We start from the raw sequence: 57,671 nt of genomic DNA, 5'->3' as shown, positions 1-57,671 counted from the left end.
AAGAACTACAACGGATTGAGCGCGAAGTTTTCCCCGTTTTAGGAGAGCATAGACATTGGGAAGGTGAAGCGATCGCGATCCGTAAAGATGGAACTACATTTACAGAGGGGTTATCCCTCACACTGACCGAAGACAACTTACTGATTTGTGTCTGTCGCGATGTTTCCGCCCGCAAAGAGGCGGAAAGACAACTACAACAAACTGCCGCTCAATTAGAAGCCTCCAATCAAGAGCTAGAAGCCTTTGCTTATTCTGTATCTCACGATCTGCGATCGCCTTTACGGGCGATCGATGGCTTTAGTAATGCCTTGATTGAGGACTATGGCGATCTCTTTGATGATGACGCTCGAGATTACTTCGATCGCATCCGTCGTAACATTCAACGCATGGGGATGCTCATCGATGACCTATTGCGCCTCTCCCGCGTGTCGCGATCGGAAATACAATATGGCGATGTTAACCTGAGTGCCTTGGTACAAGATCAAATCGATGAATTGCAAGCAATAAACCCTGAACGGCAGGTTAAAATTGTGATTGCCCCTAATATTATCGTCTCTGCTGATCGGACATTGATGCAGGTTGTGATCAGCAATCTGGTGCAAAATGCTTGGAAATTTACCAGCCACCATGACTCAGCCCTGATCGAGTTTGGAGTTTTGCAACAAGAAGATCGTTTAATCTACTTTATGCGCGATGATGGTGCAGGTTTTAATATGACCTTTGCCAATATGTTATTTGGTGTTTTCCAGCGCTTGCATAACACTAACGAATTTCCAGGAACGGGCATTGGTTTAGCCACCGTTCAACGCGCTATTCACCGTCATGGTGGCAGAGTGTGGGCTGAAGGAGTGGTGGAACAAGGGGCAACTATTTATTTTACTGTGCCCAATACATCTATCAAGAAAGGAGCATAGAAAATGAATATGAGTAAGATTATCTTAGTTGAAGACAACCCCGATGATGAAAGACTCACGCTACGGGCGCTCCGAAAGGCTAAGGTTGCCAATGAAATTCTCGTCGCCCGTAATGGTGAAGAGGCTCTGACGATGGTGTTTAACGCCAATCCCCTACCAAGCGTCATCCTCCTCGACCTAAAGCTGCCCAAAATCAGCGGTTTAGAAGTCTTGCGACAGATCAGAGCCAACGAACGCACTCGCCTTTTACCAATCGTGGTGCTGACATCTTCAAGTGAAGATCGCGATATTATTGAGAGCTATAATTTGGGTGCTAACAGCTATGTTCGCAAACCCGTTGAGTTCTCTCTCTTTACCGAAGCCGTGAGCCAACTGGGGCTTTACTGGGCTTTAATCAATGAATCCTTGCCAACAGGAGTTAATAACCCATGAGTGAGCCACTCAATGCTTTGCTCATTGAAGATTCGGAAGATGATGCGCTGTTAACCCTGCGAGAGCTAAAGCGTGGTGGTTTTAATGTTGTTTGGGAGCGTGTGGAAACTGCGGAAACCCTTCGCACGGTTTTGTTAAGCCGTCCTTGGGATATTGTGCTTTCAGATTACAACCTCCCCCCCAGCTTTAACGCGCCTATGGCTCTCGAAATTGTCAAACAAATCAATCCCAATCTACCCTTTGTGGTCATATCAGGCACAATTGGCGAAGCCTCGGCAGTCGAACTAATGCGGCAGGGAGCCAATGACTATCTGATGAAGGGAAAACTAATCCGACTCGCAGAAGTGGTACGCCGAGAACTTAGAGAAGCCGAAATCCGTCTAGAGCGTCAGCAATCGGCGCTAGAACTTGCTCGCACCAAAGAACGCCTACAACTGGCGATCGCAGGATCGGGTATTGGCTTATGGGATTGGGATGTTCCATCTGGAAATTTGATTTTTAACGAACGCTGGGCAGAGATAATCGGCTACAGCATCGAAGAACTGGAATTTCTCAATGCGGAAACAGTGCGGCAAAAGATCCATCCTGATGATCTTCAGATCGCTATCTTGGCTCTAGAAAAACATTTTCGCCAAGAAAAGGAGACTTACGAATGTGAAATGAGGATGTGTCACAAGCTCGGCGGGTGGGTGTGGGTTTTGGCGAGTGGCAAGGTGGTGGAGTGGGATAAGGATGGAAAGCCCCTACGCATGACAGGGACTCATCTTGATATCAGTGGACGCAAGCAATCCGTTGAGATGTTGCAAAAGCTTAATGAAACCTTAGAAAAAAAAGTACAGGCGCGAACGGCTGATTTAAAAAGAAGTGAAAACCAGTTGCGTGAAGCTCAGCAAATTGCCCATCTCGGTAGTTGGGAGTTAGATGTATCAACCAGAAAGAATTCTTGGTCAACGGAAGTTTTTAGGATCTTCAGGCTCGATCCTGATTGCCCTGAGCCAAACTATGAAGAGATGCTGGCATATTTTCCCATAGACGATCGCAGACGATTTCTTCAACTCATCGATAGAGCCATTCAGCTCGGAGAAACCTTTGAAACAGATTTACAGATTATTTGCGCCGATGGTTCTTTGGGGTATATTTTTGTCAAAGCGGAAGCGATCGCCAATGAAGGGGGACAGGTAACTCGACTATTTGGAATTCTCATGGATATCAGCGATCGCAAAGCTATTCAAGAAGCTCTTAAACGCAGTGAAGAACGTTCTCGCGCCTCTCTTTTAGCTTTGCCTGATATCGTTTATCGGATTAATAGCAATAGTCAGTATGTCGATTTTTTGGTATCGCCTCAGGGCAAAAATCTCGTCGATCCGCAGCAGGTAATTGGCAAATCTCTTTACGAAGTTCTGCCCTACGACCTCGCTGAAACTCAATCCTGTTTGATGCAGCAAGCCCTAGCTACCCAAACGACCCAGATTCAAGAACAGCTAGTTTTGCTTGAGGGTAAACCAGTTCATGAAGAAGTGCGTGTTGCTCCCTGTGGCAATAATGAAGCTGTCTTTTTTATTCGCGATATTAGCGATCGCAAGTTAACTGAACTTCAATTGCAACAAACCAATGAAGAACTGATGCGCGCCACTCGCCTCAAGGATGAGTTTCTCGCTAGCATGAGCCACGAACTGCGTACTCCCCTCAATGTAATTTTAGGAATGACTGAGGGACTACAGGCGGGAGTGTTTGGAGAAGTTAGCGATCGGCAGATCAAGGCTCTGCAAACTGTGGAAAATAGCGGTAATCATCTCTTGTCACTGATTAATGACATTCTCGATGTTGCAAAAATCGAGTCTGGACAAATGATCCTAGATTTAAGTGCCACCTCCGTTCAAAATCTCTGTAAATCGAGCATTGTCTTTGTCAGTCAACTAGCACTACGCAAACAAATCCAGATCATCGAACAGATTCCTCAAAATCTACCCGAACTGCTCCTAGATGAGAGGCGTATCCGCCAAGTCTTGATTAACCTACTCAATAATGCTGTCAAATTTACCGAGGTAGGAGGGAACATCACTTTGGCAGTCACGCTGTTGTCAGAAGCAGAGTATAAAGAAAAGCCTTTTCTACGGATTGCGATACAGGATACAGGCATTGGCATTGCTCCAGAACACATCAAAAAACTATTCCAGCCGTTTATCCAAATTGATAGCGCCTTAAATCGAAAATATGAAGGGACAGGATTAGGGCTTGCCCTCGTAAAACGGATCGTGGAAATGCATCATGGCACTGTGAGTTTAACCAGCGAGTTGGGCGTGGGCAGTTGCTTTACAATCGAGCTACCCTGTGGAAACGCCGTTCTTCCTACTCCTAAACCTGAGTCCCAATTCAACCCAGATTCTCCCCTTCAATCCATCCCCTCCACAGCGTTAGCACCACCCTTGATCCTTTTAGCAGAGGACAATGAGGAAAATATTTTAACGATTTCTAGCTATCTGGAAGCAAAAGGCTATCGCATCATAGTCGCCAAAAATGGTCAAGAGGCGATCGCCTCAGCTAAATCTCATCAGCCCGACTTAATCCTCATGGATATCCAACTGCCAGTTATGGATGGGTTAGAAGCCACTAAGCAAATTCGCCTCGATCCTGATTTGGTTGATCTGCCGATTATTGCTTTAACCGCCTTAGCGATGGAAGGCGATCGCGATCGCTGTCTAGCGGCTGGAGCTAATGAGTACATCAGCAAACCTATTAAACTCAAACAATTAGCTCTATTAATTCAAGAGTTGCTTTAGAGATCGAATTTCATCAAAATTAAAATTATTAGATGAAGATTTATAGTTTTCTTGATAAACTTCTTTTATAAAATTCTCTATCACAACCTGAGAATCTTCCTGACGATATGGAGAAGAGTATGTATTGGTAAAGTCGAGCGTTAAAAGTGCAATTCTCAAATGGTTCAAAACATTCTGATAATTATCTTTTCCAACTAAGGCATCAGGTGACCAATAAGAAGGATTGTGAGAGATGCGGCTATAGTAATTACAAATTGTAAATAGGCAATTCCATTGGGGCTAAGAACTGCACTAATTAAAGCATTAGTGTCAATGACAATAAATTTAGGATTCATCGGCTAGTAGCTCTTCTAAGATTTCTTCAGTTAATCCTTTAGATTGAGCTTCTTTACCAATTCGATTAAAGACGGTCAGGATATCTTCTTCAATAGTTTCAATAGTCAGATTTATGAGAGTGTCTTGATTAACTCCCATGCGTTGAATTGCTTCGACTATTTCGCTAATTTTGATTTGCTTGATTGTTTGTATCATGACACTAGATCCCATGGAACAAGGTTTGATGTGGGTTGGACAATATCGCCAATGATTTTGATTGTATCTTTTGCAAAACCAATTAGTGACATAATCTACTGCTGTATTACACAAAACTTCAATAAATCTAAAACCGTTCAAGATAATCGTTATCCAGTTACAAATGATTTCGGATTGCTGTATAAAAAACATAGGAGGATCTAGCAATGAAAATTAAAGTACTAAAACTATTGAGCGATCGCAATCTGGGGGGAGTTAACAAGACAATGGAGGGATTAATGAATTCGCCTCTAGGCGAAAAGTTTGAATTTCTGACCGCACCTGTAAGTGACAGTAAATCAGCTTTGAAAGCGCTAAAACCTGAATTGACAATTTTTCATGATCCCTGTAGTTGGCGAAACTTAACAGCATTGTGGGCGATCGCTAAACAAACCCGTTTGATTATTCACGATCACCATTATTCACAGGGATTCGAGCAGTATCAGGTTCCTTCTAAAGCGAGGTTTCGACTGATGCTAAAACTTACCTATGGGACTGCTCATCGCGTGGTGGCGGTGTCCCATGCACAGGGGCAATGGATGCGCGATTATCAATTGGCAAGCCCAAATAAGTTATCGGTAATTCAACAATCACCACCGATCGCTAAATTTCTAGAGGTTCCTTTTAAACCATGCGATCGCCCTTTAACCTTGGGAGCCTATGGCAGATTCAGCCAGCAAAAAGGTTTTGATATTCTCATCAAAGCCATGCGGCTAGTTCCATCTAGACAAGTGCAACTTATTTTGGGTGGTTATGGCGCGGATGAAGCAATGCTCAAACAATTAGCGGAGGGCATGGAAAATGTGCGGTTTTTAGGCTCGATTAGCGATGTTCCTGCTTTTCTATCCACCTGCGATGTGGTGATTATTCCTTCCCGTTGGGAACCTTGGGGCAATGTCTGTTTAGAAGCAAAGGCGGCTGGTAAACCCGTAATTGTCACGGCTGTTGATGGACTAGTCGAACAAGTTCAAGATTGCGGAATCGTTGTACCTGCGGAAAATCCCCAAGCCCTAGCCAAGGCGATCGCCCAAATCAGCAATCTTCCCGATGAAACTCTAGCCAATTGGGGGCAGAATGGTCGTGAAGCAGTGCGATCGTCTAGCGATGATTATTTTAATGCTTGGGAATCTTTACTATGGGAAGTTTTGGCTAAATAACATCAGCAAACATATGAAACTATATTCATGAAACTGAAAATACTCAATTTACTTAGTGATGAACGGATGGGGGGAGTTAAGACTAGTCTTAATAGCCTCGCGAATTCGCACTTACAGGAAAAATTTGAATTCGCGATCGCCCCCTTTAATCGCGTCAAAGCTAGCATTAAAAACCTAAAGCCCGACATTATTATCGTTCACGATGCTTGCTCTTGGAGAATCCTGCCCAATTTATTGATGCTTAAATTGCTCAAAGGGAAAGCAAAACTAATCATTCAAGATCATCACTATTCCGAAGCTTTTGAACGACTCAAAGTTCCCAATCTTCAGAGATTTAGACTGATGTTAAGGCTTAGTCATTGGTGTTGCGATCGCCTGTTATTAGTTTCCTTCGCCCAATCTGAATGGATGGCAAAATATCAACTAGTGAGACGCAAAAAAGTAACTGTAATTCAGCAGAGCTTAAATTGCGATCGCTTTCTCTCGCTACGTCCTAAAGCAAGGGGGAATCTGCCTGTTTTTGCAGCCTATGGACGCTTTAACGAACAGAAAGGCTTTGACATTCTGCTCCAAGCCATCCAATTAATTCCTCATGTTAACTTTCGTTTACTAATCGCAGGTTATGGCGAAGATGAAACTTCCCTTCAACAATTAGCCCAAGGACTTGCACAAATTCAATTTGTGGGCAAAGTTGATGATGTACCAGCATTTCTAGAACAAAGCGATGTGGTGATTATTCCATCACGTTGGGAACCTTGGGGGAATGTTTGTTTAGAGGCAAAGGCAGCCCATAAACCCGTCATTGTCAGTGCTGTAGACGGCTTGATCGAGCAGGTGCGGGGAATTGGCTGTGGCATTTGTGTCTTACCTAACGATCCTCAGATTCTGGCACAGGCGATCGCGCAATTTTGTCAGGAAGTAAATGCCGAATCTCTAAGCAGTTGGGGGAAAGAAGCAAGGGAATCGGTCAGAAATGCTTGGGAAGAACACTTAAACGCATGGGAGGACTTACTATGTCAGCTATTGGCAAAATAATCGATAAAGTCAAACAGAAATTAGCCGATCGCTTTCTTCGCAATCTTGGCTGGCTAGGCTTATCGGAACTATTTATTCGGATTTCGCGCTTGGCGGCGACTGTTGTATTAGCCAGACTGCTCTCGAAATATGACTATGGATTGGCGGCGCTAGTCCTGACAACCAACGAGTTTGTGAATGTCTTTACTCAAAATGGAGTTTGGGACAAGCTCATTCAATCCGATGAGCGCGATTTAAACCAACTTTGTCAAACCGCCTACTGTCTAAACTGGATGGTTTGTGGCTCTCTATTTATTATTCAGTGCCTCATTTCTGTCCCTGTCGCTCTATTCTATCAAGACAATCAGATTATTTTTCCCATTTGCATCATGGCTTTGGTTTATCTGATGATTCCCATTTCCCTAGTACAGGCTTCCCTAACTCAGCGTGAGAACCGACTCCATGTGATGGCTCTGGCTAACGGTTTACAGGTTTCCATCGATAATGTTTTGACGATCATTTTAGCGTTTCTCGGTTGGGGAATGTGGGCGATCGTCTTACCCAAGGTCATCGTTGCGCCAATCTGGGTAATTGTGCATTATGTCAACAATCCTTGGCGACCGTCCCGAGAATTTACATTGATTAATTGGCAGGAAATTATGCGCTTTGGACGCAATATTTTGGGGGTAAAGTTAATGAATACTCTCAGAAATAATCTCGATTATCTAATTGCAGGAAGATTTCTCGGAGTGGAAGCTTTAGGAATTTATTACTTCGCCTTTAATGCAGGATTAGGAATCAGTATGAGTGCGATCAATGCTGTAGATTCTGCTCTATTTCCGCATTTATGCGCCGCCCGTTCCGATCCCGAACAATTCAAAGACCGATACTTTAGCAGCCTGAAAACGATCGCTTGGATTGTGTTCCCCCTCGTACTTTTACAATCGACCCTCGCTCCATTTTATGTGCCAATCATCTTCGGTCAAAAGTGGCTCCCTGCAATTCCTATCTTGATTCTAATTTGTATCTCCGCAATCCCCCGTCCTTTTGCCAATGCCGCTTCTAGAGTCCTCTGGGCGCTCGACAAACCCCATTGGGATCTGCGTTGGAATGCCTTTTTTACAGCTTTCTTTGCGATCGCGCTTCTCATCGGAGTTAACTGGGGCATTATCGGCGTAGCAGCAGCCGTATTGCTAGCACATGGGTTAGCTTTACCGATGTATTCGATTTGGGTAACTCGCAATATGCCAAAAATTATGCGATCGCAAAATGTACTCAGCCCAGTGGAGGTCAATCCATGAGCGCTCCCATCATATCCGTAGTTCTACCCGCCTATAATGCTGCAAACTTTATTGAGCAGACCATCCAATCAGTTCTCAATCAAACATTTATAGATTTTGAGCTATTAATTATTGATGATGGCTCAATGGATAACACCTTAGAAATTGCTAATCAATATGCTTTAGGCGATCGCCGAATTCAAGTTATTTCCCAAACTAATCAAGGCGTATCAGCGACTCGCAATCATGGCATCCAATTAGCCAAGGGTAAATTTATCGCTTTTCTCGATGCTGATGATCTGTGGTTTCCTGAAAAGCTGGCGACCCATATCGAGCATTTTCGAGCCAATCCCAGCTTAGCAATTAGCTTTAGCCGCATTGAATTTATGACTTCCGAAGGGGAACCGACAGGGCAGATTTCGACAGCGAGACTAGTTAATCTCCAGCCCGAAGACTTCCTCTACGAAAATCCTACTAGCACCATGTCAAATCCCGTCGTGCGTGCAGAGGTATGCGCCCAAGTAGGAGGATTTGCGGAAGACATGAGCTATTCCGAAGATTTAGAATGGCTATTTCGGGTAATTTGTTCCCAAAGAGAAGATGGTACATTTTGGCAAATAGAAGGAGTCGATCGCATTTTAGTTTATTATCGCGCTAGCCTCTCTGGATTGTCGTCATCGCTCTACCGCATGGAGGCAGGATGGGATTTATTAATTGAGAGAGCTAAAAAGTACGCTCCTGCCCTAGTTAGTCGCCACTATGCTCTGGCTAGAGCCGTCCATCTACGCTATTTAGCCCGTCGCGCTTATCGTCTAGGTTTACCCCCAGAGGTGGGTTTAGACTTTATGCATCGGGCGATCGCTTCCGATTGGCACATTTTTTTCCGAGAACCACGCCGAACTTTTTTAACAATATTGGCAACCTACGGGAAATGGTTGTTAAGTAGGGGCTTCGCCATAAAATAAGGAACTGATAGAGGACATCTCATATCGGTTTCTCAAAAAGAAAGGATATTCACTCATTGTTTGAGGTTATTATGCCAAAGGTTTCTGTAATTGTTCCTGTTTATAATGTGGAGAAATATATTGAGGAAACTATTCGTTCAGTTCTCTCTCAAACCTTTACGGACTTTGAACTAATTATCGTTGATGACGAATCGAAGGATCGCAGTATTGAAATTTGCAAAAGTTTTACGGATTCGAGAATTAAAATTATCCATCAAAAAAATCGCGGACTAGCGGGAGCAAGAAATACAGGAATTCGCCATGCTCAGGGTGAATATTTAGCCCTTTTGGATTCTGATGATGTGTGGCGATCGTCAAAGCTAGAAAAGCATATCCAACATCTTGATCAAAATCCATCCTTAGGAATTAGTTATTGCAGTTCTGAATTTATCAATGATGAGAGTCAGTCACTGGGAATTTATCAAATCCCTCAGCTTAAAGATATTACTCCCGAAATAATTCTTTGTCGTAATCCCATTGGCAATGGCTCTGCGCCTGTAATTCGCCGAGAAGCTCTCGACGAAATTAAGTTCCAAAATAATTTCTATGGAGAAATAGAAGACTTTTATTTTGATGACCAGTTTCGCCAATCGGAAGACATTGAATGCTGGTTGAGAATCGCCATCCAAACTAATTGGCAAATCGCAGGTATTCCCGAACCTCTCACGCTTTATCGCGTTAATTCTGGTGGGCTTTCGGCAAACATGATGAAGCAACTCGACTCATGGGAAAAAGTAATTGCCAAAACTCGCGCCTATGCCCCCCAGTTATTAGCCAAATGGGAAAGCCTTGCCCGTGCCTATCAATATCGCTATCTCTCTCGTCGTGCGATTCGCAATCAGGATGGTAAAGCCGCCGTCCAATTAGTCAACCGCGCCCTCGCCTCAAATTGGAAAATTCTGATCTACGAACCCAAGCGATCGCTACAAACCCTTTTTGCGGCTTACCTAATCTGGATTTTGCCCCGCAGTTTCTATAACACCCTTGAGAATTTTGCCCTTAGCATTACTGCTAAAAAACAACGTAAGGCGATCGGCAAAAGTCAAACGTCCTAACCAAGATAAGTGGTGGGCGCGAAGCGCCACCACTTATTAGCCTATTGATGCTACAGAAATATTTTTGAAAGCGGCGCTTCGCGCCGCTTTCAAAAATATTTCTGGGTTTCAAATAAGCGCAAAGCGCTGTAAAGTCACATTCATTACTTTCTCAACCCCAAAATATGGCTAAATTTGAGCATATTCAAATCGTAAAGCCATGCTCGCCGCAAACCATTCCTACTACACAGTCGAAAACCTAAGCGCTGAAGCTGCGTTACAGGAGTTGCTAGATGGTAATCAACGCTACGCCCTCGATCATGTGGAGCATCCCCATGAAGGTTCACAACGGCGAGTCGATCTTTCGGTGGCTCAGCATCCTTTTGCCATTATCTTAGGCTGTGCAGATTCCCGCGTAGTACCTGAGCTAATTTTCGATCAAGGCGTTGGAGATTTGTTTGTGCTTAGGGTGGCGGGAAATGTGGCTGATGAGGCTGTACTCGCCAGTATTGAGTTTGCCGTGGAACATCTAGGAACAAGGTTAGTAGTAGTCTTAGGGCATGAGCGCTGTGGGGCAGTAATGGCAGCGATCAATCACGCATTTTCTGAAGGTAAACTTAATTCGTTGATTAGCTATATTGAGCCTGCAATCAAGGCGGGAAGAGAAGCCAATGGCGACTGTGTGGTTAGTGATACGGTCAAGGCTCATGTGCATCTGATGGTCAAGCAAATCCAATCCACAGAGCCAATTTTGTCCCATGAAGTAAAAAATAGCTCTTTAAAAGTTGTACCCGCCTATTACCGATTAGCAACGGGCAAAGTCGAATTTCTTTAAACAAACTAAAAAAGAGGGGTGATTGTTGCTGTGCAACAATCACCCCTCTTTTTTAGTTTTCGTAATTGCGTCGAGCCTTATTCGCCTCATTGCGAAGGGCATCCAGACGCTTTTCAATCAATGTACGCGATCGCCCCTTGGATACATCACTGAGCATAATTTTTAGCGCACTACCCAAACTCTTGTAAGCGGCTGGCAAAGGATAGCCATTGCGTACAGCGAGGCGAATTGCCCCCTGATCCGCTTCGATCAAATTGCGAATATCTTTTTTGCTCGTACCTTTGCGCCATAGCTGAAACCCAGCTACCCCGCAAATACCAAGGGCAAGCACAAACAGTAAACCATTTTGTACCCAGAGTTCGCCGACAGCACCACCCAGCCCGATCGCGAGGGCGGCTACTTCCCAGCCATCTTTGGGGACAGCATCGTTTTGGATGCGGGCTACTTCGTGCCAAAACAAGAGATTGCGCTGATCCTCTGCCATCCGTTCCCAGCGCACCATATCAACTAAAATCACCACCTCATCGCCGCCAGCTTCTTCGCAGCTAATTAGGGGAGGGCGGACACCATCGGCGTTAAGCACTTTTACCCATGCCTGTAACTCTGGCGGCAGCAGATCTTGCAGCCGACGGATCTCAGTTCTAGCAAAGGTATTTCGGAGGGAAGAAGTAGGAGATGGCATGAATCTTCGTCAAAGTTCAGTATTTCAGAGGATTTATTGCTAAAGCTAGTTAATGGCTCAAGCTAGTCAGTTAGGCAGTATATGACCTAATGTTCTAAAACTTTTGTTAACTAGATACAACTAAAAAGTTATTTTACGATTATATGCTCTCTTGGGTGACGACATAAATTTAGCGATCGCCGTAATATTTCAATTCATGAAATAAGAAGAGGCACTTTGCGCCTCTTCTTATTTTATGAATTAAAAAAAATGTTGTGTTGGGATAGGCTTAGAGTGCAATTCCTAAGACGCAACTATAATAAAGTTTGTATTTCGTGGAGATCTCGGTGAAGCGTAATTTTATGCTCTCTTTTTTGAGTCGTGGCTTAGCCGCAGCGATCGCTGTGGTAATGCTTGGCAATTTGCCAATTAGCTTGTCAATAGTACCGCAATCAATTTCAAAATTTTTAGGAAGTCAGGCTTTTGCTGCCCAAACCGATCTGGTTGCCCAAACTTCTACCAAACCTTTACCCCAACCCATTCGTAAAACTGATAATTCACTGACAGCAGATGTCGTTAAAACTGTTTTAGATAATGGACTAACGGTTTTAACCAAGCAAGTCAATACGGCTCCTGTAGTCAGTGTGCAGGTTTGGTATCGTGTTGGCTCCCAAAATGAGACCAAAGGAATCACGGGTATTTCTCACCAACTCGAACACTTGATGTTTAAAGGCACTAAAGAACGTCCCATTCAGTTTGGACGCTTATTTAGTGCTTTGGGCAGTAACTCCAATGCCTTTACCAGCTATGACATGACTGCCTATGTTGGCACAGCAGGTAGCGACAAGCTCGACGCAATGCTCCGATTAGAAGCCGATCGCATGGTGAATACGGTTGCTGGCGAGAAAGAACTCAAGAGTGAGCGTACGGTCGTTTTATCCGAGCTAGATGGCGGCAATAATAGCCCCGGGACGAGACTATATCGTCAGGTAATGCTAGCGGCTTATCCCGATAGTCCCTATGGCTGGCCAGTGATTGGCTATCGACCTGATGTAGAAAATTTCACCGTCGAGGATATTCAAAATTACTACCATAATTTTTATCGTCCTGATAACGCCACCCTAGTCATTGTGGGCAATATCGACACAGAGGAGACAATCAAAAAAGTCCAAGAGATTTTTGGCACAATTTCGGCTCCCCCTAAGCCTAAAGTTTTAATTACGGCGGAAGCGCAGCAGAAAAAGCCCAAGCCACCAGCACCAAAATCCGCTAAGGAGCCAATTCGTTTAAAAGAACCAGGTAGTGTGCCTTTTCTGCAATCGCTTTATCCTAATTTGCCCAAGGTTAATGATCCTGATGTGGCGGCGATCGATGTGATGGATAGCGTCTTGACCTCTGGGAGAAGTTCTCGTCTTTATCAAGCTCTTGTGGAGACAGGCTTGGCAAGTGGGGTGAGTGGTAGTTCTGCCTCACAAATTGGCACGGGCTGGTATTTGCTTAGTGCAACTCCCACGCAGGGCAAATCCCTTGAAGATCTCGATCGCCTACTGCTTGCGGAAATAGACAAGTTGCAAACTCAGTCCATTAGCCAAGAGGAACTCGATCGCGCCAAAACTAATATGCGAGCAAGCTACATTCTCGGCAATCGCGATATCAATTCACAGGCGATTCAAATTGGCTATAACCAAACCTTGGCTCAAGACTATCGCTATAGCGATCGCTATTTGCAAGCCGTCGATAAGGTGACTATTGCCGATGTTAAGCGGGTGGCGAAGCAATATTTAGCTAGCGATCGCCGCGTGGTGGGATACTTCGAGCCTTCGGTAATTACCGCAGGTGCAGGTACGACTCCCAGCAATGCCCATTCCTCCGAAGCTTTTAAACCTAGCGCTCCTGTTGATCCTGCGGAAGTCGCCAAATATCTACCAGAAAGCGCTTTAGTATCCAAATCAGAAATACCCACTGCGGTAAATCCCGATAAATTTACTCTATCCAACGGATTGAAGGTTTTGCTATTGCGCGATCGCAGTACTCCAACGGTCAATCTTGTGGGCGAAATAAAAGCGGGATCAGGATTTGACTCCCTAGCTAAAGCAGGGTTAGCAGGGCTTACCGCCCAAAACCTTACCAATGGCACTACCACTAAAGATGCCCTCACCCTTGCCTCCAGACTCGAAAATCTAGGTGCAAGATTAGGATTTTCCGCAGGACGTGAAAGTGTGGGTATTTCAGGTATTTCTCTTTCTAAGGATTTGCCTACGGTGATCGATCAATTGGCGGATCTATTACAAAATGCGACTTTCCCAGAGAAAGAATTTGAACTGAATCGTCAGCGCAATTTACTATCTCTAAAATCCGAGTTAGACAATCCTAATTCCCTAGCTCGTCGCATCTTCCAATCCGCGATTTATCCTCAAGGACATCCCTTTAGTGCGATGCGAACGGAAGAATCGATCAAGTCCTTAACTCGCGAAGATTTAGCCCAGTTCTATCGCACTTATTATCGACCTGACAACACAATTCTCACGATTACAGGAGATTTTGAGCCTGCTACAGTGAGAATGCTACTCGAAGAGAAACTAGGGAGTTGGCAAGCCACAGGCAAAGCTCCAAAATTCCAATTTCCGAAGATGGTCAAATTAGCGGCAACTACCGAGAAACAAGCAACTCTCGCTGGAAAAACTCAAGCAGTGACGCTGATGGGTCATTCCAGTATTTCCCGTTCCGATCCACAATACTATCCTGCCATCTTTCTCAATCAGGTCTTAGGTGGTGATACTCTATCTAGTCGTTTAGGTTCAGAAATTCGCGATCGCCTTGGCTTGACCTATGGCATTTATAGCTTCTTCCAAGCAGGGAGACCTCCACAGGGTGCTTTTATCGTCCAAATGCAGACTAGCGGCAAGGATACTCAAAAGGCGATCGCCGCTACCCTTGCTTTGTTAAGGGATGTCCGCGATAAGGGAATTACCCAAGCGGAATTTGATGTCGCGAAAAAGAGCTTAATTAATAATTTCACTACCGAATTTGCTGATCCTGATAGCATTACTAGCGCCTTGCTAAGTGATGAAATCTATGGCTTGCCCGTTGGTGATTTTTATAAGTTCCCCCAGCGTATTCAATCTATTACCCTAGAACAAGTCAACCGAGCCGCAAAGGAATTATTGCAACCTGACAATATGTTGATTGTTTCCGTAGTTCCTAAAACTGATAAGTAATTCTAATTCTCAAAATGGCAAAGCCATTTTGAGAATTAGTCAAACTGCGTTTGTCTTAGAGAACATCTCACTTTGGAACATTTGATAAAAACAAGGGGCTTAAGCCCCTTGTTCTAGTTTTAGCAAAATGGTGACTGCGCCCAAGGAGGTAACTTTAGAAAACAAATGGTAGTATAAATATTACCTAAAATTATGTCGTAGCGTTTCCAAATATGCCGCTAAGTTGGAATGAGATTAAGCAAAGGGCGATCGCCTTTTCTAAGGAGTGGGAAAGTGAGACTTCAGAGAAGTCGGAATCGCAATCTTTTTGGAATGAATTTTTTAATGTGTTTGGCATTTCACGGCGGCGGGTGGGGAGTTTTGAGCTACCGATTAAAAAGGCAGATAACAAGCAAGGTTTTATCGATTTGCTGTGGAAAGGGATGATTTTGGTGGAGCATAAGTCTAGGGGCAAGGACTTAGATAAAGCGACACAACAGGCTAAGGATTATTTTCCCAATTTAAAAGAGCATGAGTTACCGAAATATATTTTGGTGTCGGATTTTCAGAAATTCAGGCTCTATGATTTGGATACCGATGAGACTACGGAGTTTGAGCTAAAGGATTTTGTTAATCGAGTTGAACTATTTGGGGCGATCGCTGGTTATCAGAAGCGTATTTATAAGGATGAAGCACCTGTCAATATTGAGGCGGCGGAGTTGATGGGGAAACTGCACGATCGCCTCAAGGAGATTGGCTATACGGGGCATGACTTGGAAGTTTATCTGGTGCGGTTGTTGTTTTGTCTGTTTGCGGATGATACGGGGATTTTTGATAAAAATGGTATTTTTTGGGAATATATCGATCTGCATACAAAGGAAGATGGCAGTGATTTGGCAATGCATCTTGATTCAATCTTTCGAGTTTTGAATACGCCAAATGAGAAGCGTTTAAAAAATTTGGATGAGAATCGAGCGCAGTTCCCTTATATTAATGGAAAGTTATTTGAGGAACCTTTACCCAGTGCGGAATTTGATAAGGATATGCGATTGCAGTTGCTTGAAGCTTGTGCTTTTAACTGGTCGTTGATTTCTCCTGCAATTTTTGGGTCGATGTTTCAGGCGGTGATGAATCAGACGGAACGGCGTAATTTGGGGGCGCATTATACTTCTGAAAAGAATATTCAAAAGTTGATTAGACCGCTTTTTTTGGATGATTTGTATGTTGAGTTTGAGAAAGCGAAGGGTAATCGCAATAAGCTAGAGGAGTTACATCAAAAGATTGCAGATTTGCATTTTCTCGATCCTGCTTGCGGTTGCGGTAATTTCTTGATTATCACTTATCGAGAGTTACGAGATTTAGAGATTGTGATTTTGTTGGAGTTGAATAAGAATGGGCAGTTGGTGACAGATATTAGCTCAATTATTCAGGTGGATGTGGATCAGTTTGCGGGGATTGAGTATGATGAGTTTGCGGTGCGGGTTGCCGAGGTGGCAATGTGGTTGATCGATCATCAGATGAATGTGAAGGTGAGTAATGAGTTTGGACAATATTTTGTACGCTTGCCATTGAAGAAAGCGGCGAGGATTGTGCATGGCAATTCGTTGCGGATTGATTGGCGATTTTGTTCCCCTCCTTCAAAGGAGGGGCTAGGGGTGGTTCCGAGAGTATCTAAAACCTCTTCTAATTTTTCTGTGCAAGGAGAAAGATTAAGAACCTCCCCTAGCCCCTCCTTGCAAGGAGGGGGACAAGAGTTAGGAGGGGGACAAGAGTTAGGAGAACAAGTTCCTTATAAGGCGATTAGTAATCTTGCTAGCAAGAAAGAGTTTAGGCGAGAGTTACGGAATAATGCGACTCCTGCGGAGGTGACTTTATGGAAAGCTTTGCAAGGTAAGCAGTTGGATGGGTTTAAGTTTAGGAGACAGCATTCAATTGGTCATTACATTTTAGATTTCTTTTGCCCAAGTGCTAATTTGGCGATCGAGTTGGATGGTGGTCAGCATTTTACGCAGGAGGGTAGGGAATATGATGCGGTTAGGGATAAATTTTTATGGAGTGTGGGAATTACAGTGTTGCGTTATGCGAATAATTTAATTTTTGAAAATTTAGAGGGAGTGTTAGAGGATGTTAGAGAGCATTTAAGAACCTCCCCTAGCCCCTGCTTAAAAGGAGGGGAACAAGAGTTAGGAGGAGGACAGGAGTTAGGAGGAGGACAAGATAAGAAGTCTTACTCCCCTCCTTTCAAGGAGGGGCAGGGGGTGGTATTTGACTATATTTTAGGAAATCCCCCTTTTGTGGGTAAGCATTTGCAAAGCGCTGAGCAGAAGTCGGATATGGAGATGATTTTTGCTGGGGTGAATGGGGCTGGTGTATTGGACTATGTTTGTGCTTGGTACTTGAAAGCTGCCCAATATCTAAACTCTTGTTCCCCTCCTTCCAAGGAGGGGCTAGGGGAGGTTAAATGTGCTTTTGTGAGTACAAGTTCTATTTCTCAAGGTGAACAGGTAGGGATTCTCTGGCAAGAGCTTTACAATAAATACAAGATTAAAATTCATTTTGCCCATCGGACTTTTAGCTGGAGTAATGAGGCAAAAGGTAATGCGGCTGTGCATTGTGTAATTATTGGATTTGGTTTACAGGAAGTTGAAAATAAAAGAATTTTTGATTATGCAGATATCAAAGGAGAGCCAACGGAGCAGAAAGCCAAAAATATTAATCCCTATTTAGTGGGAGGGAATGATTTAGTTATTTTGAAAAGAACAAAGCCAATTTGTAATATTCCTGCAATGGTTTATGGAAGTAAACCTACAGATGATGGCAATCTTTTAATGACTGACTCAGAGAAAACCGAATATGTCCAACAAGAACCCTACGGAGAAAAATTCGTTAAACCTTTTATATCCGCAGATGAATTTTTAAACAATAAAAAACGTTGGTGTTTCTGGCTTAAAGATATACAACCTAATGAATTTAAAAGTTTACCTCTATTAACGAACAAAGTAGAAGCTGTTAAAAAATTTCGTCTGGCAAGCACTAAAAGCTCCACAGTCCAATGGGCGCAATTTCCAACTCTTTTTACTGAGATTAGACAACCTAATAGCGACTATATAATTCTTCCACTTCACTCTTCTGAAAACAGGAAATATATTCCAATTAGCTTGTTTGGTAAAGATAATATTGTTGCGAATAGCTGTAGTTGCGTTCCTGACGCTAACCTTTATATTTTCGGTATTTTGACCTCTGAAATGCACATGACTTGGGTGAGATATGTATGTGGAAGATTAAAGAGTGATTTCCGCTATTCCAATACAATCGTTTACAACAACTATCCATTCCCTGAAAACTTCAGCGACAAACAAAAGCAAAAAGTGGAAACTGCCGCGCAAGCGGTATTAGACACAAGAGTAAAATATCCCGATAGTAGCCTCGCCGATCTTTACGATCCTCTCACCATGCCGCCCGACTTGGTAAAAGTACATCAAATCCTAGACAAAGCTGTAGACCTTTGTTACCGTCCCCAACCCTTCGTTAGCGAACTAAACCGCATCGAGTATTTATTTAACCTCTATGAAGCCCTAAGTGCGCCATTACTCAAAGTTGAGCAGAAAAAGCGAGTTAAGAAAAACCCTGAAACATAGGAGCAATTCATGAATTGCTCCTATGTTTTTAATTGTCTGATGTAGCGATCGCTAATCTATCAAAATTCCAGCACCGCTAAACCCCTTAAGTGGCTTAGCGGAATGTCGGCTTTCTATTATGGGGGGGTTAAATTTCGTTGATCAATTGTAGCAAGGCATCGGTGGTGACCTTGCCACTCATATCCGTACCCTCTAGCAAACTATCTGCAAGATCGCGCTTGTGATGGTGTAGATCGACAATTTTCTCTTCGATCGTTCCCTTAGCTACGAGGCGATAGATCGTCACAGGGCGTTTTTGACCGATGCGATGGGCGCGATCGCTGGCTTGATCTTCGACCGCAGGATTCCACCAAGGGTCCATGTGGATGACATAGTCAGCCGCCGTCAGATTTAAACCCGTACCGCCAGCTTTGAGGCTGATCAAAAAGACATCGCCTTCCCCTGCTTGAAAAGCTTCCACTCGTTTTTTGCGCTCCTTAGCGGGAGTACTGCCATCGAGATATTGATAGCTAATTTTTTGAGAATCGAGATAATCGCGAATGATATGTAAATGATCGACAAATTGACTAAAGACTAAAGCCTTGTGTTTGTTGTCCAGTAATTCATTGACCACTTCTCCAAAAAGCTGGAGCTTGGAGCTTGGCAGAGGGATATCGGGACGGACGAGCTTGGTATTGCAGCAAGCACGGCGCAGTTTCATAATTTCCGCAAGAACCTGTAAGTGCTTCTGTCCTGCATTGGCGGGAGTATCCGTAAGTTTAGCGATCGCCTCTCGTCGTAGCGCTTCATAAAAGGCAAGTTCCTCTTTGCTAAGTTCCACTTGGAGAGTCACTTCAGTACGTGATGGAAGTTCTTGCAGAACTTGATTTTTGGTGCGCCGCAGAATAAAGGGCTGAATTAGCTTTTTAAGTTGATTGCGAGCCTCTCGATCCTGCGATCGCTCGATGGGATTAGCATAGTTAGTATTAAAGTTATCAAGGGAACCAAGTAGCCCCGGATTAATAAAGCGGAACAGATTCCAGAGTTCACCCAGATGATTTTCGATAGGTGTACCCGTGGTAATCATTTTGAAACTACTTTGTAGATTCATCGCTGCCTGCGATCGCTTAGTTGCAGTATTCTTAATCGCCTGTGCCTCATCCAGCACAATCGTTTGCCATTGCACCTTAGCAAGCATTTCGCCTACTTCCTCCTGCTGCATTAAGCCATAGCTACAGATCACCATATCAAAGGGCTGAAGATTGTCTAGAACTTTTTGGCGATCGCCTGTACCAAAGACAATCACATTTAACGTCGGCGCAAACTTAGCAGCTTCACCAATCCAGTTCATACAAACGGAAGTAGGCGCGACAATCAGCGTCGCACCGTGAGGGGCGCGGGTAAGAATCAAAGCAAGAGATTGCAGGGTTTTGCCCAAGCCCATGTCATCGGCTAAGCAAGCCCCAACTCCCCAATGCGCCAATCTAGCTAACCATTGGAAACCTTCGATTTGATAATCACGCAAGTCCGCTTGCAAGGTGGTGGGAAATTGGGGCTCAAAGTTTCGCATTTCCTTAATTTTTTTGACATGGGCTTTCCAATGCTTATCAACTTTGAGGTCGCCAATTTCATCGACAAAATCCTCAAGGGCTAAGGCGGCTAAGGGATGAAATCTAGTGCCACTGCCATGTTTTTCGGAGAGGCGGCGAAATTCATCGAGGCGCTTGCGAAACTGTTGCGTAAGCGCCAAAAACTGACCATCGCCAAGGGGAATAAATCGACTAGGGGTTTTATCCAGAAGTTCTAGAAGTCGCTGCATATCTAGCACCTTGTCATCGCCAAGCTGTAACTCACCTTCAGCAGCAAACCAATCGCGACTCTGATTAATCGACATCCTAAAATCGCCAAACCCAGCCCGATGACTGATTCGCATCTTTTCGCCTTCAGGCCATTCCAAGACAATGCGATCGCCTAATGCTTGCAGTTCCAATAATAGCTCTAGGCAAAACTCAGGATCATCAATGATCCATTCGCTATCATTTTCCTCATAGTTGCCGAGGGTAAGGCAAGCGGCGATCGCCTCATTAGCGAGCTTTTTCTCTTCCTTTAAATTGCGCGTTGCTTGTAAGCGCTTTCCATCAATTTCGGCTAATACGGTCGCGCCACCAGTTCCCGGACGATAGTAAGCCCCCGCATTGGCAAAGGGTCGAGCTAACACCGCCACCTTCAGCCCATCACCCGATGGCAAAATATGCACATGGGGCTTGCTATCCGATGGAACTTCCTCGGCATTGCTCACAACTCCACCAATATCGGAATGTACCGTCACAATCGAAGAAATACCATGAATCGCCGCTAACACTCTCTCCTTAGCAGCTACAGGAATCTCGAGGCGATTTTTTCTGCCAATAATTTCCGTAATGCGGCGATGGGATTCATTGACTAGTGTGACCTTCAGTCTAGTGGGACTTTCCTTTTCCACGACAAAATTCTGTCCATCCTTTAGCTGGGGCGAAAATTCTAAAATTAGGCGATCGCCTCTTCCTGTCTTCACCAATAGCTCAGGCTCACCCTTGACAATCTCGACGCGAGTTGTCGGCGAATCTTCCCAAAACACAAAGGGATGTCCGATCAAAGCACAGATGGTATCTTCATCAAATTCATATTGGCTCTGTCCATAATAGCCATGAAAGGAATAAATCTGGATATGAGAACAAACGATAATATCCTGCGGAGTCATGTAGGGAAACTCATGGACACTATCCTTAAGGCGCTTGACTGCAATATTTCGTCCTGCACTCCACACCCCTTTGGCATTAATCTTCTGCTCCCTTGGTTGGATGGTGCAGGTTCCCTTATTAAAGGTGATAAACCAGACTAAACGTTGCGGAGAGTTAGTTGCCGCCTTACTTTGCTCCTGTGGAGACTTACTGAGATTAAGTAGGGCATTGAGGCTAAGTTCCCAAGTTTCCTGTGGACGAATTAAATTAACGATTGTCGGAATTTGATTGGCTTGACGTAATTTCTGAGCGTGCTTTTGATGAATGGAATTAGGAGAGATTTGCCCTAGTAATTCGGCAGCTTCCATTGATAACCAGTGATAACCTGCGGCTACGGACTGCTTGAGTAAAGGTTCGAGAATCCGCGATAGTTCAATTCTTGCTTTTTCGGGATTAATCCAGTAGAGACAGAGCGCACTAAAAAAAGCTTCTAGGGTATGACTATTGGTGTGATCATGAATATACTCAGCACTAAGCAGTTCCTTTTGAGGAATATCACCCAGTTGAAACTTGAGTAACTTCTGAAAACGGCTATAGGTCACTTGCAGCCAGTGGTTAGTCTGCTTAGTCATGAGAGCTGCATAGCTTTCCGCTTCGCGCATACTCTCAGCAGTTCCCTCTTGAATGAGGGCAAGTATAAAAAATAACCCAGCCTCGCCACTGAAGTAAATCTGTCGCTTGCCCGTTGCCTTTTTGATCATCTTGAGGGATTGGCGGAACTGGGCGATCGCTAATTCCCGATTTCCCTTAATAAAGTTCAGCCAAGCAATGAAAGAATCCCCCGCCACTTTATAATCTTCCCCAAGGTGATCATAGGCAGCCTGAGCCGTTTCTAAATCTGCTCTTAACAAGCTTTGTTCGATCAAGATCAAAAGCAACATATCGGTGCAGCGATCGCTTGAAAGTTCTGCATCCTCTGAGGAATTCTTTGAAGTGGGATTGAGAAACTGCTCCTGAAAGGCATTTTGGAGCAACGTAAAAGCCTCATGATTGGGCTTTAACTTTATAACACTGCTATTTAAAATCGTGCTGAGAGCCATCTCATAGAACTCTGATTTTAATTTTTTAAACCAATTAACATCAAAGGGATTGGTACAGATTTGATGTAAAACGGTTTCTAGTGTGATCCGTTGCTGAGGATAACCATAGCGATAAAAATCTTCAAATTGCTTTGTGACAAATGTAAGATCTTGGCGATAGATGCCAATTCTCACCTCGCGCACAAATTGGGATTCACTTCTAAAACTGCGGGATTCTAGCTTGCCGTAGCTAGGCACAGGAAGTTGGGCTTCGATCGCTTTGACAATTTTCTCGAAGTTACCCGCCTTCACGGCATCTCTTATCGCAATATCGATCAAATAGGGATTGCATTGCAAACCCTGCGATCGCTCCTGTATCAGTAGCCCAATTTTTAAAAAGCGATCGACATAGACTTTTAATCCCCCTACCGTAAAATGCCGATCATCCTTATCCTTGAGTCCATACTGCAATAGGCAATCAAAAAAAACGCTGCGATTAGTTGGCTCATAGGCGATCGCTAATACTTGGATCATCTGGCGCTCTAGTGCTGGCAATTTATAATATTGAATTGCCAGTTTTTCTTGGATTTTGGCAGCATCAGCGAGAGAGTCAGGCATATCAAGATTTGTATTATGACTAGATGATCAGAAGAGTTTGCGATCGGCGTTAACTCATTAGCAACAACCTATAAGAAAAATTTTAAGTCAAAAATTTTTCTTATAGGTTGTTGCCAATTATTAATCTTAGCAAAAATTGCGGTTTCAACACAGATCTAAGAAACCATTTAAGAATTTTAGGACTGACGCAATGCTAACGAATTACTGTTTTTAGGGTAGATGTTGTTCGAGCAAGTTAAGTCAGTTAACCTTTCGGTTTCCCTACTAAAATAACTGACTCAGTTTTATATTTGGATGCTGTCGCACCACAGGCACAGATCTGGACTCCCATAACGTACACTCGATTCATTCCCATAAATCAATTCTGACCTTGGGCAGTACTCACGAGCGCGAGAAAGAAAAGAACGGAACTCAGGCGACAACCACCCGAAAACCGATATTGTTGTTGCTATTGTCCGCATTGTTCCTGTTGCGATTCGCCGAACGACAATTGATCGCATTGTTGTTCCACGAGCCACCCCGCAGAGCGCTGTCGATCTATACCTTCTCTGGCTACTTGATCGCGCTAATCGCTAAATCAAGATCACCAAATAACTGTTGCTGCAAGTGCCATGTATTGCCATGTTGCAGATGTCCCCTCCAAGCTTGTAAGGAGTTGAGAAGATAATTAAGATCATACTTCCCTTTACTCACATTTTTGCAGATGCAGCGAATTCTCTTTCTGCCACGACGGATGTTTTTTGAAAGAACTCGAATTTCTGATGGAAGAATGCGAAATCCGACAAAATTAGTGCTGAGTTTGGTGGCGAATAGTTGCGTTTTTTTAGGATGAAGGACTAGGCGTAAATCTGTTAAAAATTTTTGAATTTCTTGACGAGCATTTTCTAGAGTATCTTTGTCATCACTAAACAATGCGAAATCATCAACATAGCGTAAATATTTTTTGATCTTTAGGGTTTCTTTGATAAAGCGATCGAATTCATTGAGGTAAATATTGGCAAAAAATTGACTGGTTAAATTGCCGAGGGGCAAGCCTTTGCGTCTGGTGAGGGGTAAAAGCGGATCGTCATCAGGAAAGTAATGCTCAAATGGTTCTTGTAAATTACTGCGATCAATAATTGTGTCGATTAGCCAAAGTGTATTTGGGCATTTAATTTTTTTACGGATAATTTTTTTGAGAATTTCATGGTCAATCGTGGGGAAATATTTGCTGATATCGCATTGCAAAATATAGCGACTAGAACGGGTAAATTCGGTAAATCTTTTGAGGGCTTTGTGTGTGCCAAATCCGATGCGATTGGCGTAGGAGTCGTAGATGTAGGAACGCTCAAAGATGGGAGCGATGATGTTGCAAAGGGCGTGATGAACTACTCTGTCGCGATAGGGTGCTGCGGAGATTTGGCGAGGTTGGGGGTCGATGATTTTAAATACTGTGTATTCTGATGGTTGATATGTTTGGGAAACCAGCTCTTTTTGTAGTGTAATTATTTCGTTTTCCAGATTAAAATTAAACTCTAAAACATTAGGTCGAAAGCGTTTACCTTTTTGAGCGTTTTTAGTTGCCAATAAAATATTTTCAAAAGTAATTATTTGTCCCCAAAGATTACCAGCCCGTTTCATATTTTTATTGATTTATATACAAATAATCGTAGGGGTTTAGCATTTGCGGGACTATCTCTAAACTCTTCACCACTATCTAAATTTGCAAATGCTAAACCCTTTTCGCTATTTAAAGATAAATTGTCCCTATGTTGTGAGGTTTTGGGCAAAGCATTACCGAATTTAAATAATTGCAAAATTTGTAAATCTCTACGGTAATGCTTTGCCCCTACAGGATTTTGTCCATCCACCAATTTCGGAACCGATTTCTTGTAATTCTTTATTGAAATATTCGTAACGATTATTTAGTAATAATTCAAAGTCATGTAATAGGCGAATTTGATAGCGTAATATATCAATATTGGAGTTAAGTTCTTCTAAGATAGGAAGTTTATTTTTGTGATAGCGTGCTATGATTAATTTATCAAGTAGATCGTAAAGTGAAGTAATAATTCTGTTGCCTAACAAGTATTTATGATCGCGAGATAACTTATTAAGAATTGGCACTGTCCATTTAATGAGATCGTAGGTTTTTTGAATTACTGGCAGTTCGTTCATTTAATTTTCATTATTAATATTAAGAAATAAAAAAAAGTGCCAAAGGCACTTGGTTAGTGCAAAATATAAAGCGCAAAAGGGCTAAAGAGCAAAGAAGAAGCCCTCACGAGCGCGAGAAAGAAAAGAACGGAACTCAGGCGACAACCACCCGAAAACCGATAAAGTCGTCGCTATAGTCCGCAGGGTTCCTGATGCGAAACGCCGAACGACAATTGATCGCATCGCAGAACCACGAGCCACCCCGCAGAGCGCGTCTATTTTGTTCGCCACCAGTTAGCCATGCAGAGCCATCGGTGGGCGCACCATTATAATTTTCATGCCATACATCTTCGCACCATTCCCAAACATTGCCATGCATTTGATATAAACCCCATGCATTCGGGCTAAACCTATCAAAATTGACATCAACTGTCTTCTGTCGATATTCTCCCTTTGGTGCATCTACATAGGGATAGTTACCATCATAGTTGACGAGTTCAGTGGTTATGGTTTCTCCAAAATGAAAGGCGGTAGTGGTTCCAGCGCGACAAGCATACTCCCATTCGGCTTCGCTAGGCAACCTGACATTCTTGTTGATTTTTTCAGAGAGCTTTTTACAAAACTCCCTACAATTATCCCACGAAACATTGATTACTGGCTGGTTTTCGCCTTGAAACTTAACATCAGAGCTTTCCGATGGCTTCGTTCCCATCACTGCTTGCCATTGAGCATTGGTTACAGTATATTTCCCCATCAAAAAAGAAGGAACCTTTACTTCATGCTGTGGCGTTGACCGATCCAAATATGCTTCTGCCCCATTCCAATCATATTTCTTAGCATTCTCAAGCGCAATCTTTCGCTCATCTGCTGGCATTCCCATCATAAATTTCCCCGCAGGAATCTTTACTAGATCAAGAGTTACGCCATTACCTAGATTTTCACGGATATATTGTGCTTTTCCATTTTTACGATCTAACTCAATTTTCGTACCACCACCAATTCCAAGGAAACCACTCTCTTTTACCAATCTAACTTTAACAACTTCAAACTCAAACTCAGGTTGAGCAGGCTTACTCTGTTGCTGTTTTTTGACTCGTTCCGCTTCTTCCTGTAGCCGTTTTAGCCGATCTTCCTCCTCAGCCTGTGTCCTCAAACGTTCTAGCCGATCGCTTTCTTGTTTCTGCCTCTCCGCTTCAGCAACTTGTTGCAGCCTTAACCGTTCAGCATCTTCTTGCTGACGCTTCAGACGTACAGCTTCCGCTTGTCTTTGTTCTTGTTGCAACCTCTGCTCGTACTCAACTTGCTTATTACCGATTATCCGACTTTTAATTTCCTGCAAATCGGCATCACGCAAACCTAAGCGCTTTTCGTAATATTCTAACTGTGATTCCACATATTTACTAAAAGGGAATCCCTGAGAAACTTCTGACAATAAATCTTGTTCGTATTGTGTAAGCTTTTTATCATATTCCTCATAAGGACGAATAACTTCATTTATAATTGACTCAGATTCTAATTGAGATAATCCCAAATCTTGCGAATGTATTCCTAAACCCCGCTTAGCAAAAGTTGAGATTTTACCATTGCTATCACGAACAACGTTCTCAACCTCCTTCCGAAACTTCAGCTTAGGATCATCCTGCACTGCCTTTGCTAAAACAATCCGATGTCCTTCCTTGACAGGATAAAACTCTGGAGACATCAGATCGTTGACACTCTTCACCTTATCCCGTACATACTCATACAACTCATCAACCGTCACATCCCCATCATCATCACGATCCGCCGCACCTGTTCGCAATCCTTCTACCAAAAAATGTGTATAGAGAGACAACTCAAATCCTTCTTGTTCAAAAGCATATTGAGTCGAATCCGAAGCCGTCAAAATTGCTCGACCTTCCCCACCTAGCTTAGGCGATAGGTTTACCTTGCCAATATCCTTAGCAGTCATCCCCTTCGGAAAAGCCCCACTATGGCAACAGTCCAAAATTAACACCTGACGCTTAGATCCGCGTTGGTTCATTGCCTTCTGCACAAAATCAGAAGAGACTGCCGTAGACAACAAATCATTCTTGTCTGTTGAGATACCCGACAAATAAAAATCATTGCGGCTATCAGTCACACCATGTCCAGAAAAATACAACAGCACCAAGTCATCATTTTTACGATTAGCAAAAAGTCGAGATATCCCTCTGCGGATCGCAGTTTCGTCAACATCAGTCAACACCTCTACATCGCTGGCGGCAAAACCACCAATCGTAGGATCGATTAAAATTTCCTTCAATGCAGCTACATCCTTCACCGCACTGGGCAAAGGATTGAGATCTGTTATGTAATTACTAACCCCAACCAGTAATGCGTAACGTCCCATTATGCAGTCTCAAAAAATTCATTGGCTTTCTGAATCAAAAACTCTAACTCTTCTCGGCTATTAGCTGTCACTTCTAGCTTTTTGCCGTTTTTCTCCGCCTTTAAGGAGATCGGTTTATTGCCAAGGCGATCGCCCAAAAATCCTAAAACTTTCTTAGCATTTGCTGCGCTCACTTCCGCAGCCAAAACTCCTACAAAAAAACCACCAATACTTTTATTGCCATCAGGAGGATTGGGATCGCGCACGCGGTCAACGGACTCGATATCAGAGCGATCGCTTAGCTCATCTAATAACTGCACCACCTCCTCATCACGCTCCTCATTTGTCAAATCTGGATCGGTAAAGGCGATCGTCAAAGCAAACTGGTTTTTACTATTTTCTGAAGTCATGACTGCGGGAAATTTCGGTAACTTTTCGATATTGTATCGCATCCTTTATTTCACTTCGAGTCCCTAACATCTCAATTGCTATACAATACTAGATCTATTATTTAACCAAGCATTAAAAGATTTCGACTCATGGAAGACAAGTTGATGTTAATGATCCCAGGTCCAACACCAGTGCCAGAACAGGCGCTGTTGGCACTGGCAAAGGCTCCCATCGGACACCGTAGCGGCGATTTTAGCAAGGTCATGGCAGATGTGACCGCCAAGCTCAAGTGGCTACACCAAACAACAAATGATGTATTAATCCTCACCGCAAGCGGAACTGGTGCGATGGAAGCGGGCATCATTAATTTCTTAAGCAAAGGCGATCGCGTTCTAGTTGGCGATAACGGCAAGTTTGGCGAGCGTTGGGTCGAAGTCTGTCAAGCCTATGGTATCAATGCCGAAGTCATCAAAGCAGAATGGGGCAAAGCTCTTGATCCTGAAGATTTCCGTGCCAAGTTAGAGGCGGACACCAATAAGGAAATCAAAGCTGTAATCATCACCCACAGTGAAACCTCGACGGGGGTTTTAAACGATTTAGTTGCGATTAACCGCCATGTCAAAGCCCATGAAAAGGCTTTGATGATCGTTGATGCGGTAACCAGTTTAGGGGCAATTAATATTCCCATTGATGAACTTGGTTTAGATGTGGTTGGCTCTGGTTCGCAAAAGGGCTATATGATCCCCCCCGGATTGGGATTTGTAGCCGTTAGCCCCAAAGCTTGGGAAGCCTATAAAACTGCGGATTTACCTCGCTTCTATCTAGATTTGGGCAAGGCTCGTAAGGATGCGGCGAAAAATTCCACTCCTTTCACGACTTCCGTGAATATGGTCATGGCTTTGCAAGCTTCCTTAGAAATCATGCAAAGAGAAGGCTTGGAGAATATCTTTGCTCGTCACCTGCGCCATCGTGATGCGACCCGCGCCGCAGTCAAGGCGATGAACTTGGGACTATTAGCTCCCGATGAGGCTGCTAGCCATTCGATTACCGCCGTAGTGCCTCCCGAAGGCTTAGAAGCAGAAAAGATTCGCGCCACCATCAAGAAAAAGTTCGATATTGTCATGGCGGGTGGTCAAGATCACCTCAATGGCAAGATCTTCCGTATTGGACATCTCGGCTTTGTCGGCGATCGCGATATTTTGACAGCAATTAGCGCTCTCGAAGCGTCAATTGCTGCTCTCGGCTATACAAATTTCACCTACGGTGCTGGTGTGAAAGCAGCGATCGAAGTTCTCAATAGTTAAGAGCTTCGCCATCAAAAGTAAAAAGGAGTTGCGGGTGCTTAGCACCTGCAACTCCTTTTTTGTTAACCATATCTTAAAGAAAGCTTATCTATACCTTATCTAGATCGCTTATGGACTACTCGTAAAATCTTGGAGAAAAGTGAATCGGAAAAACAAGTTTCATGTCGATACTTCTAAATAAGTTGAGTGGTAGTGCTACTAGTACGACCGCTTCAGAGATTCCTGCATTCGATCCAGCCAGCGATCGCCTCTATGTCGTTGCCGCTAGTAAAGTTGATGTTTACTCCGTTAGCAACACAGGCGCTCTTACTTCTGCGGGAACCTTATCTCCCGGATTTACTCCCGCTTCTGGTGTGGCGGCTCCCAACAGCATCGCCATCAAAAATGGCATCGTGGCGGTTGCCTATGAAATTAAAGAGGCTCTCGCTACTAACCTGAGAGGTCGCGTGAGCTTCTTTAGAGCGTCAGACGGAAATTTTTTAAACTCCGTTGAAGTGGGATTCTTGCCCGACATGCTGACCTTTACCCCTGATGGGACTAAGGTTTTGGTCGCTAATGAGGGTGAACCCAACGAAAATTACACCGTTGATCCTGAAGGCTCCGTCAGTGTTATTACGATTAACAGTGTTGACCTAACTAATGGAACTCTGAACGCAACGGTTCAAGAAGCTAATTTTAATAGCTTTGATAGCCAAATCGCGACTCTAAAAGCATCTGGTGTCCGCATTATTGGAGATAGAATAATCTCTGGCTCTCCAGTTTTGACAACAGTTTCTCAAGATGTAGAGCCTGAATATATCGCGGTAGCACCCGATGGACTCACGGCGAAAGTTACTCTGCAAGAAGCCAATGCGATCGCCACTTTAGACATCGCCAGTGCCACGATTACAGGTATTACGCCCCTCGGACTCAAGAATTTTAATCTAGCGGGGAATGGTATTGATGCTAGCGATCGCGATGTCAATGGCACTTCGGCGGGAGGCGGCAAAATTAATATTAAAAACTGGCCCGTTTTTGGAGCCTACCAACCCGATGCGATCGCCAGTTACACAGCTAACGGTCAGACCTATTATGTGATTGCTAATGAAGGTGACTCGCGAGTGCGCCCCACAGCCGCTGGTATCATTAGTGGCACTGGAGAAGGTGGCGTTTTTAATGAAGAAACCCGTGTTGCTAGTCTTAACCTCGATACAACATTATTCCCCAATGCGGCTGATCTGAAGAAGCCAGAAAATCTTGGGCGTTTGACTGTAACCAACAAATCGGGCGATACCGATGGTGATGGTGACTTCGATCAAATTGTTGCTTTTGGAGGTCGCTCCTTCTCAATTTTGGACTCTACTGGCAGAATCGTGTTTGATAGCGGCGATCAACTAGAGCAAATCACCGCCAAATTTGCACCGACTTTATTTAACAGTGACGGTACTACGGGTACTTTTGATACCCGTAGTGATAATAAGGGGCCAGAACCAGAAGGCGTGACTACTGGTGTAATTAACGGACGTACCTATGCTTTTATTGGGCTTGAGCGTGTGGGCGATGTAATTGTTTACGATGTCACCGACCCAATTAAACCTAGTTTTGTCCAATATCTCAATACCCCCGAAGATCGTTCCGTTGAAGGGGTGACCTTTGTTTCGGCGGGTGATAGTCCCACAGGCAAATCCTTAGTGATTACAGCTAGCGAAGTCAGTAATACAGTTTCTGTATTTGAATCAACCCCAACCTTCAAATTGCAGATTCTCCATGCTTCGGATTTTGAAGCGGGTATTCCTGCCGTTGATGATGCAGTGCGCTTTTCAGCCATTGTCAATAAACTGAAAGATGATCCGAACTACAAAGCCAACACCCTGATTCTCTCTTCGGGAGATAATTACATTCCGGGAGCATTTTTAAATGCCTCTAGCGATCGCAGCCTTGACGGTGTGGGTGGACTTCCTGTAACTCCTACCGCCAACAACGCCCAACCAGTGATCGGACGTGGTGATATCGGGATTCTCAATGCGATCGGCATTCAAGCCTCGGCTTTGGGCAATCACGAATTTGATTTAGGCGTTAGACAAGTTCGCGATATTATTCGCACTGGTAGCGGTAACCCTGGTACAGCTTTTCCCTATCTCAGTACTAATCTCAATTTTCAACCCGAAATTACGGCTGGAAATCTGGGAAGTAGCGATCTTGCCACTAATCAAACTACCGCCGAAGCAAATTCGATCAAAGGTAAGCTTGCCAAAAGCACCGTAATTACAGTTGCAGGTAATGATGGAATTGCGGGGAATACCGATGATCAAAAGATCGGCATTGTCGGTGCAACAACGCCCACCCTGCCTAACATCACTTCCTCTGGCAGCATCATTGTTACGCCTAATAATCCCACTGACTACGCCGCCCTAGCCGCAGAAATCCAAGCGACAGTTGATATTCTCAAAGCTCAAGGCATCAATAAGATCGTTCTCCTTTCGCACTTCCAACAATTTGCGATCGAACGCGATGAGATTGCCCCTCGATTGAGAGATGTCGATATCATCATCGGTGGTGGTTCTAATACCTTGCTGGCTGATGAAAATGATATTCTCCGTGCTGGAGATACCAAGGCTGGTGACTATCCGATTATCAAAACTGGTATTGATGGCAAACCAATTCTGGTGGTCAATACCGATGGTAACTACAAGTACGTCGGGCGCTTAGTTACTGAGTTTGATGAGAATGGAGTTCTCCTTGTTGATCGGCTAGATAACAAGATCAATGGAGCCTATGCCACTGATGAGGCGGGTGTCGATCGCGTCTATGGCGCTGATGTAAATCCTCGGGATGTCGCTAACCCAAATGTTGTGGCAATTACTGACGGAATTAGAAATGTCATTTCTTCTAAAGACAATCTAATTGTTGGTAAGGCAAATGTCTTTTTGAACGGAAATCGCGGTGATGTTCGTACTCAAGAAACTAACCTAGGCAACCTCTCAGCCGATGCGAATTTAGCTTTAGCTCGCCAGATCGATCCTACCGTACTGATTTCAATCAAAAATGGTGGCGGTATCCGAGATAACATTGGAGCTGTAGCAGCAGCGTCAGGAGCAGTCAATGAATCTGATGTGGTGAAGTTGCCTACTCAGCCTAACCCTCTTGCTCCAAACAAGAAGGAAGGAGATATTTCTCAACTAGACATTGAGAACTCTTTGCGGTTTAACAATGACCTCTCTCTAGTTACGGTCACCGCTCAACAACTGCGTTGGGTCATCGAACACGCTGTCGCTGGGACTGCGGCTGGTGCAACACCCGGGCAGTTTCCTCAGATTAGTGGTTTATCCTTTAGCTTCGATGCCACGAAGAAGGCGATCGCCTTTAACTCGACTACTGGTGAAGTTACAACCGAAGGCGAGAGAGTTCGCAACCTTGTGGTACTTAATGAAGATGGCTCATTGCGAGACACCATTGTTAAGGATGGCGTTCTTGTCGGAAATAGCGATCGCACTTTCCGTCTAGTAACGCTCAGTTTCCTCGCTGGCACAAGCTCAACCAATGCTTTAGGTGGAGATAACTATCCATTCCCTGCTTTTGTCAAGAAAAATGCGACCTTAGCCAATCGTGTTGACTTGCGTGGTGAAACCATTGATTTAAATGGCAATGGGAAGGTCGATACAGCCCTCAACCTCAATGCAGGTAAATTTACCTTTGCCGCCGCAGGTTCCGAGCAGGATGCCTTAGCTGAATACCTAGCAGGTCAGTTCAGCACCACCGCTTACAATCTCACTGATGTAGGCGCAAGCAAGGATACACGGATTCAAAATCTAAGTGTGCGGAATGATGGTGTTCTCAGTAAATCTAGTCTCACCCAGATTTCTACAGGTGTGATTGGCTTTACTGGAGATAATGCATTAACACAACTTTCATTCAAAATCAATTCCATTAACTCTAGTACTACGGTTAATGAATTAGTTGTATTTGAGGTTGATGGAAGTACCGTTAATCTTAAACAGCTTTTGGAAACTGGCAAAGGTCGGGTAGTTTCCTCAATCCTCAGCAATCAACCCAATGGATTTAGCAGTGAGCCTCGGATTTTAGGCTTTGCCCCTAATGCTAAACTTGGATTTGCTTTGATCAAAAATGGAACAGCCGATCAAGTTTTAGCTGGTCAATCTAAAGAGATTGTTTTCTCAACCTCGACTAGCAATTTCATTTCCAATGTCACAACCGATAGCTTCAAAATTAGTTTTGAAGGTTTAGTTGTGGATGTCACAACTTCTAATGTTGTCCGTTCTCTTGGTGTTTCCCTACAAGATAATCAGCAAGGCGAAGCGATCGATCTTCGAGATCTCGCAGGTAAGATTAATGCTAACTTCACTGTTAATCGCGAAGCCGCTTTTAATAATTTTGTTGGCTTCTATCGAGTTGCGGATATTAATGGTGGCATCGACACGAACAATGATGGAGTTGCGGATATTCTGCCCGGACAAAGTGGTTACACTTTAGCGGCAGTTCAACGTCGTGTGGCGGCGATCGATCTCACTGTGACCAATCAAGGTACTGCACAGTTTAATGGCAAAGAGCTAATCGGTGGTAGCATTTTCGCTCCTTTCATTATTAGCAATGCTACGGTCGATCAAGTTTTGAGTGGTCAAAGTAATCAGGTGTATTTCTCTTATTTAGGAGCAAATTCCGATGGAGTAGATCACATTCGCTTGCTTGGAGATAATACCTTTGGCTTTGAGGATTTGCCTAGCGGTGGAGACTTAGACTATAACGACATCATCGTAAAAGTTAAGCTGGGTTAATCTTTTTGATTGGCGGCACGAAGTGTCGCCAATCAAATCCAAGATTTGATTTTGGCTTAAAAGATAAAGCGCAAAATGGCTATGCCATTTTGCGCTTTATCTTTTTCTATTAATTTGTTGAGGTATATCCATCTGGACAGATATATTCTTGCTCAAGCTTTTTGGGAGTAGATGGAAGTTCTTTAGTTGTGGTATTACTCTCACAAATTAAGGCTTTAGTTGCCTTTTCATTGGACTCATTAGCGATCGCATAGACAATTCCCGTATAAGCCTTTAAGCCATCTTTTAAGGGAATTGCATTATTCTGCACCATTAGTTCCACAGGATTATTGGTAGATAAATTAATGGTGTAATTATAAAAATCTGTATTTAGCTTTAAGCCTGATGTGACTTGAGTTAGCTCATTACTAAATTGTCCTTTCTCCTGAAATATTTGCTGCTGCGATCGCAAGATGGCTCGAATATAGGATTTACTCTCAGTTTGACGTACTAAGGCAGATGCATTAAGTAAATCCTGTGATTTGAGGACTTTGATATCTTTGTCCAGAACCGTACTTTCAGAAATTTTCGTTAACTGCTGCGCTTGCTCATCAATATTGTTAGGGCGATTTTGTTCTGGCAAGGCATTAGCGATTTTGAGTTTGCCATCCCGATCAATTTCATAAATAGTTCGAGTAGTTAAATCCTCAAATACTAAATCTAACTGTGGTGGGCTATTACCAGCATTAATCCTATATTTACCAGCGATCGCTGTTCGCCCCGTCGCTAAGTCATTCGTCAGCAAGTAGATATTCCCTTCAATATTGCCATTAACTTCACTCTTAGGCTCAAAAATTGCCGTCCCAGATTTACTACCATCGGCGTTCTGAAAAGCCCAAGTTCCCATTAACTTTTGGTCACTAACACTTGTAGCGCGATCGCTATTATTGCAACTAACTAATAATCCCAATAGTCCCATAGCGATGCAATAGGTGAATACTTTAGCGAGCGGCTGGGGCTTATTAATTAATCTCGTAATGAGGTTTGAGAAAGTTGCCATTAGTTAAGTTGCTTTGAAATTTTGGATTTTGAGAGCAAGTAATGAGCCAAACTAGTAAAATCTTTGAAATCTTTGCGAAGCAAAGATTTCAAAGATTTTATTTTCTTTTAGGTGATCCCAGATTTATAAAGGTGGTAAATAACCCATTGCATCTTTGACAGCATTTAGGGTTTTAAAAGCAGTTTCAGATGCTTTTTCACGACCTTCTTTTAATACGCGATCAAGATAGCCTGACTCTTTTACCACTTCATCATACTTAGTTTGAATTGGCTCAAGATGCGCGATCGCTGCATCAGTCAGCACAGTCTTAAAATCACCCCAACCACGCCATGTCGCCGCCTCGGATTGGACTTCTTCCTTGGTTTTATTTGCAAAAATCGCGTATAGACCGAGAAGATTATTTGCTTCAGGGCGATCGCTATCATCAAAAGCTAACTCGCGCACTGCATCGGTTTTACACTTCTTGATTTTCTTCACAATCTCATCAGGCTTATCGAGCAAATGAATTCGACTCATTTCTGAAGGATCGGACTTCGACATTTTTTTAGTTCCATCCGTGAGACTCATTACCCTTGCGCCTTCTTTCCGAATTAAGGGATTCGGCACTTTCAAAACTGGTGCAAACTGATCATTAAACCTTCCCGCAATATCTCGCGTTAGTTCTAAATGCTGCTTCTGATCTTCACCAACAGGAACTAAATCCGCTTGATATAGCAAAATATCTGCTGCCATTAATACGGGATAGTCCAGCAGACCCACGCCCACATTTTCGCCTTGCTTGACTGCCTTCTCTTTAAATTGGATCATTCGCTCCAACCAATTTAGCGGCGTAATGCAATTGAGAAGCCATGTTAACTCCGCATGTGCCGAAACATGGGACTGCACAAAAATTGTGGAAATACTGGGATCGATGCCACAGGCGATATATAACGCCGCAATATCGCGAGTATTGCTAGCTAAGGTTTTTGGATCGTGAGGGACAGTAATCGCGTGCAGATCAACAACACAAAAGAAATTTTCGTAATCAGCCTGAGTCTCTACCCAGTTACGAATAGCCCCCAAATAGTTGCCAATATGGAGATTGCCAGTTGGTTGTACACCAGATAGAACTCGTTTTTGCATGGAAAGTGATTAGATATTGAGATTACAGGTCGATAATGTATTTACAGGAACGGGGGAAGGGAAAACAATGGTGCGGCAAAAAGGCAAACTTACCTTTCCTAAATCCCGTTCAAAAGCTTTAGGTATTGTACCAATTAGCGTTTCGACTACACTCTTACGCGGATCAGATGGGGCGACCTGATAAATCACGCTCAACACATCATCGGGAAACCAAGCCCTCACTAAAGTCAATAGCTCCGAAGCCGTCAAGGGGCGATCGCGATTATCGGGAGTTAAGCGGATGCCCACCAAGCGATCGCCTTCAAAATAAATATTTGCCGTAAAGCCTCTGACATAAACTAACTGGCGATCGGGCAACGCATACAGCCCTTCTCCCCCTGGTTGTAACTGATGCACCGTAAACTCATCACGACGAATAGTGGCGATCGCCGCCCAGTTATTATCCTTAGCATATTCAAAAAACTGCGCCTCCAGCATCCCAAGATGCAACGTAGAAGGCTGTAAAGGTGGACGCGCTCTTGTCTGCAAGCTAGGCAAAGTCCTGACCGTACCTAACTTTTCATTAGCATCTTCCGAATTATTTGCTTGCGCCACATATCCACCAGCAATCATCTCCACCATGACTACCGCGATCGCCAATCCAGAAAACACACAGAGATTGAAATTAGTTGCCATACATTTACTGATACGGCTGACATTTTGAAATTTTCTTTATATTACCTTAGCAAAAGTTCTTGTTTAAAACGACTAAACCCGACAAATCCTCAAGAGACCCTAAATAATGGCGATGATGTGAAAATGGTGATGCTAAACGTCGCCCCTCTCCTTGATACCAAGGACAACAACTTTAATCTTTTTTAATCTTTGGTTTTGCTTTGGTCGTCACCTTAGCGTAGCAGTTTCATGCTATAGGTTATAATTAGCCGTTTCTTTGCAATTTTTTTAGTTTATGTCCCTTAACCCAGAGTCAGAGTCAGATCGTGGGAAAAATAAAGCTTCCTCCAAAAGTTTTGAGGCAATGCGGAAATTTTCCGAAAAATACGCAAAAAACACAAGTACATTTTTTTGTGTCGATCCGAGCGTAACTAATGCCGTCATTGAAGGTCTAGCAAAGCATAAAGAAGAACTAGGTTCTCCACTTTGCCCTTGCCGATATTATGAAGATAAGGAAGCTGAGGTCAAGGATACCTACTGGAATTGCCCCTGTGTACCAATGCGTGAGCGCAAAGAATGTCACTGTATGCTGTTTCTAACTCCAGACAATCCTTTTGCTGGCACAAAGCAAGAATTGGAAATTATAGACATTGTTTATGATGCCTAGTCATTCTGCAAAAAACCAAGAATAAGCTATGCGGCGCTTCGCGCCGCATAGCTTATTCTTGGGTGGAAAGGGAGTTGCAACATCATCGTGCCGCAACTCCCTTTCGTTTATGTTAATGGTACTGCCGTCTTAGCCTGAGAGCGTTGCCAGCAAACTTTCCCATTTGTAGCAAGATCTAACGACTCCGTTACTACTTCCCGCAAATTTTGCCATTTCACATCGCGATTCAAAAGGCTACTTACTTTAAGCAAAGCTTGCTCTCTTTCATGGCGAATTCGATAATAGATTAAAGGTTCAATTCGATGAAAATTTATTTTACGAACCTCTAGCATTGACTCATGAACAATAATTGCTACTTCAGAGCCAATATTCATTTGAGCATAATATCGTAAATGATTAATTCCCTTTTCCGCAGTTGCATACAAAGTCGGTAAGCGATTTAAAGTTCTTGCTAAAACATCTTCTAAACGAATAAATCTTAGCTCCGCAGGTGGAAAATTTTGAGCGCGATTTTGAGCCATCTTCATTACTAGTCTTTCCAAGGAATGAACTAAGTAATGGGACTCAAGCATATAAGTATCGTATTCTTTTTGCTTATTTTCAGGAGCAACACTTTTCCTTTGTAATGCTTTACTAGATTTACTCAGATAAACATTAGGGTTTATCCTCCTTTGTCCTAAAGAAGCATACTTATTTAGATTATGGATATTGCCAGAATTAAATTTACCGATCGCTGTTTCTAGACAATCTTCGATCGCCGCAGGTAGATCACACCACATCAGATTTTTCCAGCCCAAGATTTCCTGCGTTTTTAGGAGGGCATAGGGCGCATTAGCTAATTCAATGTCCTCTAGTGGTTGAGGTCGTCGTAAAGGATCTCGACGAACCGCTAAAAGTGCTTGACGGGTTATCTTAGTAATATTTTCCTGCATTAAAAAACACTCTCGTCTTTTGATTTGCAGATCTACATCAGTGGAGACAAACATAGGGGGTAGTCGATTTAAGGCATAAGCAACGACTTCATGAATATTATATTTATCTCTAATTCCCATACCTAAACTGTTAATTTGGGTATCTGCTTCCCTATAAACAAATTCCATAATCACATTTCGGCAAGATTCCATGGGATTGACTTCGTATATATTTGCCAGTTCTATCCAAGGCTAATTAAAAAATCGTAATTGGATTTTTTAATATATTTAATTGGGGTATACCAATTCACGAAAACGTAGCAACACTTTTGTAAATTAAAAACCAAACCCAGTAAGGGTTTTTAAATAAAGAAATGGCTACGCCATTTCTTTATTCGGTATTAGGTTTTTTTAAATAAAGAAACGGCGTAGCCATTTCTTAAGTTGGTATTACAGGGTTTTTAAGTAAAGAAACGGCGCAACTATTTCTTTATTTGGTATTACTCGGTTTTTAAATAAAGAAACGGCGTAGCCATTTCTTTATTTGGTATTACTCGGTTTTTAAATAAAGAAATAGCGTAGCCATTTCTTTATTTGGTATTACTCGGTCTATGAGTGCAAGATCGTCGATCGCAAAATATTTTCGGCTCTTAACAAATAAGCAGTTTCCCCCTTTTCTCTAAAGTACCCTTTCAGGTAAGGCTTTAATATCGCGGGAGCCGAAAAAATATCATGCTCAATTTGGTCGCTATCTAAATGCACCACCCCAAAAATCTTCGGAACAATCAAAGCCAGTGAAAGCTCTTGTACGGATGTCAGAATTACTTCATAGAGTCGAATATTTTGATCTAAAGGCTGTAATCCTAGTAGCATAGCTAAATCGATCGCCCAATACACGCGGCGACGACGGCTGAGAATCCCCAAAACACAGGATGGTTTATTCGGGACTGGCATGACCAGACTTGCTTTAAGCGTCAATACCTCTTGCGTAAACTCACTTTCTAGTAAGCCAATAGTTTGCGGATCGATCGCAAATTTTAGACAAGTATCAGAGTTGGCTTCTTTTCTGAAATCAGTTTTAAAATCTTGAATGCGATCCACGTTTTCTGAAAGCTTATACATGAAAATACATTAGCTCGAGTAATCATTAATCATGTATAGCGATCATCGCGATCGTTTGTATACAGCATTCATGCTGATATTGCTCAAAAAAAATAGAGGTAGCACTTTGCGCTACCTCTATTTTTTTATTAGACCGATGCTAAAGCTTCTTCTAATGAATGCTCAATGTCTGATAGCTGATATTCGCCATAGACCTCGCAGGAATTATTAGGGCTTTCGATAAGTTTGATGCTGTGTAACTTTGCGCCAATTTCGCGAATTGGTTGAGTGAGGACTTTTTGGATATAGACCGCAATATTTTCAGCAGTGGGTACAACTTCCGCAAAGTAGGGAATGTCTTTGTTGAGAAAAGTATGATCCATCGGATCGAGAACATACTGGTTTAGGGCTTTTTGAAAATCGCTCAGATCGGCAATCATGCCAGTACGCGGATCGATTTCACCAGAAATTGATACTTCCAGATGATAGTTATGCCCGTGACCATGAACGCGAGCGCATTTGCCATAGATGGCACTATTTTCTTCGAGAGAAAGGCTATCTAAAGCAAGGCGATGGGCGGCGGAGAAGTGAGTGCTAATCGTTAAATTTGCTTGCATGTCGTTACCTTGATAATCAGCCCAGAGTTCAGGATGTTCGTATAAGCGAATATTGACTAATGGCAAGTGGGGGATTAAACGTTGCCAAATCACACGAGCCATATTTTCCGTTGTAGGGAGGGTTTGGTCAAACTCTCCCCAAGCTTGATTGAGATAGGAAAAATTTAGTTGAGTGGTGACTTCGCGGGCGATGATGTGCTTAACATCTGAGAGATTTAGCACCATGCCAGTATGATCGATTTCTCCTTGCATTCCCACGTACAGTACATAGTTATGCCCGTGAGGAGGAAAGTTGGTACAAGCGCCAAATTTGGCGCGATTTTCCTCGTCTGGAATTTCAGGTAGCCAGTAACGATGACTAGCAGAAAATTCAGCGCGGCGATTAATTACACATTTAGCCATCAGGAATAAGTCACCAAAAACAAGTCTTGAAGAATTGTAAATTTATTTTAACTTTAAGCTTTATTTTACCGCGCTTTGCAGTTAGTTACAGAGCTTTCGCGATCGCTTCGGCTAAACCTTCTAAGGTATATTCCACGGCTTCGCAGTCAACTCGCCCTAATAATTCATGACAGGTTTTTGAGGTTTGGGGACCAATGGAGGCGATTTTGATCGGTTCTAGCCATTTTTGCCAAGTTGCTTGGGAAGCCATGCGATCAAGCAGGAGACAAAAATGTTTGACGGTTTTGGAGCTAGCAAAGGCGATCGCATCCAGATTTTGGCTTTGGATGGCAGCGAGAGCGAGGGGAGCGATCGCTTCAGGACAGCCAGACTCATAGGCGGGAACTGGCTCGACGATCGCGCCATGCTGCTGTAACTGCTCTACTAAAATTTCGCGCCCACCCGACTCCACTCGCGGAAACAGCATTTTTTTATCAGTTAAAACGTAGTCAGGAATTGCCAAAAATGCATCCATGAGGGCATCCGCCACAAAGTCCTTGGGAATTAAATCTGGCTTAATCCCATAGTTGGCTAATACTTCCGCAGTTTTGCGCCCAACTACGGCTACTTGGAGACTATGCAAGGCACGGCTATCTTTGCCTGATTGTTGCAATCTCTTAAAAAAGCTTTCGACAGCATTGGCTGAGGTCAAGATCAACCAATCGTAATCAGCCAGATTGGCGATCGCCCGATCAAGCATTTCCCAACTTGTGGGCGGAATAATCGCCAAGGTAGGCATTTCAATTACCTCGGCTCCTTGGCTAACTAATAAATCTGTAAATTGGCTCACCTGTGTGGCGGCTCTGGTTACTAAAATTTTTTTACCTTGCAAGGCTAGTTTTTCCTGTATTTGATCAGTTTGCTGTCCCAAATTTTCTAATAAATTTGCCGACAAATTTTCCTGCTGACCAAATATTTGTCCATGAAACTTAACCACTTCGCCCACAATGATCACCGATGGCGAAAGGGAGCCTTCGGGCAGTCGGGATTGAATATTTTCTAAAGTTCCTATCCAGATTTGCTGTTCTGGTCGCCCACACCACCGCACGATCGCGATCGCGGTATCCGCCGATTTGCCAATTTTTAGCTTTGTCAGCAAAGCCGTTAAATTATTTGTCCCCATCAAAATTACTAGGGTTGGGATTTCGGCGATCGCCGCCCAAGGCAAAAGGCTCAAATCATGGGCTGTCATCACCGCAAAACAAGGACTTGCGGATACTTCCGTCAGGGGAATACCTACCAACAGGGGCGCAGCGATCGCGCTAGAAATACCTGCGACCACTTCCCATTGGCAATTGGCAGCTTTTAAAGCCGTAATTTCTGGTAGCGATCGCCCAAATATCCAAGGATCACCACTTTTGAGGCGCACCACTTGCTTACCTTGCAAGCAATGCTGTACGAGCATTTGGCTAATATCGTCTTGTTTAAAACTTTCCTGTCCGCCTCGTTTACCCGCCACAATGCGATCGGCGTTAGCTGGAGCTAGGTCTAATAATTGGCGATCGACTAAAGCATCACTAATAATCACTTCGGCTTGAGCGATCAAATCCCTAGCGCGAACTGTCAAAAACTCAACACTACCGATCCCTGCACCAACAATAAAAACTTTTCCTTGCATAATTACAGCGCTTGGCGCTTATCCCAAAACAAAAAACACGCCATTTTTTGTTTTTAAAACTTTTACTGGGTTTGTTCTTTTATAGCTGTCGCCATTCAAAACCCCAGAAGCAAGTGGCGGCGCTTCGCGCCGCCACTCGCTTCTGGTTTTGCGTCCTAATAAAACTGACGACAGCTATTTTGTGATTAATAAAGAAGTCCGCCAATGGCGGACTTCTTTATTAATCGCCATTCAATTGCAAAATTGCCATAAATGCGGCCTGTGGCACTTCCACCGTACCAATCGACTTCATGCGCTTTTTACCTTTCTTTTGCTTTTCTAGCAATTTCTTCTTACGAGAAATATCGCCGCCATAACACTTGCTAAGTACATTCTTCCGCAATGCCGAGATATTTTCCCGCGCCAAAATCTTAGAACCGATCGCCGCCTGAATCGGAATCTGGAACTGTTGCTTGGGAATTAGCTCCCTAAGTTTAGAAACCAAAGCGCGACCAACGTTATAAGCCTTATCACGGTGGACAATACAAGCTAGAGCATCCACAGGTTCCTCATTCACGAGAATATCCACCAACACCAGATCATTCGGACGGTAGCCAATGACTTGATATTCCATGCTGGCATAGCCCTTAGTGCGTGACTTCATCTGATCAAAGAAGTCCGTGACCATTTCCGCTAAAGGCAATTCATAAATCAAAGTAGCGCGTTCCGTGGTGATGTATTTCGTGTCTACAAATACGCCCCGTCTCGCCACACAAAGCTCCATCAATGTCCCAATGTAAATTTGGGGAGTCATAATCTCCAATTTCACATAAGGCTCCTCAATTTCCTTTCGAGAATTGGGCGGCGGTAACTCGCTGGGATTGTCAATCATCAAAATTTCATCGTTGTTTGTCGTCACTCGATAAACTACGGATGGCGCAGTCACGATCAAATCAAGATTGTATTCCCGTTCTAGCCGTTCCTGCACGATCTCCATGTGCAGCATCCCCAAAAATCCACAACGGAAACCAAAACCCATCGCATTAGAGGTTTCTGGCTCATAATTCAAAGCCGCATCATTGAGCTTGAGTTTGGTCAAAGCCTCCCGCAACTCCTCAAACTGATCGGCATCAGTGGGGAACATTCCGCAAAATACCATTGGCTTAGCTTCTTCATAGCCCGGAAATGGCTCAGGAGCCGAGTCGATCGCGGAAGTAATCGTGTCGCCAACCCGCGCATGGGCTACGGTTTTAATCGCTGCCGCCAGATAACCTACCTCACCCGCGTGTAGTTCATCGACTTGGACTTGACTTGGTGCTAATACGCCCAATTCATCAATTACATATTCCTGACCTGAAGCCATGAACTTAATGCGATCGCCCTTTTTGACCGTGCCATCCATGACCCGAAAATAAACAATTACCCCACGATAGGCATCGTAATAGCTATCAAAAATCAAAGCCCGCAAAGGTTGATCGACCGTATCATCGGGAGGCGGCACTTTAGAAACGATCGCTTCCAAAATTTCCCGAATACCGATTCCCTGTTTCGCGGAAGCACGGATCGCGTCCACACAATCTAAACCAATTAATTCTTCAATTTCATGGGCAATGCGCTCAGGATCAGCCCCCGGAAGATCAATCTTGTTAAGTACAGGCACAATTTCCAGATTGTTTTCTAAGGCTAGATAGACGTTAGCCAAAGTTTGCGCCTCCACACCCTGCGACGCATCCACCACCAGCAAAGCCCCTTCGCACGCCGCCAAACTGCGCGACACCTCATAGGAAAAGTCCACATGCCCCGGGGTATCGATCAGATTAATCGTATATTCCTCGCCATTGAGGGCTTCATATTTCATCCTTGCTGCTTGCAGCTTAATGGTGATCCCCCGTTCACGCTCCAAGTCCATATTGTCGAGAAATTGAGCTTTCATATCCCGATCCGCCACCGTGCCTGTAAATTGCAACAAGCGATCGGCAAGCGTAGACTTGCCATGATCGATATGGGCAATGATCGAAAAGTTACGAATACGAGAGACAGGTACGTTGGTCATAGGTATCAAAACACTGAGGGCAAAACATTATTTGGAATAATTATCGGTGCGCGGCTTCGCGGTATACCAATAATTATTCAACTTCTTTGGAGGGGAAGGGAAGGGGGTAAGAAGAGAAGAGTGAAGAGTGCCTTTGAAAACACTCGGACTCTATCCGATCGTACACTAAAGTAAATTAATGTAAACGATAGAAAAAATGCCATTAAGATGATTCACACAAATCGTCTGGCGGAAAACTTGTCCACAAAGAACAATAATTTTCTTTTAAATTGGCATTTTATAGAAACAATTTAAAAAATTTCAGCTTTAATGGGGTAAATTGTGCATTTTTCAGAATCCTACAAATAGGAATTGCTGTAAAGTTAATGTACAAGTGCTAGTAAACTGAATGAGATTTTGCCAAAATTTTATGAGCTAAGTTTTTAACTACTCATATTACTTAGGTTGCATGAGTAATAATGGCTATAGTAGTTTCACTTAAAAAATTGAAACTACCTTGAAACCTAAATCTAGGCTAGCCTGCTCAAGCAGGAATAGCTAGGCGCTTCTAAGATTAACTATGGTCAATGTAATTCAGTCAATGTAATTCAACCTAGCAAAAGATAGGAAGCAACTTCTATGTAAATTCAACATCATCGTGTACAACAGTTACGCAGGGCAGAGTAAGCAATGAGTATAAGCAATCGAGTTCGACTCTATGAACTCTCACGAGAGCTAGACCTTGACACTAAAGATGTCATCGCAGTGTGTGAGCAGCTAAATATAGTTGTAAAAAGTCATAGTAGTACGATCACAGAATCAGAGGCGGACTTGGTACGCACCAAAGCGCCTCAACCCCATCCCAAAACTACCGATCCCAAGGCTGCTGAAAAAAAAGCTGCTGCCTCAGCATCAAAAAACAAAGAGTCCGAAGCGCGGATTGCCAAACAGCAAATTCTTGCCGTTAGTAAACCCACAATTCGTCTCCACACACCGCCCGCCTCTGTTAATGTAGGAGCTACACCACCTCCTAGCTCACCTAATCCACTTAGTAAGATTGCTGAGCCTAGCTCAGAGCCTCCTGCTAAAACTGCTGTTGTTAACCCTCCTTCTTCTTCGCCCATGCCCTCTGCTTCATCATTAATCAAGCCTCCTAGTCGCCCTTCTACTTCAGAAAGCGCTAAGTCCGAAACCACACCTGCATCTACAATCGAATTGCCCCCAGAAACAGCATTGACACCACCAGTGAATCCCAAAGCGATCAAAGAGTCTCAACCCGCTTCGCAACCAGCGACCAAGCCAGAATTAATCACACCTCCTACTCCACCGAAGTCCTCTGACAAGATTGTTGTGACTAACTCGGTCAAAGTTGCCGATCCAGAAAAGGCGACCACGCCTGCTCAGACTGCTCCGATCAATGTCAATTCGCCCAAAGAACAAGCTCCCAAAGAGCAACAGGCATCTCGTAAGGACAATCCCAAAGCGGAGCGTCCCCAATCTGAAAAAACTGATCGCCCTCCTGTTGCCAAACAATCCTTGATGAGTGTATCGCCGCCACAGGTTAAGTTAAATAAACCCGTTGCTCCAGAGCGTCCCAAGCCTCCTGTGAGCACTACGCCAAAAGCGATTATTGCTCCCAAACCTCCCGCAGCTAAGGCTGATGATGTGAATTCTCCCGCTAATCAAGGGAAAATTGATCAAGTCAATGGCGAACAGTTGAAAGGCGATCGCCGTGCTGTCACGGATACAAGCACTGCGCCAAAACAAGAACAACTCAAAACTAATCGACCTGAAAGACCCAAGCTCAATAAACCCGCAGAAGCACCAGCTGCGCCTGCGGCAGGCAAGCCTCAAAGTCGCGGGCCAAAACTGGTTAAAGACTCAGTATTGATTGAAAGAGGGATCACTGCGCCTACAGAACCACCTCATAACCTGCGTCCACCGATGCCCACCTTGATGCGTGCGCCCGAAAAGCCCGTTATCGCTGACAAGAGTGGCAAGAAGCCTGAAGCTGGTGCAAACGGATTTGCTCCCAACTTGCCAGAGTTGCTCGAAAAGCCAACCCTGCCTAACAAAGCGAATAAGCGTAAGGGTAAGTCCAAAGAAGAAGAAGAAAAGGATCTACTCGAACTTAAAGAAAAGAATCGTCTCAACAAGCCCAAGCGCTATCTGCGTGACTTTGCGGATGATGATGATGATTCTGCCGATCTTGATGCGGCGGCTGAACTCGCGCAGATCAGTCTATCTCTAGCACGTCCTGCGGCACGTCCTAAGGCAGCAGCAGTACCATCGAAGCCAACTATGGCAGCCGATATCAAACCCACCCAAAAAGGCAAACGATCTGCTCCAAGTCGCGATCGCCGCAATCAACAGGTGGAAATCGTTCCCGAAAAGCCCACCTCTGTGGAAATTGAAGAGGGCATGACCGTAGCCGTATTAGCTAAGCGTCTAGTTCTTTCGGAAACTGAGGTAATTCGTACCCTGTTTATGAAGGGAATCATGGCGAATATCAACCAGACCCTTGATGTCGGCACGGCAAAAATGGTAGCAACCGATCTAGGCTATGAAGTCCATGATCCTGAAGTGGTTGAGCTTGCGGTGAAGACGGAAATGATCGAGGTGGCTGACCTTGACAAGTTACAACGTCGTCCTCCAGTGGTCACAATTATGGGTCACGTAGACCATGGTAAAACAACCTTGCTGGATGCCATTCGTAAGAGTAAGGTTGCTCAAGGCGAAGCTGGTGGGATTACCCAACATATCGGCGCATACCACGTTGATGTGGAACATAATGGTCTAAAACAACAGATCGTCTTCCTTGACACCCCTGGTCACGAAGCCTTTACCGCCATGCGTGCGCGTGGTACAAAGGTCACCGATATTGCCGTACTCGTTGTGGCTGCTGATGATGGAGTCCAACCACAAACCATCGAAGCAATTAGCCATGCTCGAGCTGCGAAAGTACCAATCGTGGTTGCCATTAACAAGGTAGACAAGGTTGAGGCTCAGCCCGATCGCATCCGCCAAGAGTTAACTGAGTACTCCCTCGTTGCGGAAGAATGGGGCGGCGATACGATCATGGTTCCTGTGAGTGCCATCCGCCGTGAGAACCTCGACACCTTGCTCGAAATGATCTTGCTGGTTGCCGAAGTCGAAGATCTTCAAGCGAATCCCAACCGTACAGCGAAGGGGACAGTTATCGAAGCTCACCTCGACAAGGCGAAAGGACCTGTGGCAACCTTGCTTGTCCAAAATGGAACATTGCGCGTCGGTGACATCTTCGTTGCTGGTGCTGCTTTTGGTAAGGTTCGGGCGATGGTGGACGATCGCGGCGTACGTGTGGACAAGGCTTCGCCCTCCTTTGCGGTGGAAGTCCTTGGTCTGGGCGATGTCCCTGCGGCAGGTGATGAGTTTGAAGTCTATCTAGATGAAAAACAAGCTCGTGCGATCGCTGATCAACGCACGATGGATCAACGTCAAGCTCGCTTGGTTCAAGCAATGGCTTCTCGACGAGTCACCCTTGGTACTTTGTCCGAAAAGGTCAAAGAAGGCGATCTCAAGGAACTCAATATCATCCTCAAAGCAGACGTTCAAGGCTCCCTCGAAGCAATTCTCGGAGCATTGGCGCAATTGCCTCAGCGCGAAGTCCAACTCCGCATCCTGCTCTCGGCTCCTGGAGAAATCACCGAAAACGACATTAGTTTGGCGGCCGCAAGCTCGGCGGTAGTACTAGGATTTAATACAACCATGGCTCCTGGCGCGAGACAAGCGGCAGATGATCTCGGTGTTGACTTCCGCGATTACAACGTTATCTACAAGCTCTTGGAAGATATCCAAGATGCGATGGAAGGCTTGCTCGATCCTGAAATGATTGAGGAATACCTCGGTCAAGCGGAGGTTCGCGCCATCTTCACGATTGGTAAGGGTGCGGTAGCTGGTTGCTATGTCCAAAATGGTAAGCTGCTCCGTAACTGTAATGTCCGCGTTAAGCGTGGTAACGAAGTCGTACATTCAGCCATACTTGAATCGCTACGACGAGTTAAGGATGATGCTAAGGAAGTCGCCTCTGGATTTGAGTGCGGTGTATCTCTTGCTAAGTTCTCGACTTGGAAGGAGGGCGATATCATCGAAGCATATCGGATGGTCACGAAGCGTCGTACTTTAGCTACTTCTTAATCAATAAAAAAGCGCCCTTAAGGGCGCTTTTTTATTGCTATTTTAATTACCAAAACCCGTAAAGTTGCACCCCTTAGGGGGCGCAACTTTACGGGTTTTGGTTTGGCAAGCTCTAACTAGGTGCAACGCTCTCTGAATTTAAGTAGAACTTATTGAGTTAATAAACTAGGCTTAACCCGATAGTGTCGAGAAACACATAAGATGGCACATGTGTACCTCACGCTGATATGACATATACGTTTTCCAATTTCGATCTTAACTCCACAACTTCTGTAACTGATTGGCGGCGATCGCTCGAAGAAATTTATCGCGGTCGCACCATGCACACTTACAAAAGTGGACAAATCATTCCCATGTATCCCCATGAAGTTTGGGTGGTTTGTCGTGGTGTAGTTCAGCTAAATACTTTGCATCCATCAGGTGATGAAGTTCTAGTAGGCTTTGCAGTGCAAGCAATGCCTTTTGGGTTACCTTTAACCAATTTGGAGCCGTATCAAGCGATCTCCTTGTCCGATGTAGATTTAATGAGATTTACCTTGATTGAGCTAGAGCAATCCCCAATGCTTTACCAAGGCATTTTGCAACATCTTAATCGTCGCCTCCAGCAAACTGAGTCTTTACTTGCCTTGGTTAGCAATAAGCGAGTAGAAGAGCGCCTTCGTCAGATCCTACTTTTACTTAAGCAAGAGGTGGGTATTCCCCTTGATGGTGGGGGTACACGCTTAACTGTACGGCTCACTCACCAGCATCTCGCTAGTGCGATTAGCAGTACCCGTGTAACTGTAACTAGAGCAATGAAGCTATTACAAGATGAGGGCTGGCTTAAGGTTGATCGCGAGCGTCACATCATTTTGATATAAAAAAAGGGACGCTGAGCGTCCCTTTTTTTATATCAGAAAATCACTTGGTGATTTTATTTCTTGAGAATGGTAACTACCAGAGCAGTGCCTTCGGTTACGGGCTTAACGCCTTCTGGATAAGCAATTTCGCTAACGTGGATACCTTTGCCAATTTCCAGAGGAGCGATATCTAGCTCAAAGCTTTCAGGAACATTGTTAGGAGAGCAAGATACACGTACATAGTTCTTGATCGTATCAACGGAACCACCGCCAACTTTTACGCCTACAGGTACGCCTACAAAGTGGAGAGGAATATCTACTTCAATTTTCGATTGAGACTCGATCGCAAAGAAGCTAAGGTGATAGATCTCTTTTTTGTAAGGATGATTTTGTACTTCACGCAATAGGGTACGTCCCTTAAAGTCACCATCAGTTACATTTACTTCGATCATTGTGTTATTGATCGTGGCTTCGCGGAGTAAAGTAGTTGCTTCTTTTTCGTCTAGAGTAATCGAGATCGAATCAGCACCTTTATGTCCATAGACAGTCGCTGGAATTTGACCGTTACGACGCAGGGAACGATTGTTAGAAGGCTTACGGGTAGATGCGTTTACTTGTAATAGCATTTTGGTAATTGGTAATTGGTAATTGGTTATATAGCGATTAGCTAACAGCTAATTTTTTAATAAACCACGCTTAGGCCCATGAATGGGGTCTTCTACGATGATGGTTTGTCCTCGGCTTGCGCCTAAGGAAATAATTGCGATCGGAATCTCCATTAGATCGGCAAGAAACTTCAAGTAGTTTTTTGCTTCTTCAGGCAACTCTTCCTCGGTCTTACATTCGCTCGTGGAGCGTTTCCAACCTGCTAGGGTTTCATAAATGGGAACCGCTCTAGCAAAGGCTCGAGCATCGCTGGGGAAGTCGCGAACGACTTGACCATCGAGTTCATAGGCAGTACAAACTTTGATTTCGTCGAGATCATCGAGTACATCAAGTTTGGTGACAGCGAGGCAATCGAGTCCGTTTATGCGAACAGCATACCGACCAATTACGCCATCAAACCAACCACAACGGCGCTTACGTCCTGTAGTTGTGCCAAATTCGGCTCCACGCTCACCGATCAAGTTACCAATTTCATCATGTAACTCGGTGGGGAAAGGGCCCTCACCCACGCGAGTTGTGTATGCTTTGGCAACACCAATGACGCGATCGATGGAGGTTGGTCCTACGCCTGCACCGATACAAGCACCACCTGCAACAGGGTTAGAAGATGTGACATAGGGATAAGTGCCGTGATCAAGATCTAGCAAAGTTCCCTGTGCGCCTTCAAACAAAATATTACGACGCTCACGGATAGCCGCATCAATTTTGAGGGATGCATCAATCACATGAGGACGTAAGCGATCGGCATAACCACGATATTCTTCGATGATTGCGTCAGCATCGAGTGGTTCTAAATTATAAAGCTTTTGCAAAATAATGTTTTTTTGCTCGATCGCCCAACGAAGCTTTTTAGGCATCCGTTTTTCGTCCATCAAGTCGATGACGCGAATGCCAACACGCTCAGATTTGTCGGCATAGGTAGGACCAATACCACGACCTGTTGTCCCAATTTTGTGTTCGGCTCGCTGATCCTCTGAGGCGCGATCTAGCACACGATGGTAAGGCATGGTGACGTGGGCGGTTTCGGCAATAAACAGATTGTCTGTCGATATACCCAAATCCTTGAGTCGATCCACTTCTTCTAGAAGCACCTTCGGATCGATCACTGTGCCACTGGCAATGATGCATTCCGTTTTGGGATACAGGATTCCCGAAGGAATCAGGTGTAGCTTAAAGGTGCGATCGCCAACGACGACCGTATGTCCTGCATTATTACCGCCTTGATAGCGAACAACGACATCTGCGGAGCGGCTCAGCAAATCGGTGATTTTGCCTTTACCTTCGTCACCCCACTGTGCCCCAATAACAATTACATTAGCCAAGAGTCTTGCTGCTCAATAAAATCTCACAATCATCAATCATCTCAAAAGATTGTATCAATTGTCAATAATCTAGAAAGGCAAAGTTATGGGTTTGGGCAAACTTCTTCTTTCTTGTATAGCAAAGCAAGAGTTTGCCTGTACAAACCAAAAACCAAAAAGCGAGTTGCGGCGCAAAGCGCCGCAACTCGCTTTTTGGTTTTTACGTCCTAAGCAAAACTTACATTGCTATAGATTTCGCCGCCTGTGTTAAAAAAGCAGAAGAGATCAGCGGTGCTTTGCGTCGCCGCTCTTGTCTTACGGGTAAATCTTAGAAATAAGTCCCAAAATAATTTCGGTGGGCAAAGCCCACCGAAATTATTTTGGGTTTTACTTTAGTAACTCGATCGCTGATTCGGCGGCGGCAAGCCCTGAATTATAGGCAGCTTCAATATTTTTGCCAGCACACCAATCACCCGCACAAACTAGAGATAGGGGAATAGAGGTGGATAGACAAGAAACACCTAGAGAATCTTGGGCGATCGCATAGCGCCAACGGTGAACTTGCCACCACTCAGGACTGGCTAGCCATTTAGCAAGGAGCCTACCGACTTGATTTAGTAAAGGCTTACCAGCAATTTCTAGATCGGACTCCTCCATCGATTGTTTGGCGAATTCTGCCGTACTTTGCAGCACAAATACAGGTTGCAGAGCTTTATCAGGGTGTTTGCTGCTGTCGTAACTAATCCAATCAAGGATGGGGTCATCAAGGCATCTAATTGCTTGCCACTCGTTAGGAATTGAGTTACTGGGGTTATACCCAGCCATGATGGTGACACTGGGCGCAAATTTCACCGATTGCAAAGCTTGCAAGAAACTGGGGGCTGAGGCTAACACCTCTTCAAATAATGGCAAAAATTGGGGTGCGGGGATGGTGGAAACGATCGCTTTAGTTTCAAGGATTTCTTGGCGATCGGTGATTAGCTGCCATTTGATGTCGTTATGATTGACGGTAACGATGCGCGTATTGGTAATAATGGGGAGGTCATTGGCGAGGTATTTAGCGATCGCCGTCATACCTAGAGGACAACAGTAGCGCGTATGGCGATCGTCAGCATTGGGAGGTAATAAGCCTGTCGCGGATAGTTGATAGACATGGCGAGTCCATTCTTTGACAATTTGCTTTTCTTCTAACTTGCGAATAAACCTACCGAAATTGTCACTTTTTACGGAAATTAGCTGTGCGCCATGATCGACCCAAGTTCCTTGCAAGCGTCTAGTTGCCATACGTCCGCCCAATCCTGCGGATTTTTCCACAATGGTGACATCTAGCCCTGCTTGTTTTAGCTGCTGGGCGCAGATCAAGCCTGCGATCCCTGCGCCGATCACGATTACATCTTTCATAATGTTTCAGTTCATGTCTCTTGAAGAGCTTAGCTCATCTTGATCGCGATTTTAAAGTTAAGAAACCTCTAGATCCCCCTCATCCCTACTTAAAAAGAGAGGAGAAGTAAATTCTTTCCCCTTTTTAAGGGGGATTGAGGGGGATCTGTTTGAGTTTTTGACCGCAAAAAGTAATTCTTAAATGGGTTCTAAGATAGGCGTAGCCCACCTTAACTTTAAAGTGTATCTTGCATCTTTTCGCCATCATGGTATGCAGCGAACAATACGGGACAGGTTTTGCCCCATGAGATCGCCCCCGTCGCATCCAGACAAATTGCGCCAAAATCGCGATCGCGACTTTTTGCCTCATTAATCGATTTTTCAACCGCTTGCTGAAGTGTCATGCCATCAGTAACGCGCACCACCACTCTGGTAGCAAAGCCTTCATCGAGAATGTCTTCACCGACACCCGTACAGCTTACGCCTGCAAACTTGGTGGCATAGTTACCCGCAGGGGTTGCCGAGTCACTGACTCTGCCGATGCGCTCAAAGCCTCGTCCGCCTGTGGAAGTTCCCACACAAATACTGCCATATTGATCAAGAACTACCGCACCGATTGTTCCCATCGCCACATCCGCCATTTTGCGAGTGAAGTTAGTCTTGCGTTCCTCCACCCATTCCGCAAGGCGTTCATCGGTGAGGGGATTGTAAATCGGGATACCCAGTTCGCGAGTGAGTTCTGCCGAGCCATAATCAGAGAGAACGCGATCGTCACTAGTTTGCAAATGTTTAGCGAGATCAATCGGATTTTTAACTCTTGCGGTATTGATGACACCACTAAAACTTTGGCGATCGCCGTCCATAATTGAGGCACTCATCCGCACCTGACCATCAGACTGTAAAACCGATCCAGTCCCCGCATTAAAGCGTGGATCATCTTCCAACATTTGACAAGCCTTGACCACAGCATCGATCGCCTTCGCGCCATTAAGCAGCATCGGATAAACGGTTTCCAAAACTGCAAATAGAGATTTGCGGACTGGTTCATAGCCGCCTTTACTTTCGACAGTGCTGCCCGCACCGCCATGAATAATGATTTTTGGTTGCATAAATCTATAGTTCTCCAAATCCCTTTTTCTTTTTTTTCTTCTTGCCATAAACGGGATTGCCTGATGGTGCTTGGTTGCCCATGCCACCCATTCCAGGGAATCCACCGCCGCCCATGTTGGGCATTCCTGGGAAGTTGGGCATTTTGCCTTGTCCCATTTGCTGCATCAAAGCTCTCATCTTCTGGAAATCAGCAACTAGTTTAGTCACATCCTGAAGCTTATAACCAGCCCCATTAGCAATTCGTTGTTTACGGCTAGGACTCTTAGAAATCAGATCGGGATCTTTGCGCTCCTGTTTAGTCATCGAAGAAATCATCGATTCACAACGCTTGAGTTGCTTCTCAGCTTCTTGAATTTGGGCATCATTGATTTTCATCCCTGGCAGCATCTTCAACATTCCACCGAAAGAACCCATGTTTTTCATCATGCGGGTATTCTTCAGGAAGTCGTCAAAGTCGAACTTAGCGCTCAGAATCTTTTCTTGGAGATTAGCGGCATCGGTAAGGTCAATCTCTTCTTGAGCTTTCTCCACCAACGTCAGCACGTCGCCCATACCCAAAATCCGCGAAGCCATGCGTTCTGGATAGAAGGGTTGCAGTGCCTCAACCTTTTCACCGACACCGATAAACTTAATCGGCTGTCCCGAAATTTGTCGCACCGATAGCGCCGCACCACCACGAGTATCGCCATCCATCTTCGTCAAGATTGCGCCCGTAACCCCAATCTCATCATGAAAAGTTCGAGTCAAAGTCGCCGCCTCTTGCCCTGTCATCGCATCGACAACCAGCAGCACTTCATCGGGATTGATCGCATCCTTGACGCGCTTGAGTTCATCCATCATGTCGCGATCGATCTGCAAGCGCCCTGCCGTATCGACGATCACGGTATTAACGCCTAATTCCTTCGCCTTCGCCAAACCTTGACGGGCAATCTCCACAGGGTCAGCGTCCGTCCCCATTTCAAAGACTGGTACATTGATTTGTTTACCAAGGGTGATCAACTGATCGATCGCCGCAGGACGATATACATCAGTGGCTACCAATAACGCGGTGCGCTCTAGTTTGCGTAAATGCAGGGCTAATTTGGCGGTAGCCGTCGTTTTACCCGTACCCTGCAAACCCGCCATCAAAATTACAGTCGGCGCATTAGCAGCCTCAGCAAGTGGCACATTTGCCTCACCCATCGTCCTTACCAATTCGTCATAAACGATCTTGATAAATTGCTGATCGGGGCGCACACCTGCGATCACATCAGCGCCTTGAGCCTGTTTGGAGATTTCTTCGACAAATTCCTTGACAACTTGTAAGTTGACATCTGCCTCTAATAGCGCCCTGCGTACCTCACGAATCGCGCCTTGGATATTGGAGTCAGAGATTTTGTCCTGTCCGCGTAACTTTTTCCAAGCCGCCTCAAATTTATCGGCGATTTCATCAAACATATCTAGTTTTGCTTTTGCTGTTTTTGGTTCTAACTACTAATTTACATTCACCACCGTGACATTGATCCTAATCTGAGGAAATTATGGTAGCGATATAATTTGTTCAACCTAATTGCAGATATGGCTAGAATGTTAGATCTAAAGATAAAATACATTAGGGCAAATGGCTTTTTTCGCCATTTACGTTGAGTGTGGCTATGACTGAAAAATTAACAATTAAAAACTTTGCTGGTATTAAAGAATTAGAAATCGAGATCAAGAAGGTAAATATACTGATTGGACCTCAAGCTAGTGGCAAAAGTGTTTGTGCTAAACTTCTTTTTTACTTTAAGAGCTTTGTATGGGAGATTTTATCAGTTACAGAAAATGAGCAAACAAAGCGAAACCTAGATTCAAATTATTCTAAAAAGTTTGAGGAATATTTTCCTCCCGATTCTTGGGGGAAACAAAACTTTTCTATAAAATATGAAATATCTAACGTTTTTATAGAAGTCACTAGAACACAGGAAAACAAAAAAAGTAGACTGTCACTAAATTACTCGGATTTTTTTAAGAAAGAATTAGCAGATCTAAGAAATGTATTAAAAAAATCAAGAGAGAAGAATTCTGAAAAAAATGCTAAGTACGATAGTTTTGACAGGCTATATTTAACTAGAAGATTTTTAATGGATCACTTGATAGAGTCTTTAAGCAAATCTGTTTGTCGGGAGTCAGCTTTTAGCCAACTGTTTATTCCTGCTGGTCGATCTTTCTTTGCTAATCTTCAAAGCAATATTTTTTCCTTTCTTTCAAGTAACAATGCACTAGATCCCTTCCTTAGAGAATTCGGCTCAACATATGAAAGCATAAAACGTGTAAGGTTTAGAAGTAGAAGTAGAATTGAAGAAAAAGATACAAAAGATATCCAAGATGAGATAAACAGATTGATAGAAAAGTCTCTATGTGGGAAGCACATACATGAAAAGGGAAAAGATTTTTTAGAAGTCGCTGATGGAAGACGTATTAGTGTGGCAAATTCTTCATCTGGACAGCAAGAAACCTTGCCACTAACAACTATGCTGGCTGCGTTACCTTTTCTATCTACATCAACTGCTGGACAAACGGTATACATAGAGGAACCAGAAGCACATTTATTCCCAAACGCACAACGTAATGTTGTTGAACTAATTGCTACCGTACTTAACTATCGAAAAGAACAATTACAATTCTTTATAACTACTCATAGTCCATACGTCTTAACAGCATTGAATAATTTGCTTCAAGCTGGGTTGCTTTATGAAGAATCGAGTGCAGATATACAGACTCAGTTAGAGAAAATTATATCTAGATATAAAGCGTTAGATATTTCTGATTTATCAGCATATGTCTTAATGGATGGAAAGTGCAGTAGTATTGTGTGTTTAGAAAATGGTTTGATAGATGCACAAGTTATTGATTCTGTTTCTGATGACTTAGCGGTTGAGTTTGACAAACTTTTAAGCCTCTCTTGAATTTATATGAAAAGATTTCCAGCGTGTGAGGCAAATAAAATTGACAAAATCATTGTCTTACAAGAAAACAAAAGTAAGATATCTTTTCTGAACCCTAACCAAAATAATATACTGGTACTAGAGGTTGATGGGTGCGCGATCAAGGATAAGGAAACTTTGCGATGTGACTATGCTCTTGTTACGTTTGATGAAATTGAAATATACGTGGAATTGAAGGGTTGTGATATTCCACATGCAGTTAAGCAAATAGAATCATCTATCAAATTACTCTCAGATAACCCTCAAAAGACCAAGAAACTATGCTTTGTAGTATCGACCCGTGTTCCTAGACAAACAACAAGCATACAGAAATTGCAAACTGAGTTTAGAAAGAAGTTTAATGCTAGTTTTCGCATCAAAAATATTCAAGATGAGTATAATTTGAGTGATTCTTCAAGCCAATAGTTTATGGTTGAGGCGATCAATATTTGTTTAGATTGAGTTGGAGGCGATCGCTTTTTGATGGGTTGTGTTTTAGGCGATCCTAAGTTTTTAAAAGGAGAAATATTTTTATGCAAAATCCAATAACTATTCATCCAGACATTTGTAACGGCAGACCAATTATCGCCAACACTCGAATTACCGTGCAAACAATCATGGAGTTTTTGGGCGCAGGTGACTCCATCGAAGAAGTGCTTGAAGAATATCCATCCCTAAAAAGAGAAGATATTTATGCCTGTATGCAATTTGCAGCGAAATTAATGGCAAATCACTACGAAGTGAGAAAAGTCGCATGAATGGGTTTCTATTTGATGAGAACTTACCTGCTAAAGTTCTATTTATCCCATCTTTGCCCATCATCCATGTTTCAACATTAGGCAATAGTCCAAGCGATTCTCAAATTTGGCAATACGCAAAAGATAAAAAACTAGTGATTGTTACCAAAGATGTAGACTTTTCAGATCGATTGATGCTCGACTTATCTCCGCCCAAAGTAGTCCATCTACGCTTTGGAAATATGCGAAAAAGTGTATTTCATTCATTTCTAGCTAGTGTTTGGACTCAGATTGAAGATTTAGTCACTGATCATAAGCTAATCAATGTTTACTTGGATCGGATTGAAGCTTTCAAATAACTGATGTTACGTGGAAGGAATAGCCAGTTTTTGGAGTTGAGAGAAACTAGCCCTAATAGCATTGAAGTAGAGTTTAGACTTGAGAGCAAAGTGATTGAGTTTAGTTTTGATCC

The 57,671-nt window shown here is 43.8% G+C and carries 42 protein-coding genes (1 of these 42 running past the window's edge); 20 read left to right on the top strand and 22 right to left on the bottom strand.

The genetic code is table 11. From position 1 onward, the window contains the following. The 3 genes in view from H6F42_RS02420 to H6F42_RS02410 are tightly spaced (at most 3 nt apart) and all read left to right on the top strand, a layout consistent with a single transcriptional unit that may run on beyond the window. On the top strand, positions 1-914 hold the 3' end of the coding sequence (locus tag H6F42_RS02420; protein WP_190397769.1) for a PAS domain S-box protein. 2,059 nt of this gene lie to the left of the window's left edge; only the last 914 of its 2,973 coding nucleotides appear in the window; its start codon lies off the left edge, out of view; it ends in the stop codon at positions 912-914. 3 nt (positions 915-917) lie between these two features. Continuing rightward, positions 918-1,346, top strand: coding sequence for a response regulator (locus H6F42_RS02415; protein WP_190397768.1), 429 nt, complete (start codon positions 918-920; stop codon positions 1,344-1,346). Then, positions 1,343-4,126, top strand: a complete 2,784-nt coding sequence (locus H6F42_RS02410) for a response regulator (RefSeq protein ID WP_190397767.1) — start codon at positions 1,343-1,345, stop codon at positions 4,124-4,126. Before H6F42_RS02415 ends, H6F42_RS02410 begins: the two co-directional genes overlap by 4 nt. 194 nt (positions 4,127-4,320) lie before the next feature. On the opposite strand, the gene H6F42_RS02405 is transcribed toward H6F42_RS02410, so the two are convergent. Both H6F42_RS02405 and H6F42_RS02400 read right to left on the bottom strand, forming a co-directional pair. Beyond that, positions 4,321-4,461, bottom strand: coding sequence for a hypothetical protein (locus H6F42_RS02405; protein WP_190397766.1), 141 nt, complete (start codon positions 4,459-4,461; stop codon positions 4,321-4,323). Beyond that, positions 4,451-4,657 (bottom strand): hypothetical protein, encoded by a 207-nt coding sequence (locus H6F42_RS02400; protein ID WP_190397781.1) that lies wholly within the window; start codon positions 4,655-4,657, stop codon positions 4,451-4,453. Before H6F42_RS02400 ends, H6F42_RS02405 begins: the two co-directional genes overlap by 11 nt. A gap of 206 nt (positions 4,658-4,863) precedes the next feature. Here H6F42_RS02400 and H6F42_RS02395 point away from each other — a divergent pair, with 206 nt between their 5' ends. The 6 genes from H6F42_RS02395 (at position 4,864) to H6F42_RS02370 (ending at position 11,020) form a co-directional block, all read left to right on the top strand. After that, on the top strand, positions 4,864-5,853 hold the full coding sequence (locus H6F42_RS02395) for a glycosyltransferase family 4 protein (protein WP_190397765.1): 990 nt from the start codon (positions 4,864-4,866) through the stop codon (positions 5,851-5,853). Positions 5,854-5,880: 27 nt separating this feature from the next. Next, a complete protein-coding gene (locus tag H6F42_RS02390; protein ID WP_190397764.1) occupies positions 5,881-6,888 on the top strand; it encodes a glycosyltransferase family 4 protein in 1,008 nt (335 codons plus the stop codon). After that, positions 6,852-8,168 (top strand): lipopolysaccharide biosynthesis protein, encoded by a 1,317-nt coding sequence (locus H6F42_RS02385; protein WP_190397763.1) that lies wholly within the window; start codon positions 6,852-6,854, stop codon positions 8,166-8,168. Before H6F42_RS02390 ends, H6F42_RS02385 begins: the two co-directional genes overlap by 37 nt. Then, positions 8,165-9,112, top strand: a complete 948-nt coding sequence (locus H6F42_RS02380) for a glycosyltransferase family A protein (RefSeq protein ID WP_190397762.1) — start codon at positions 8,165-8,167, stop codon at positions 9,110-9,112. The genes H6F42_RS02385 and H6F42_RS02380 overlap by 4 nt, the downstream gene beginning before the upstream one ends. A gap of 71 nt (positions 9,113-9,183) precedes the next feature. Next, the gene (locus H6F42_RS02375) at positions 9,184-10,206 is read left to right on the top strand and encodes a glycosyltransferase family 2 protein (protein ID WP_190397761.1); all 1,023 of its coding nucleotides are present in this window, start codon (positions 9,184-9,186) and stop codon (positions 10,204-10,206) included. A 199-nt stretch (positions 10,207-10,405) separates the two neighbouring features. Further along, positions 10,406-11,020: a carbonic anhydrase gene (locus H6F42_RS02370; protein WP_190397760.1), complete on the top strand. Its 615-nt coding sequence runs from the start codon at positions 10,406-10,408 to the stop codon at positions 11,018-11,020. 52 nt (positions 11,021-11,072) lie between these two features. Here the strand turns inward: H6F42_RS02370 and H6F42_RS02365 are convergent, their stop codons facing one another. Beyond that, on the bottom strand, positions 11,073-11,702 hold the full coding sequence (locus H6F42_RS02365; protein ID WP_190397759.1) for a DUF3318 domain-containing protein: 630 nt from the start codon (positions 11,700-11,702) through the stop codon (positions 11,073-11,075). Positions 11,703-12,043: 341 nt separating this feature from the next. Between H6F42_RS02365 and H6F42_RS02360 the strand changes: the two genes are divergently transcribed. Both H6F42_RS02360 and H6F42_RS02355 read left to right on the top strand, forming a co-directional pair. Continuing rightward, on the top strand, positions 12,044-14,899 hold the full coding sequence (locus H6F42_RS02360; protein ID WP_190397758.1) for a pitrilysin family protein: 2,856 nt from the start codon (positions 12,044-12,046) through the stop codon (positions 14,897-14,899). Between the two features lie 212 nt (positions 14,900-15,111). After that, positions 15,112-18,516: a DNA methyltransferase gene (locus H6F42_RS02355; protein ID WP_190397757.1), complete on the top strand. Its 3,405-nt coding sequence runs from the start codon at positions 15,112-15,114 to the stop codon at positions 18,514-18,516. 127 nt (positions 18,517-18,643) lie between these two features. On the opposite strand, the gene H6F42_RS02350 is transcribed toward H6F42_RS02355, so the two are convergent. The 6 genes from H6F42_RS02350 to H6F42_RS02325 all read right to left on the bottom strand — a co-directional run bounded on the left by H6F42_RS02350 (position 18,644) and on the right by H6F42_RS02325 (position 27,850). Next, complete coding sequence (locus tag H6F42_RS02350) at positions 18,644-22,912, bottom strand: DEAD/DEAH box helicase (protein ID WP_190397756.1); 4,269 nt, start codon at positions 22,910-22,912, stop codon at positions 18,644-18,646. 411 nt (positions 22,913-23,323) lie between these two features. Then, a complete protein-coding gene (locus H6F42_RS22245; RefSeq protein WP_199288881.1) occupies positions 23,324-23,437 on the bottom strand; it encodes an SUMF1/EgtB/PvdO family nonheme iron enzyme in 114 nt (37 codons plus the stop codon). Positions 23,438-23,464: 27 nt separating this feature from the next. Continuing rightward, positions 23,465-24,532 (bottom strand): RNA-directed DNA polymerase, encoded by a 1,068-nt coding sequence (locus H6F42_RS02340; protein WP_190397755.1) that lies wholly within the window; start codon positions 24,530-24,532, stop codon positions 23,465-23,467. A gap of 189 nt (positions 24,533-24,721) precedes the next feature. Beyond that, positions 24,722-25,069, bottom strand: coding sequence for a diversity-generating retroelement protein Avd (gene avd, locus H6F42_RS02335; protein WP_190397754.1), 348 nt, complete (start codon positions 25,067-25,069; stop codon positions 24,722-24,724). Between the two features lie 133 nt (positions 25,070-25,202). Next, positions 25,203-27,419, bottom strand: coding sequence for an SUMF1/EgtB/PvdO family nonheme iron enzyme (locus H6F42_RS02330; protein ID WP_190397753.1), 2,217 nt, complete (start codon positions 27,417-27,419; stop codon positions 25,203-25,205). Next, complete coding sequence (locus H6F42_RS02325) at positions 27,419-27,850, bottom strand: hypothetical protein (protein WP_242018297.1); 432 nt, start codon at positions 27,848-27,850, stop codon at positions 27,419-27,421. The genes H6F42_RS02330 and H6F42_RS02325 overlap by 1 nt, the downstream gene beginning before the upstream one ends. An 87-nt stretch (positions 27,851-27,937) precedes the next feature. On the opposite strand from H6F42_RS02325, the gene H6F42_RS02320 reads away from it, so the two are divergent. After that, complete coding sequence (locus H6F42_RS02320; RefSeq protein WP_190397752.1) at positions 27,938-29,092, top strand: alanine--glyoxylate aminotransferase family protein; 1,155 nt, start codon at positions 27,938-27,940, stop codon at positions 29,090-29,092. A gap of 161 nt (positions 29,093-29,253) precedes the next feature. Next, complete coding sequence (locus tag H6F42_RS02315) at positions 29,254-33,864, top strand: choice-of-anchor I family protein (RefSeq protein ID WP_190397751.1); 4,611 nt, start codon at positions 29,254-29,256, stop codon at positions 33,862-33,864. A gap of 109 nt (positions 33,865-33,973) precedes the next feature. Here the strand turns inward: H6F42_RS02315 and H6F42_RS02310 are convergent, their stop codons facing one another. From H6F42_RS02310 to H6F42_RS02300, 3 genes are all read right to left on the bottom strand, one after another. Next, positions 33,974-34,903, bottom strand: coding sequence for a type IV pilin-like G/H family protein (locus H6F42_RS02310; protein ID WP_190397750.1), 930 nt, complete (start codon positions 34,901-34,903; stop codon positions 33,974-33,976). 123 nt (positions 34,904-35,026) lie between these two features. Further along, the gene (gene trpS, locus H6F42_RS02305) at positions 35,027-36,025 is read right to left on the bottom strand and encodes a tryptophan--tRNA ligase (RefSeq protein WP_190397749.1); all 999 of its coding nucleotides are present in this window, start codon (positions 36,023-36,025) and stop codon (positions 35,027-35,029) included. Between the two features lie 9 nt (positions 36,026-36,034). Next, positions 36,035-36,700 (bottom strand): hypothetical protein, encoded by a 666-nt coding sequence (locus tag H6F42_RS02300; protein ID WP_190397748.1) that lies wholly within the window; start codon positions 36,698-36,700, stop codon positions 36,035-36,037. Between the two features lie 274 nt (positions 36,701-36,974). Between H6F42_RS02300 and H6F42_RS02295 the strand changes: the two genes are divergently transcribed. Beyond that, positions 36,975-37,346, top strand: a complete 372-nt coding sequence (locus tag H6F42_RS02295) for a ferredoxin-thioredoxin reductase catalytic domain-containing protein (protein WP_190397747.1) — start codon at positions 36,975-36,977, stop codon at positions 37,344-37,346. A gap of 107 nt (positions 37,347-37,453) precedes the next feature. Here H6F42_RS02295 and H6F42_RS02290 read toward each other — a convergent pair whose 3' ends face one another. The 5 genes from H6F42_RS02290 to lepA form a co-directional block, all read right to left on the bottom strand. Continuing rightward, entirely contained in the window at positions 37,454-38,470 is a 1,017-nt protein-coding gene (locus H6F42_RS02290) for a late competence development ComFB family protein (RefSeq protein WP_190397746.1), read from the bottom strand. A 396-nt stretch (positions 38,471-38,866) separates the two neighbouring features. Next, a complete protein-coding gene (locus H6F42_RS02285) occupies positions 38,867-39,379 on the bottom strand; it encodes a chemotaxis protein CheW (protein WP_190397745.1) in 513 nt (170 codons plus the stop codon). A gap of 128 nt (positions 39,380-39,507) precedes the next feature. After that, positions 39,508-40,377, bottom strand: coding sequence for a 6-carboxytetrahydropterin synthase (locus tag H6F42_RS02280; RefSeq protein ID WP_190397744.1), 870 nt, complete (start codon positions 40,375-40,377; stop codon positions 39,508-39,510). Positions 40,378-40,462: 85 nt separating this feature from the next. Continuing rightward, positions 40,463-42,034, bottom strand: coding sequence for a uroporphyrinogen-III C-methyltransferase (gene cobA, locus H6F42_RS02275; protein ID WP_190397743.1), 1,572 nt, complete (start codon positions 42,032-42,034; stop codon positions 40,463-40,465). Between the two features lie 220 nt (positions 42,035-42,254). Next, on the bottom strand, positions 42,255-44,066 hold the full coding sequence (lepA, locus tag H6F42_RS02270; RefSeq protein WP_190397742.1) for a translation elongation factor 4: 1,812 nt from the start codon (positions 44,064-44,066) through the stop codon (positions 42,255-42,257). A gap of 669 nt (positions 44,067-44,735) precedes the next feature. Between lepA and infB the strand changes: the two genes are divergently transcribed. After that, positions 44,736-48,221 carry a translation initiation factor IF-2 gene (infB, locus tag H6F42_RS02265; protein WP_190397741.1) on the top strand — a complete coding sequence of 1,162 codons (3,486 nt, stop codon included), beginning with the start codon at positions 44,736-44,738 and terminating at the stop codon, positions 48,219-48,221. Between the two features lie 227 nt (positions 48,222-48,448). Beyond that, a complete protein-coding gene (locus H6F42_RS02260) occupies positions 48,449-49,081 on the top strand; it encodes a Crp/Fnr family transcriptional regulator (protein WP_190397740.1) in 633 nt (210 codons plus the stop codon). Positions 49,082-49,134: 53 nt separating this feature from the next. On the opposite strand, the gene H6F42_RS02255 is transcribed toward H6F42_RS02260, so the two are convergent. From H6F42_RS02255 to ffh, 5 genes are all read right to left on the bottom strand, one after another. Next, positions 49,135-49,686: a 50S ribosomal protein L25 gene (locus tag H6F42_RS02255; RefSeq protein WP_190397739.1), complete on the bottom strand. Its 552-nt coding sequence runs from the start codon at positions 49,684-49,686 to the stop codon at positions 49,135-49,137. Between the two features lie 48 nt (positions 49,687-49,734). Further along, on the bottom strand, positions 49,735-51,048 hold the full coding sequence (locus tag H6F42_RS02250; protein ID WP_190397738.1) for an adenylosuccinate synthase: 1,314 nt from the start codon (positions 51,046-51,048) through the stop codon (positions 49,735-49,737). Between the two features lie 366 nt (positions 51,049-51,414). Continuing rightward, entirely contained in the window at positions 51,415-52,428 is a 1,014-nt protein-coding gene (locus H6F42_RS02245; protein ID WP_190397737.1) for an FAD-dependent oxidoreductase, read from the bottom strand. A 215-nt stretch (positions 52,429-52,643) separates the two neighbouring features. Continuing rightward, on the bottom strand, positions 52,644-53,516 hold the full coding sequence (locus H6F42_RS02240; RefSeq protein WP_190397736.1) for an isoaspartyl peptidase/L-asparaginase: 873 nt from the start codon (positions 53,514-53,516) through the stop codon (positions 52,644-52,646). Between the two features lie 4 nt (positions 53,517-53,520). Then, positions 53,521-54,954 (bottom strand): signal recognition particle protein, encoded by a 1,434-nt coding sequence (ffh, locus tag H6F42_RS02235; RefSeq protein ID WP_190397735.1) that lies wholly within the window; start codon positions 54,952-54,954, stop codon positions 53,521-53,523. A 197-nt stretch (positions 54,955-55,151) separates the two neighbouring features. Between ffh and H6F42_RS02230 the strand changes: the two genes are divergently transcribed. The 4 genes from H6F42_RS02230 (at position 55,152) to H6F42_RS02215 (ending at position 57,558) form a co-directional block, all read left to right on the top strand. Next, positions 55,152-56,444, top strand: coding sequence for an AAA family ATPase (locus tag H6F42_RS02230; protein WP_190397734.1), 1,293 nt, complete (start codon positions 55,152-55,154; stop codon positions 56,442-56,444). Positions 56,445-56,450: 6 nt separating this feature from the next. Beyond that, complete coding sequence (locus H6F42_RS02225) at positions 56,451-56,888, top strand: hypothetical protein (protein ID WP_190397733.1); 438 nt, start codon at positions 56,451-56,453, stop codon at positions 56,886-56,888. Between the two features lie 107 nt (positions 56,889-56,995). Further along, positions 56,996-57,220: a DUF433 domain-containing protein gene (locus H6F42_RS02220; RefSeq protein ID WP_190397732.1), complete on the top strand. Its 225-nt coding sequence runs from the start codon at positions 56,996-56,998 to the stop codon at positions 57,218-57,220. Further along, a complete protein-coding gene (locus tag H6F42_RS02215; protein WP_190397731.1) occupies positions 57,217-57,558 on the top strand; it encodes a DUF5615 family PIN-like protein in 342 nt (113 codons plus the stop codon). Before H6F42_RS02220 ends, H6F42_RS02215 begins: the two co-directional genes overlap by 4 nt. Positions 57,559-57,671: the final 113 nt, after the last annotated feature.

Source organism: Pseudanabaena sp. FACHB-1998 (assembly GCF_014696355.1).
Lineage (GTDB): Bacteria > Cyanobacteriota > Cyanobacteriia > Pseudanabaenales > Pseudanabaenaceae > Pseudanabaena.
This window is presented reverse-complemented; position numbering and strand designations above follow the sequence as displayed.

Excerpts from the sequence above, each read along its gene's own strand:
- H6F42_RS02415 (WP_190397768.1), top strand. The coding sequence starts at position 918 with ATGAATATGAGTAAGATTATCTTAGTTGAAGACAACCCCGATGATGAA.
- H6F42_RS02410 (WP_190397767.1), top strand. The coding sequence starts at position 1,343 with ATGAGTGAGCCACTCAATGCTTTGCTCATTGAAGATTCGGAAGATGAT.
- H6F42_RS02405 (WP_190397766.1), bottom strand. The coding sequence starts at position 4,461 with ATGAATCCTAAATTTATTGTCATTGACACTAATGCTTTAATTAGTGCA.
- H6F42_RS02400 (WP_190397781.1), bottom strand. The coding sequence starts at position 4,657 with ATGATACAAACAATCAAGCAAATCAAAATTAGCGAAATAGTCGAAGCA.
- H6F42_RS02395 (WP_190397765.1), top strand. The coding sequence starts at position 4,864 with ATGAAAATTAAAGTACTAAAACTATTGAGCGATCGCAATCTGGGGGGA.
- H6F42_RS02390 (WP_190397764.1), top strand. The coding sequence starts at position 5,881 with ATGAAACTGAAAATACTCAATTTACTTAGTGATGAACGGATGGGGGGA.
- H6F42_RS02385 (WP_190397763.1), top strand. The coding sequence starts at position 6,852 with ATGGGAGGACTTACTATGTCAGCTATTGGCAAAATAATCGATAAAGTC.
- H6F42_RS02380 (WP_190397762.1), top strand. The coding sequence starts at position 8,165 with ATGAGCGCTCCCATCATATCCGTAGTTCTACCCGCCTATAATGCTGCA.
- H6F42_RS02375 (WP_190397761.1), top strand. The coding sequence starts at position 9,184 with ATGCCAAAGGTTTCTGTAATTGTTCCTGTTTATAATGTGGAGAAATAT.
- H6F42_RS02370 (WP_190397760.1), top strand. The coding sequence starts at position 10,406 with ATGCTCGCCGCAAACCATTCCTACTACACAGTCGAAAACCTAAGCGCT.
- H6F42_RS02365 (WP_190397759.1), bottom strand. The coding sequence starts at position 11,702 with ATGCCATCTCCTACTTCTTCCCTCCGAAATACCTTTGCTAGAACTGAG.
- H6F42_RS02360 (WP_190397758.1), top strand. The coding sequence starts at position 12,044 with ATGCTCTCTTTTTTGAGTCGTGGCTTAGCCGCAGCGATCGCTGTGGTA.
- H6F42_RS02355 (WP_190397757.1), top strand. The coding sequence starts at position 15,112 with ATGCCGCTAAGTTGGAATGAGATTAAGCAAAGGGCGATCGCCTTTTCT.
- H6F42_RS02350 (WP_190397756.1), bottom strand. The coding sequence starts at position 22,912 with ATGCCTGACTCTCTCGCTGATGCTGCCAAAATCCAAGAAAAACTGGCA.
- H6F42_RS02340 (WP_190397755.1), bottom strand. The coding sequence starts at position 24,532 with ATGAAACGGGCTGGTAATCTTTGGGGACAAATAATTACTTTTGAAAAT.
- avd (WP_190397754.1), bottom strand. The coding sequence starts at position 25,069 with ATGAACGAACTGCCAGTAATTCAAAAAACCTACGATCTCATTAAATGG.
- H6F42_RS02330 (WP_190397753.1), bottom strand. The coding sequence starts at position 27,419 with ATGGGACGTTACGCATTACTGGTTGGGGTTAGTAATTACATAACAGAT.
- H6F42_RS02325 (WP_242018297.1), bottom strand. The coding sequence starts at position 27,850 with ATGCGATACAATATCGAAAAGTTACCGAAATTTCCCGCAGTCATGACT.
- H6F42_RS02320 (WP_190397752.1), top strand. The coding sequence starts at position 27,938 with ATGGAAGACAAGTTGATGTTAATGATCCCAGGTCCAACACCAGTGCCA.
- H6F42_RS02315 (WP_190397751.1), top strand. The coding sequence starts at position 29,254 with ATGTCGATACTTCTAAATAAGTTGAGTGGTAGTGCTACTAGTACGACC.
- H6F42_RS02310 (WP_190397750.1), bottom strand. The coding sequence starts at position 34,903 with ATGGCAACTTTCTCAAACCTCATTACGAGATTAATTAATAAGCCCCAG.
- trpS (WP_190397749.1), bottom strand. The coding sequence starts at position 36,025 with ATGCAAAAACGAGTTCTATCTGGTGTACAACCAACTGGCAATCTCCAT.
- H6F42_RS02300 (WP_190397748.1), bottom strand. The coding sequence starts at position 36,700 with ATGGCAACTAATTTCAATCTCTGTGTGTTTTCTGGATTGGCGATCGCG.
- H6F42_RS02295 (WP_190397747.1), top strand. The coding sequence starts at position 36,975 with ATGTCCCTTAACCCAGAGTCAGAGTCAGATCGTGGGAAAAATAAAGCT.
- H6F42_RS02290 (WP_190397746.1), bottom strand. The coding sequence starts at position 38,470 with ATGGAATCTTGCCGAAATGTGATTATGGAATTTGTTTATAGGGAAGCA.
- H6F42_RS02285 (WP_190397745.1), bottom strand. The coding sequence starts at position 39,379 with ATGTATAAGCTTTCAGAAAACGTGGATCGCATTCAAGATTTTAAAACT.
- H6F42_RS02280 (WP_190397744.1), bottom strand. The coding sequence starts at position 40,377 with ATGGCTAAATGTGTAATTAATCGCCGCGCTGAATTTTCTGCTAGTCAT.
- cobA (WP_190397743.1), bottom strand. The coding sequence starts at position 42,034 with ATGCAAGGAAAAGTTTTTATTGTTGGTGCAGGGATCGGTAGTGTTGAG.
- lepA (WP_190397742.1), bottom strand. The coding sequence starts at position 44,066 with ATGACCAACGTACCTGTCTCTCGTATTCGTAACTTTTCGATCATTGCC.
- infB (WP_190397741.1), top strand. The coding sequence starts at position 44,736 with ATGAGTATAAGCAATCGAGTTCGACTCTATGAACTCTCACGAGAGCTA.
- H6F42_RS02260 (WP_190397740.1), top strand. The coding sequence starts at position 48,449 with ATGACATATACGTTTTCCAATTTCGATCTTAACTCCACAACTTCTGTA.
- H6F42_RS02255 (WP_190397739.1), bottom strand. The coding sequence starts at position 49,686 with ATGCTATTACAAGTAAACGCATCTACCCGTAAGCCTTCTAACAATCGT.
- H6F42_RS02245 (WP_190397737.1), bottom strand. The coding sequence starts at position 52,428 with ATGAAAGATGTAATCGTGATCGGCGCAGGGATCGCAGGCTTGATCTGC.
- H6F42_RS02240 (WP_190397736.1), bottom strand. The coding sequence starts at position 53,516 with ATGCAACCAAAAATCATTATTCATGGCGGTGCGGGCAGCACTGTCGAA.
- ffh (WP_190397735.1), bottom strand. The coding sequence starts at position 54,954 with ATGTTTGATGAAATCGCCGATAAATTTGAGGCGGCTTGGAAAAAGTTA.
- H6F42_RS02230 (WP_190397734.1), top strand. The coding sequence starts at position 55,152 with ATGACTGAAAAATTAACAATTAAAAACTTTGCTGGTATTAAAGAATTA.
- H6F42_RS02225 (WP_190397733.1), top strand. The coding sequence starts at position 56,451 with ATGAAAAGATTTCCAGCGTGTGAGGCAAATAAAATTGACAAAATCATT.
- H6F42_RS02220 (WP_190397732.1), top strand. The coding sequence starts at position 56,996 with ATGCAAAATCCAATAACTATTCATCCAGACATTTGTAACGGCAGACCA.
- H6F42_RS02215 (WP_190397731.1), top strand. The coding sequence starts at position 57,217 with ATGAATGGGTTTCTATTTGATGAGAACTTACCTGCTAAAGTTCTATTT.